The organism is Oceanobacillus sp. B139/18, from assembly GCF_055524595.1.
Genome location: NZ_JBVFXI010000013.1, coordinates 1 through 44,579, shown reverse-complemented (window position 1 = coordinate 44,579; position 44,579 = coordinate 1). Strand labels below are relative to the sequence as shown.

Genomic DNA, 44,579 nt, shown 5'->3' with positions numbered 1-44,579 from the left:
GCTCCTCATCCCTTTCTTTTTCATAATCATCTTTATCTAAAATAAACAATCCAAAATAACCATAAATTAAGTTAATGATAATAACTAAAAATCCATACCAGAAGAATGGCAAATATGCGAGTGTTGAGACACCCAGCGTTGTTGCCATAAAAACCCCTCCATCTGACCATGGAACCATCGGCGTTGTAATCGTACCGCCTGCCTCTACATTTCTTGATAACAAGGATCTGCTTATTTTTTTCCTGTCATAATTAGCTTCCGTAATTTTCGTGCCTGTTAACATTGAAACGTAAGCTGCTCCGCCAAAAAATATTCCAAAGAATGCTGCGATCATAGTCGTTAATGTCAGATTACCTGTATTCGTTGCCCATTTAGCAAAAAGCTCCCCGATTACCGTAAAGGCACCAATGGACTGTAACAATCCGCCGACACCTAAAGCTAGAAGAATCAACAAAATAACCTCAAGCATGAAAGTAATACCACCACGATCTAAAAGGTTATCAATGAAATCAATTCCTGTAGTAACTCCACTTCCTGAATACAATGTCTCAATCGCTTCAATAAATCCATATCCTTGGAACCAAACTGCCCACACGCTTCCTAGTAATGCTCCAAATATAATTACCGGTATGGATGGTAGTTTAAATGCCAGCATGACGACAACCACTACTGCCGGAATCAGCATGACCCAGGATATATGAAATGTATCCTGCAGGCTGGCCATTGTATTCTCTGCAATTGACAGATCACCGCTGCCATCTTGCATGATTAAACCTACAATCCAATAAGCAATTGCCGCAATCACGAAAGCCGGTAAAGATACATATGACATCGATCTTATATGTCTGAACAAATCAACTCTTGACAAGGAAGCTGTCATAACTGTTGTATCAGATAATGGCGACATTTTATCTCCAACGTAACACCCTGAAATAACTGCCCCAGCAACCAAATATGTTGGCAACCCAAAGCTCTCCCCGATACCCATCATCGCTATGCCGGCTGTGCCTGCTGAACCAAATGATGTTCCTGTTGAAATAGATGTAATCGCACAGATAATCATTGCTGCCATCAAAAAGATACTCGGGCTAATGATACTCAAACCATAATAGATCATCGTCGGTACAATACCTCCAGCAATCCAAGAGCCGATAAGTGCACCTACAGCGATTAAAACAAGCGTCGCTCCTAAACCTTCATAAATTCCTTTTAAAAGTCCTTTTTCCATTTCTATATACGTATTACCTAAATATAATCCAAACCCCATAATTACAAACCAGATTGCGAGCAAAGCTAATTGGATAGGCAGTTCTAAAATAACAATAAAACCAAACATTATTACTACAAACAAAACCAAAATGAGCAATAATACTGGTATACTTGGCAGTTTCTTTTCTCTAACCATATATTTCCGCCCCTTGTTTTATTTAATGATAAATCCTTTAGCGTAGATGTCGCTATGCTCAATATAAAATTGTGAATTAGATATCAAATAATAATTGAGTTGCATATCTTCAGCATGTATTTTTAATCCTGTGAAAGAGGTGATAATTTCCTGAGAGAACTCCTTTGCACATACAGCAACGACTTCAATAATTGGATAAGCTAAGATATCTCCTTTTTTATTTGCAACGACTTGTTTTTCTCCCTGTTTAAGCACCAGATAATCACTATTTCCATCTTGCTTAGAGTGAATATACGCTTTAATAGCTGTTATATTTTTAATTTCTAATTCCATGTCAACTTCATAGACTTTTATCTTCTTATCGTTGACTAAATACATATTTTGTTTTTTCTCTACTTCTGGTAATTTTTCTGTCGTCAGACATCCATGCTGAAATTCATACATTTGGCCATTATTTCTTACTAAATAGCTTTCTTTTGAGTTTATTCTCCCACGATCCACAAGAGAGGAAATGCACCCTTTTAATAAAATACGAATATTGTCAACGCTTTCATTTGGGTGTAATTCTACATCTAAAACATCATCACTCCATTGAAAGATAAGTAAACGAACATATTTGCTCCCTCTCGGCTCATTCCGCATTAATGCCTTATTCTCATAGTCTTGTAATACCGTCTCCAGCTCGTTTTTCTCAATAATTCGTAATTGTTGTCCATTTATATGAATATCATAACTGTTGATTACTTTTGAAATCATAAAATCACCTCCTTATATTTCTGGAATCAATAGATATCCCTGATTTAAAGGATCATCGGGATCAAAATAAAAATCATGTCTCCCCATAATCCATGCTGTTCCTGTAATAGCAACCCTATTATAAATTATATTTCCTTTCACACTCGCGTGGATTACCTGGGCTTTAAATTGAGATCCTGTGATACTCTCGTGGATAAAGACTTCATTTAGATCAAGGTCGCCTTCTTTATAAAGTGTTGATACTTTTGCGCATGTCCCTGTACCACATGGCGATCTGTCAATGCCTCCCGGAGGTACAATTACTGTGTTTTTAACAACATCACCTGTTTCATAGAATTCCATATGGGTCAGCTTATTAATAAATGGATAATCAGGATGTTTCACCTCATGCTGACGATTAATTTCATCTCTGATTGCCATGGCAATTTCGACGATTTCTTCTGACCTCGATACATGAAGGGATAAACCTAAATCGCCCGCTTTCATAATCCCATAGAAATTCCCACCATATGCTATATCGCACTTTATATTCTTGAAATCTTTATAATCGATATACACCGTCTTTAGGTGAAAGGAATCGGTACTAATAAATGTTACTTCTTGCACTTTGCCCTCTTTCACTTTGCAGCTGGCTTCTACCACACCAGCTGGGGTATCTAGGACTACCGAAGTATAAGGCTCTTTGACTTCGACATAACCGAGTTCTACTAATGCTGTACATGTACCAATAGTGTCATGTCCGCACATCGGCAGATACCCGCCGGTCTCTATAAAAATTACACTAAAATCAGCTTCTTCTTTTAAAGGCGGCAGTAATATCGTGCCACTCATTACATCATGTCCCCTGGGCGGAAAAACCAGGAACTTTCGAATGTAATCATGGTTTTCCTTCATATCCAGCATTTTTTCCTGAATCGTCTCTCCTTTTAATTTAGGCATACCGGATAAAACAGTTCTTGTCGGATTTCCCCCAGTGTGCGTATCCACAGTAACAAGCAGTTTTGAATTTATCTTCATATTGCCTCCTCCTGAAACCTATCCATACTTAGCAGACTAATGTCATCCTCAAGTGTATCTGTCATCATCTGAGCCATCCAATAACCTGTTACCGCAGATAATCCAATTCCATCTCCCTCATGACCGGCTGCTACATAATAATTAGGTACGGCAGTCTCTGAAATAATTGGCAAATGATCCGGTGTCCACGGCCGTAGACCTGCATAACTACGAATAATATTCATATCCTTCATTTTTGGGAAAAATTCTATCGCTCTTTTGGCAATCAGTTGAACAACTTGATGATTGACGGTTGTGTCAAAACCAATAAATTCCCGGCTGCTTCCTATCAGGAAATTTTGACTCTCTGTCGGTTCATGCACCAATGCAATTCCATAATCATTCATGATTTTATCTGCTTTTCTCTCTTTGCCAAACTTCGTCATCAAGTATCCAAACTCTTGAATTTTCCTTGTGCCCATCAATTCTGCACGTGATGAAACCAGGATATGACCTTTTCTTGGTTTAATTGGTAAAGGTACACCGAGATGTTTACTCACTTCCGGTGCAAAAACACCAGCTGCATTAATTACTTTATTGGCTTTAAATACACGATCATGAGAATGTACTTTAAATCCTTTTGTTCTATGTTCCTCCATAAATGTTACGGGCGTTTTTTCGAAAAGCTCAAGATCATTCTTTTTCGCTGCGTGAATGAACGAAAATGTTAACATGTACGGGTTTACCGTCGAATCATTTGTGCATTCAATGCCGCCAACCAAATGATCAGCAAAATATTTGGAATCATTTTTCAAATCTTCTTTGGTTAATTTATTAAAAAATTGATATTCGCCATTTGCCCTGTTATGCTGATCGACCCAGTCATATGCCTGCTCCAATTCTTCTTCATTTGCACAAAGGAAAATACTTCCCGGATGCCTGTATTCAAATTTCATTTCTAATTCTTTTGATAAGCTTTTGATTAATGCCTGGCTCTTTATCGCCATATTGCTATCAAATCCCGGCTCTTTATCAATCAATAAAACATTGCCATCACATTTTGAGCTTGTACCAGAAGCAACTGTATCCCTTTCCAACATCCCTACTTTTAAACCTTTTTCAGAAGTAAAATAAGCAATGCTCGCACCGATAATACCTCCACCAATTATCAATACATCATAAGATGGCGTTGTCAAAATTGCTCCCTCCTTCCTTTATAAAATACTAAGAAAAAAACGTGCCAACTTCACCTATCGTAAAATCAATAAAATTTGAAATAATGTGTAAAGAAAAATATAATTATTATTATAAATTTAACACTAAAGGGGATTATACATATGTTAGAACATTCTATTATTGAAGAGCTGATTAATTTTTATAACCATTCTTTTACGATTATTGATAAACACGAAAAAGTCATTTACTGGAGCGACAGAGCTTCAGAAATATTTAACATGGAGAAAAGCGAGGTGATTGGAAAGGATATTAAAGAAATTTTCGCAGAAGACAAATTGGCGATTTTACAAACATTACGAAACAATGAAGTCATTGAGAAGAAGCAGCACATGGCTACGAAAAGTATTTATGTGAATCTCAAATCTGTTCCGATTATTATTGAAGGCAAAGTTGAAGGTGCCATTGTTTCAGAAATTGATGTGACAGAACAAAAACGCCAGGAGGAAGAAATCGAACAACTCAAAAATCAGGTAAGCTTCCTTACCGATAATGTCAAACAATTGAAGAATAAGGAACATTTTAAAAATATTATTTTTAAAAGCTCGATCATGGAAAATTTAAAAAACCAGATAAAACGGGCTGCAAAGACAAATGCCAATATTTTAATTACTGGAGAAACTGGTGTAGGTAAAGAACTATTTGCACAATCTATTCATAACAGCAGTGAAACTTCCGGTGAATTTATTCCTATTAACTGTGGTGCAATTCCGAAGCATTTATTTGAGGCAGAATTATTTGGTTACGAAAAAGGAGCTTTTACAGGAGCAAATAAAGAAGGAAACAAGGGGAAGCTCGAACTTGCCAGAGACGGCACACTTTTTCTTGATGAAATCGGGGATATGCCGTTGGACATGCAAGTGAAATTTCTGCGGGTATTACAAGAAAGAAAATACTTCAGATTAGGCGGTAAAAAAGAAGTTTCCACCCATTTCCGGTTGGTTTCAGCTACAAACAAATCAATTTCTGAGTTACTGAATTCTGATGATTTCCGTTCCGATTTGCTGTACCGGATTAATGTCCTTAATATCCACATACCTCCTTTAAGAGAACGGCCGGATGACATTGAATCCTTATTCTATTATTATCTTTATCACTTATCGAAGAAATACCAGACAGAGCTCCGTTATGCAGATCATTCACTTTTAAACAACCTAAGAAGCTATCACTGGCCTGGAAATGTTAGAGAATTAATCAATGTTGCTGAACGATTAGTTATTTTTTCTAATGAGGATCAATTAAATAATAATATCTTTGACCAGTATTTGGTGGAAGTAGGGCAGTCAGATAAGACCCTGTCTGTACCAAATCTATCAGAGAATTTAAATCTGAAAGACTATATCCATAAGGTGGAAGCAGAATATATTAAATATATCGTCGATCAAAATGATCATAACATTGAAAAATCCAGTCATGATCTCGGTATCAGCAGACCTACGTTATATTCAAAAATGCGTAAATTCCAATTCTAAATTGGCACACTTTTTTCTTGTTTATAAACAAATATCCTTTGAGGTGATTCGAATGAAAAAACAAGATGATTTTATAGTATGTCGCTGTGAAAATATATACTACTCCGAAATGCTTGAAATATTAGAGAAAGGAGCAGCAAACTCGAGAGAATTAAAACTGAAATCCCGAGCTGGTATGGGCTTTTGTAACTCCAGGACATGCGGACATTTTTTAGATCAGCTGACTCAGGATAAAAATACACAGACTCCTTCTTATATCAACCTGAAATCCCAGTCTCCTATTCGGACTGTTTCGTTTGAGGAAATTTCAGGGGGTGTGGAATCGTGACAGGAAGAATTACAGATCATAAAATCTTAGAAAAAAAAGAGCAGACACTAATTCCTTTTCAATGGAACGGTCAAACGTATTATGGAGCTGAGGGGGAAAGTATCACAGCAGCGCTTCTCGCTAATAATATCAGAACGCTCAGATACCATGAAAAAGATGGCAAACCACGGGGACTGTACTGTAATATCGGACACTGCTCCGAATGCAGGGTAATTGTGGAAGGGAAACGTAATCAACGGGCCTGCCTCACTCCAATCCATAAAGATATGGTGATTGAACAGCAGAAGGAATTGCCTCACCTGGTCAAAGGAGGGCATTCCCATGAATCACTTTGATACTATTATTATCGGTGCCGGCCCTGCCGGATTAACGGCTGCCCAAGTCCTGCAAGAAAAGCAAAATGTACTCCTTATCGATGAATATTATCATTATGGCGGCAGATTGCTTGGGCAGCTATATGAGGAAACAAAAGGAGAATGGTGGAATGGAATGGAAGTTGCCCGGAAACTTTATAATGAAGTCTCTGAAAAGGTGAACTTTAAGCTTGGAACATCAGTGTATAACTTAGAACATAGTAATCAAGGCTTCGATATCTATACAACGTCCGGCCATTTCCAATCAGAGCACCTGATTGTTGCGACCGGCGGAAAAGAAAAATCGACTCCGCTTCCAGGCTGGGATTTGCCAGGAGTAATGACGGTAGGTGCTGCTCAGGTGCTGACAAACTTCCAGCGTGTGAAACCGGGAAATAAGGGAGTTATTATCGGTATTAATCCATTGTCCATGGTCATCGCGCTAGAGCTTGGTTACGCATATGTTGATGTTGCTAAAATTTGTCTTCCTCCAGTTAATCTAATCAACAAAGCAACACCAAAGGAAGCATTGGAAACGCTGATATCTTTAGGAAATTCTGCTCCATCTACATTCTTTTCAACAGGTTCAAAAATAGCTGGAAAAGTGACTCCACTCCAGCAGCTGGCATTACAATTTTTCCCTAAAAAAGGAGTCCATGCGCTTGGATTACCTATCTCCATCAAAGAAAGGGTAATAAGAATAAACGGGCAGCATGAAGTGGAATCCGTAACCATTCAAAAAACGAATGCCTCGGGTGTGCTTATAGAGGGGACAGAAAAAGAAATAGCATGTGATTTTGTATGCATCTCTGACGGTTTATCGCCAGTCAATGAAGTAACATCCTTATTGAATCTGAAACATATTTATATGGAGTCGTTAGGCGGATATGTACCTCTGCATAACGAAACGATGGAAACAGAAATAGAGAATTTGTATGTTGCCGGTAATATTACTGGCATTGAGAATGCTAAAATTGCCATGCTGCAGGGAAAAATGGCTGCAAATCAGATTATAAAAGACACTATTTCATCTAAAAAAACATTGGAAGCCATAACATACGAAAGGCAGCATGCAAAAGTAACCTTCCATAAAGATTTGCACCAAGGGAGAAAAAACTTACAGCGCTTGTGGACACAATATGTATAAAAAACGCTCTTCTCAAAATTTGAGAAGAGCGTTTTTTCATTTAGTGGATGAGACGAGAAGCAGCTTCGTCGTCTCATCTGTAGCATTATACCAATGATGTGCCATACTAGAATCTATATGGATAGACTCATTGCTATACAGCGTTTCTTTGACACCTTCAATTTCAACTTCTAACTGGCCGGATAATACATATACAAATTCTTGTCCGCTATGCGTATAAGGGATTTGTTGATATTCCCCTGCTTCCAAGTCAATCCGTGCAGGAATGAAATCCGGATGTTTCATTTTTCCAACTAAGCTTTTATAGGAAAAGTTACCAGTATTTTTATACGAGGTTTTCTCTTTTTTTACAAAGCTGGAATCTCCATTATCGAAAAAGAAATTCACATTGACATCTAATGCCTCACAGATTTTTTTAAGGGATGTAAATGTAAGTGTCCGCAGTCCTCTTTCTATCTGGGATAAAAAGCTCACAGACAGACCACTTCGGTCACTCAATTGTTGTAAGGTCAGCTGCCTGCTCTTACGTACTTTTTTTAGTTCACTGCCTAATAACTCATCCATCCACGTCACCTCTTAGTTATTATTGCTTCATATTAACAAAGATACTTTTCACTTCTACATAGTTGGAGATGCCGTAATCTCCACCCATCTCTCGGCCTATACCGGAATGTTTGTAACCGCCAAACGGCATGGTTTCCAATTCAAGACCAAAATCATTCACCCAGACAGTTCCTGATTCTAACTTAGAAGCAATATAATGCCCTTTTTTAATATTTTCCGTCCATACACTTGCAGCTAAACCATACTCACTATCATTAGCCCGCTGGATCACTTCTTCCACTTCATCGAAGACAAATACTGACATAACAGGGCCAAATATTTCTTCTCTTGCAATCGACATATGATCTTGTACGTCCGCAAAGATAGTCGGTTCTACAAAATATCCTTGATCCCCTGTACGCTTACCGCCAGTAATAAGCCGCGCACCTTCTTCCTTTCCTTTTTCAATATACCCTAAAACAGTATTCATTTGTTTTTCAGATACAAGCGGCCCCATATCCGTAGCACTGTCTAACCCAGGGCCAACGACCGTTTCTTCAGCTTTTTTCTTGAGCTTATCCAGTACTTCATCATACAAACTTCGATGCACAAAAATACGGGTAGTTGCACTGCAATTTTGACCGTGATTATACATCGTACCATCAAAAACACCATCTAATGTTGTTTCTAAATCAGCATCCTCTAAAACAATAGCTGGAGATTTCCCTCCAAGTTCTAAAGTGACCGCCTTCACACCATCTGCTGCTTTTCTCATAATTTCCTTACCAGTTTCTGTGGAGCCGGTGAACGCAACTTTGTTCACTTGAGGATGTGTTACCAAAGCATTTCCAACAACACTCCCCGGCCCGGAAACAATATTGACTACACCATCCGGAAAACCAGCTTCTTTAAATAACTTCGCTGCATATAAAATGGATAATGGTGTATCTTCTGCAGGTTTTAAAACAACCGTACACCCTGCTGCAAGTGCTGAACCCAGCTTCCAAGCAGCCATTAGCAAAGGATAGTTCCATGGAATAATCTGCCCTACTACACCAACAGGCTCGTGAACTGTATACGTAGCATATTCCGGTGAAACGTTTGTTGTCTTTCCAAAGATTTTTGTTGCCCAACCTGCATAATATCTAAAATGCTCAATCGTCCCTTCTATATCATCTTCCAAAGCTTGCTGATAAGGCTTGCCGTTATCAAGAGACTCTAATTGGGCAAGTTCTTCTTTATGCTCCTCTAATAAGTCTGCAAATTTATAAATTATACGGGAACGCTCGGCAGCCTCCATCTTGGTCCATTGCCCTTCATCAAAAGCTTTACGAGCTGCTTGAACAGCCAAATCAAGATCGGATTCATCTGCTTGGCTTACTTTTGCAATCACTTCCTCCGTTGCCGGGTTCAAAACGTCAAATGTTTGACCGTTCTGTGCTGTAACATATTGACCATTAATATAGAACCCATTCACCTCTTCTAAAAACGCTTTCACTTTTGGTTTCAACGTATCTAGTGACATACACAAACATCTCCCTTAATATAGATTTATTTAACCTCAAAATATAGCAATCTCCAGATTAAATATTCTGTTAATTAACAGGATAGTCTATGAATACATAAAAAGCAATCATTTTTTCACTCACCGTGAAAAAATGATTGCGCTTTTACCTATTATGCAGATAAATACCATACATTATTTTATAAAATTTCAGGCTCTCCATTTTATTTCAAACCAAACAAAAGGTGACTCAAAAGGAATTTAACAAGAATTATTCTGTGTCCTTTTCAAAATATCAAAATCAAAATAATTATATCCTCTATAAAACCGAATTAATTTTCAAAATACTAACATAATGCTATAGTAAAAAATAGATTGTGTCATTACAATATCATAACTTTGATAAATTTTACCTCTATGGGAATTTACGATACCTTTTTTCAAATATCCCAATGGATTATTTGATCATAAACACATGCAATATAATATAACAAAAATGGAGGTTTAAAAGATGATTATTGACTATCAAACAAGATTACAAACTTTACTGGAACACTTAAACGAAAAGAACATTGATATCGCTTTGATCACTTCACCAGCAAATGTTTTCTATTTCACTGGGTTCAATTCCGATCCGCATGAACGTTTTATGGCATTAATTATTGATTGCCGCAACAACAAATTCACTTTGTTTGTTCCCGCATTAGACAAAGAGATAGCTGGTGCAGAATCCTTTGTGAAAAATATCATTCCAATTTCTGATGAAGAGAGTCCCTTTTCCAAACTTAAAAGCAAGCTCAGTTCAAATGTGAAATGTATTGGTTTAGAGATGAAAGTGGTCAGCATGTTTCAACATAATCAATTACAAGCTGCCTTCACAGATGCTTCGTATATTGATATTCAATCCGATATCAATAAGCAACGACTTATAAAATCAAGAAACGAAATTATATATTTACAACAAGCTGTTGATATTATTGAGAAAGTACTATCTGAAGGGATTAAAAAAGTGCACGTCGGCATGACAGAATTAGAACTAGCCGCAGAACTAGAGTATTTAATGAAGAGTTTTGGTGCAGTTGGTCCATCTTTTCCAACAATTGTTCTAGCCGGTGAAAGGGCCGCATTACCCCACGGGACTCCTGGTGAACGTGAATTTAAAAAGGGGGATTTCTTATTAATTGATTTTGGTGTCTTAACAAAAGCGGGATATTGTTCAGATATTACCAGGACTTTTATTATTGAAGAGGCTTCAGACAAACAGAAAGACATCTATAACATTGTTCTCCAATCTAATCAGGCCGGTGTAAATGCTGTAAAAAGTGGAGTCCCATTAAAAACATTTGATATGGAAGCAAGGGATGTCATAAAAGAAAATGGTTATGGAGACTATTTTAACAATCGTGTAGGGCACGGCCTTGGTATCGAATTACATGAAGAACCATCTATCCATGAAAATAATAATCAAATAGCAGCAAATGGCTTACTATTTACAATCGAGCCTGGAATATACATACCTGATTATGGTGGAGTTCGTATTGAAGATGAAGTTTATATAAATGAGGTTGGTGACGCTGAATTATTAACTTCGTTTCCTAGAGAGCTTCAGGTACTATAGAGTAAATAACCTTCTGTACAAATAAATATAAGAAACCCAAATAAAATAAACAAGCAGGCTATAAAGACGAAAATCCTATATTAATGCTAAAACCATTATTAATATAGGATTTTATATTGTAATTGGCATTACATGTCTTATGCTTTAAAAGCATTATTAATTTACTTAACGTCTGCTTCCAATTCATAATCATTTGCTGCTGTACCAGTAAATTGATCTGGTGCTATCTTTGCTTTTATTTTCATCGCTGCATAGTATACAACACCGGAAGCAATTAATGATTGAACTGCAGGAAGTCCAAAAGTTACAACATATTGTGTTACATAACCCAGCGCCGTACCAGCCGCTAAGGCAATTGTTGCCATCCAGTTCCATCCGCTATTGTCCTGCCATGTACGTTTTCTAATGAGGAAAAAATCGACCATCATAATGCCCGCTACGGCTGGATAAATCAATGCTGTTAAATATAAAAAATCCATAAAGTAATCTAGTATTCCTGCTAATGCTACAATAATAGCAATAAAAGTTCCAGCTAATGTTAGCAGCGCTCTTCCTTTATTTGAATTGACATTTAACATATTAGATAACGCCAACCCCATGCTGTAATTGTTTACTAGTTGACTCGTCCATGTTGCAAACCATAATATAAAAAATCCCCAAACCGGAAAACCTAAATTCATCATTACATTAACGATGTCAGCATCCCCTACACCTACAGACATAACAGCTCCAACAATAAATAAAGGAAAACCTACTAGAACAATACCTGCTGGAATTAGTACATTGTCTTTAATAGTTGGTTTTGCATATCTGGTATAATCTGAAGCAATAACCCACTGGGATACATTAGCACCAATAATAAGACTGATTGCTGCTAAAATTCCCATGGATGGTTCCGGGCTCCAATTCGCAATTGTTTCCCACCCAGTATTTTTTAATGCAAAATAAATACCTCCCCCAATTAGAAGTAAACCAGCCGGAACTGCAATGTAATCGGTCCACTTCATTGAGTTATAACCGATAATGGAAGGGATTGCAAAAAGTAATCCTGCTACTACAGTTATTATTGCCCACAATCCCCATTGTTGGGTATAATCTATTCCTAACATTACAGAAATTGCATTTCCAGCAACCGAAGTTTGTACAGCCCACCAGCCAAGCGAAACAACAAAAATAGTCAATCCAACGATAAAACGTGCTTGCATAGCTCCAAAACTAGTACGAGCAATCACAGATGAAGAGCGGCCAGTCTTCGCACCCATATAACCTTGCAATGTATTACCAATCCATTGGATACCGAACAAAGCAATGATTAAGAGCAAAAAGATTTTACCAAGACCAAAACTCCCCGCTAATGTTGCCCCGACCATTAGTACAGGTATCGTAAACTCTAGTCCTCCAAAAATCATCGCGGGGGTAATCCAATGTTGTCGCTGGTTATTTGGAACTGGCTGAAGTGCTTCATCTTTTTCAATACTTTTTTCGTTTTTCCCACTCATACTTATACACACTTCCTTCATAATTTAGGATTCTTTACATTGATTTTGAATGGCATTACCGCTGTTATATTTAAAATATTCAGATAAATAAAAATGTAGTGGTAGCAGAAATTATTCTTTTCTACTACCTTTTTTCATTTACTTTTCCTTCACAAGTGCCCACACTATTTCGCATGGTTCTTTACCTGAATTAATAGCCCAGTGTTCTTCTCCAGCAGGAATTAAAGTGGCATTAGAATCAGAAACTGCGAAGGGGATACCTCCACATTCACCTTCGATTTCACCTTTAATAATAATGGAATATTCGTTTTCCTCGTGTAATGATAAACCTTCTTTGGGAACTCTTTCACCAGGAGAAATTGTTACTGTTCCAAATTTAACCTCTATATTATCCGTTTTTTCTTCAAACAATGTTAATAAACCTGTTTCATCAAAACCGCGTTCTTTTACTTTCATATCCATTGTCCTCCTCATTAAGTTATTTTCTGACATCTAGCTCTTGATAATTAAATGTAGCTGGATCAATCTCAACACCAAATAAATCTTTTGCTTCTTCCGTTGTGTAATATTCATTTTTCACATCTTTCACAACTTGTTCTGCTGGTCTATTTAATGGATTCCCATAACCGCCACCAGTTGCAGTCATTAATTTTAAAACATCATTTTTTTGTAATGCATAACGTGGATAAACACCATAAGGACCATCAACTTTTCCACTTGCTTTATGAATATAAAATTCATTCACAGATCCTTCAAAACCGCCATTTGTACCCCATAAGCGGTATTGATTTCTACCATAGGTGATAGTAGCAGCTTGTTCATCTGTTAATGCTCGATATGATCTAATTACTCCTTTACCGCCAATATACTCACCTGCTCCCGTACCATCTATTCGTAAACTATACTCGTCAAGCATTACACCATATCGTGTTTCTGCTACTTCAACAGGAACATTGTATGTCTCTCCATCTAAAATACAAAATTGTCCACTTGCTCCATCTTGTCCATCAGCTCCACCCCATCCACCAACAGAAGGTTCCACAATAAGAAACGGTTCGTTCGTATCTTGATGCAAACCAGATAATGTAACCGAACAAACAGATAACAGATGGGCAGCAGCGAGTCTATGAGGTATATGTGGCGCCAATGCTTTCCAAATTAAATCTGCACATCCTAACATTGTTTCAAAGTAATTCGATGTTGGAGCAGGTCTTTCAGCTGACATAATTGATCTTTCATCCACTATTATTTCTAATGGTCTAAATACACCATCATTAACATTTTGATCTGGATTGGTTATTGCAAGGAAAATAGTTCGAACCGCAGATGCAAGACCAGTGAAAGAACAATTTACAGGTCCAGGAACTTGGGAACTGCTTCCTCTAAAATCACATGTGAATTTATCATCATCAATTGTAACTTCCACTTGTATAGGAAACGGCCCATTTCCAAGTCCGTCCGTTTCAACATAGCCATCTGCTGTAAACGTACCTTTTGGTAATTTTGTAAGTTCTTGCTTTGATATCGTTTCCCCATGATCCAACTGGTCATTTATAGCTGCAAGTATCATCTCTTTCCCATGTTTTTCACAAATTTCCTTTACTCTTCTTTCACCTGTTTTAAGTGCAGCTACTTGCGCCCACATATCACCAAGAGATAAATCAGGAAAACGGACGTTTGCACGGATAATTTCAACAAGTCCCTCATTTAATTTTCCAGCGTCATATAACTTAACAGAAGGAAATTGCAAACCTTCTTGAAAAATATCTCTTGAATCATTCGTAAATGAACCAGGGTCTTTTCCGCCTACCTCTGTCCAATGGGCTTTGTTTGCAGAAAATGCAATTAACTCATCTTCGTAAAAAATAGGCATTACTAATCCAACATCTGATAAGTGAGAACCTCCTCCACCATATGGATCATTAATGATAATGATATCGCCTGGGTTAAGTTCATCTTTTTCACCGTATTTTTTAATTGTTTGCTTAACCATAAATGAAAGCATTCCAATAAAACCTGTAACTCCATTACCTTGTGTCAACAATTGTCCCTTCGCATCTGTAAGTCCACTGGCATAGTCCAATACCTCATATATAATCGGACTCATTGATGTTTTTGCTAAAGCAATAAACATTTCATCTCCAGTAGCAAGTAGCGAATCCTTTACAATTTCCAATGTAAATGGATCAATTTTTGTTTCATTTATCTCCATTTATTCCGCCCCCGTTTCGATTATTAAGTTCCCATAATCATCTACCATAAGTGTTTGCCCTTTATAGATTACTGTAACTGCTGCTTTTTCTTCGACAATTACCGGACCTTGAACTATTGTGTTCACAGGTAACCATTCACGTTGATATACATCCGTTTGGACCCATCCCTTAGGATTTTCAAAATACACATTTCTTGTTTCAATTTTTGCATCTTCTAATGTTGTATTTCTATCTATCTTTTGAATGACAGGCTTTTCAACTTTTCCAAATGCTGTTACATGTATATTGACAATTTCTGTTCCAGAGTCGTCAAGTCTGAATGTATAGTTTTGTTCATGTAGCTGATGGAATTTTTCAACAATTACTTCTACATCCTTTTCTGACCAATCTCCATTTGGAACAGGAACCTTCACTGTATGTTCTTGACCCAGATAACGCATATCTGCAAACCGATTAAATACGACATCTTCCTTTAAAATACCTTCATTTTCAAACTGTTGATAAGCTTCACTTTCAATCTCATTCCATTCCGCCATCATTTCATTCAGTTCTAAATCTTCTATTCTTTTTATATATGTTTTGATATAATCATGACGCAAATCACTCATTAACATTCCCCATGCAGAAAATACAGGTGATGCTATTGGAATAACAACTTTTTTGACCCCTAATTCCTTCGCTAAAGCTGGGGCATGCATTGATCCGCCCCCTCCAAAAGCAACTAATGTGAAGTCTTGCGGATTGTGACCTTTTCTAATTGATATTAACTTTAAAGCATTCAACATATTGGAATTTGCGATTCGAATAATGCCAAGTGCTGCCTCTTCTGCAGTCATATCAAAGTGGTTTGCGATTTTTTCTTCGATAACTTCTTTTACAAGATTTAAATTGACATCATAATCGAAGTTCTTAGCTGATAGTCTGCCTGTTAAAAGATTAGCATCTGTGGTAGTTGGTTCTGTCCCGCCTTGTCCATATGATACCGGTCCCGGTACAGCTCCAGCAGATTCAGGGCCAACCTTTAAAGAACCAGCTTCATCCAGCCAGGCAATGGACCCGCCTCCATTACCAATCTCCACTATATCAACTACCGGTGTTTTAATTGGATATCCTGCATTTCGATCATTTCGTTCGATATAGTAATCCGTAGAAACTTTTACTTCTCCTTTCTCAATTAGCGAACATTTTGCAGTTGTTCCACCTATATCAAATCCAATAATATTTTTCTCCCCAATTAATTCACCCAGTACTGCAGCACCATATATACCTGCTACAGGACCTGATTCAACCATGTTAATCGGAACTTTTTTCGCCTCTTCAAATGTGGTAGTACCACCATTTGACTGCATAATAAAATTTTGATTGCTTGAATTAAAATCTATCAATTTATTATTTAATTTATTTACATACGTAGCTGCAATAGGTTGTACATATGCATTTAACGCCACCGTATTTGTACGTTCATATTCACGCCATTCTTGTGTAACATCAAATGAAGCAGAGACTGCAACTTCTGGCCAAAGCTCTTTAATTAATCGTACTGTTTCCTTTTCATGAACTGGATTTACATAAGAATGCAAATATACTATTGCTATTGCTTCCACCTTTTCTTGCTTAAAATATTCTATAACTTCTTTTACTTGCTCTTTATCAAGCGGTGTAAGAACTTCTCCTTTATAATTTAACCGTTCATTGACTTCCTTTCTTAAGTAACGTTCTATAAAAGGTGTCGGTTTCTGATAACGGATATTAAACAGATCAGGGCGGTTACCACGAGCGATTTCTAGAATATCCCTGAATCCTTTTGTCGTAATTAAACCAGTCTTTGCACCTTTCCTTTCTGTCAGTGTATTAATTATTACAGTTGTACCGTGAATAAAAGTGGAAATTGCTTCTTTATCTATGTTACTTCTATCAAGTACATCTAGGACTCCATTTTCAAAATTTGGCGGAGTTGTATGACTTTTAGCAACTTCCACTTTTCCACTGTCATCAACATAAACCAAATCTGTAAATGTTCCTCCAATATCTGTTGCAACTCTCATTTTTTTCACCCTTCTCTAAATATATTTAAAATTCTTAAAAAATAACCGGAGTTAATACACTTATTAAAACTGTTTCTTCATTTGCAGGATTCTTCCACTGGTGTACTTTTTCTGAAGGAAAATGAATCGAATCACCCTTTTTTAAGATATATTCTTTATCTTCAATCCTAAATATCACAATGCCTTTTAATACATAATAAAACTCTTCTCCCGGATGACTATACCTTTCAACAAATATTTCGTTTGGAGGTATTGTAACCATCATTGGTTCCATTCTGCGATCTGAGAACTCTCCAGCCAGGCGAACGTGAGTAACATCGGAACCTTCTAGCTTAAATGGTCTTTGTTCTTCTTTATGTAATGCATAATTATGTTGCTCTATTTCCTCAAAAAAATAAGAAATATTAATCCTAAATGCATCTGATATTTTTTTTAAAGAAGTTATAGCAAGAGATGATGATCCCCTCTCTATTTGTGATAGGAAGCTTACGGAAAGTTCTGTTTTTTCACTCAGGTCTTTTAATGTCATTTCATTTTCTAATCTTAGATTCTTTATTTTTTTATGAATATTTTCCATTTAATTCTCCATTTTTCACAATTTAATTACAGTGACAACGGATTTTTTTCACCTCCACTTGATTTTTTATTATACTAACATAAAAAATATATAATTAAAAGAAAAATTAATTTATTTTTTCAATTACAATATTTCTGAATCTTACTTCATGAAGATAAACTTAGTGAATAAATTATTTTAATAACTTTTATAATTTTTATCACACAAAAGATATCCCTACCTTTTTCTATCAAAATAATTTTTCAACGTCTACAATTAATGGTATAGTTATGAAAGGGATTGTAAAATAAGGTACGGTCCTTAAAATGTTTTTTCAAGCTTAACAACTCAAAGAAATCGAAATAGATATACACTCCTATTTTCGCAGCGAATATAGATATACAATTAATGACACTCAAAAGGAGAAACCAAGTGGAAAAAACAGTAGAATCCGGAATATCCAGTGCAATCGGAAAACTTTTTCGAGATAATTTCGGAAAGGGACCCGAAGCTATTTTTGTATCTATAGCAAAACCATACATTACAATCTATTTAAGAAACTTTTTAGCTCCGATGGAAAAAATTCTGCTGAAGCAGGAAAATGAATTGAAGTTTCAGGAGACCCGTGATTTATTAATGAAAGAACTGACTCCGGAGATACAATCGATTATCTCCTCGCAGGCCGGCGTAAAAGTGGACAAGATCTACTATGACTGGTCGGTAGAAAATAGCAGCGGAATTCTTTTTACCGAGCTGGATTCCAATCTGGATGAGACAATAGAAGATTATCTTGATTATCCAGCCAAAGAACAAGTACACGAGGAAATCAGCCGTTTTACTCAAAAAGCACAAAAATCTCCGAAACAGCTTACGTCTAGTATGCTTAATTCCCGGACTTTAATCTCAAGACGCGAGGATATCCTTGTGCTAATTGAAAAAGAGCTGATTCAATCGGGCTTTGAAAACCAGCTTAGGCTGTCCAAACGAAAGCTGGAAAAGAGTTTAATTGATAAACAATTCTTAGAATCTGTACTCCATCAGGAAATACAAGATTTATTTGTAGATTGGGATTTTGACAATGATACAGGGTTTGTTATATTTATACTTAAACCCAAAAAATAATATGGTGGAAATGTCTAGACAATAGCGCTAAGGCATGAGCCGAAAAGGATGTTTATTCCTTTTCGGCTTTTTTTATTAAATAAAAGGAAAGCAGGTTAATAAATAAGAACGCAAACAGAAAGACTGTTTTATTTAATATATTGATTGATTTAGATATCCATCTCCAGAAGCTTCCTACTGTGCTGAATCTGAAGCAATGCATCTTAAAACTTTATCAGAAACTGGGGGAAACGACTATGAAAACATCTTATGTAAACATCCATAAGGAATTGGATATCGTTCATGCAAGGCAGATTGGCAGGGATATAGCAAAGCAGATTGGCTTTGGTACAGTGGATCAGGCACGTATCACCACTGCCATATCCGAATTAGCCCGCAACATCTATTTATATGCAGAAAAAGGGGGAATTTCTTTTGAGGTCATCGATACTCTTGGGCGTAAAGGTATTATTATGACTGCAATCGACTCCGGCCCAGGAATAAATGATATTCGATTGGTGCTCCAGGATGGCTATACCACTTCAGGAGGACTGGGGGCTGGTCTCCCTGGCGTGAAGCGTTTGATGGATGAATTTGAAATCCAATCAGACATTGGACAAGGAACAACAATTAAGGTGGCCAAATGGATTTAATTAGCAGCATGTCGGCAACTGGAACAATTCCGGCATATTCCCAAAGAGAATTTCTTAAATTTTTGCTTGTAACACTGATCTTTTCTACGTTTGTTTCATCGTTGCTGTATTCAGGTTTTGATTCATTGCTTTTACATAAGTAAGAGAATACAATCCTCAAAGAAATCTTATTCATCTTTAACTCCAGCCGCTTTGAAAGTTAATTACAATTCAGCCTCTAAACCCGTCTTATCTTACCCAAACAAATTTTTTATTTATCTAAAAAGCATCTCTTCAGATAAAATATCCAAAGAGATGCTCGATAGATTTAAAATAATTCAGCGATTTTTTATCATCCCTTTATTCCGGCCACGGGGAATGTATAATACAGCTGCAGAAATTCTTATTACGGTATTCCGGCCGAAAATGCTGGACGACATCTTCTTTCATATTACCAAAAGTTGTTTCCGGCTTATGCTTAAATCCTTCATAAAATGCCGGGATAATTTTCTTTTTAAAATTATTCCGAGGGAAAGCCTGTATAACTTCTTCACGCAAATCAGCCGGGAACTCTTCAAATCCGTCTCCCATCACATCTAAACCAACACCAGAGAAAAGAAGGGCTACTTCCGATTCCTTGTGTTCGGCAACTCCAGGAGTTGTGTGTAGAGCAATCGCATCCCATACAAGCTGAATAGATTCTTTTGGAATTTGATACTGCTGTAAAAAGCTTCTGGCTGCATTAGCCCCGTCTACTTCAAAACGCAAATCGGGACTGCTGTACGCTTTGGTCAATCCTAAGTCATGGAATAATGCACTGACATACAGCAACTCTAAATCATAATTCAACTTTGCCTGTTTACCGTTTACCGCTCCAAAAAAGAAGACACGATTGGAATGGTTCCACAGCAAGTCATTTCCATATTCCCTTAGAATATCTGCCGCATCCTTTGCCAATCGCGTATCTGGAACTTTGATACCTGCTACTTCTTGAATCATCATTCAAACTCCCCTTTACGATTTATTTTCATCTTGGCTCCATTGTAAAAGGATTATTTCCATATAGCAATGCAATTATTTCTGTTATAGAAGCCATTTCATCCCTATCTTAAATTAAATTTATCATGAAGTTAATTTTTTGAGGTGAATTTAGAAGGAATACTACAGAAAGTCCTTTAACCTGGTGCAGTATATTTTCGGATGAATTCATTTACCATATCATAAATTAATGGTAAGATATTTTAAATTTAACTCTGAAGGGAGAAAATAAAATGGAAAGAAACAGCCAGATCATCTGTGAAAAAAGAACCTATTCAAAAGAATTTCATTCGCATCAGCATGCCTTCGGACAGTTTCTTTTCTCTTTACAAGGCTCCCTGGATATCCAAACAAATCAACAGGAACTTCATCTGAAAGCGGATTGCGGATTCTATCTGCCGCCAAACTTCCAGCATCATTACCGCTCTATTGACAGAAATGAATTTCTAATATTGGATATACCGCTGCGATATTTGCCCAGTGATACGGAAAGTATGCATATCAAACTGGATAAACAATGGAATGCAATCCGGTATTTACTATTGGAAGAGGCGGACGCAAAGGACAATATCTCTGCCTTAACCGATTTGACCCGCTATGTAACCAAAAAACTGCAGACTTCCAATCCTCCTTCCATAGACTATATTCACAACCATTTTAAGGAGCCGATTCGATTGGAAACGCTGGCAAAAATAGAGCATTATCACCCTGTTTATTACTCGGAATGGTTTAAGAAAAGAACTGGCAAAAGCCCGCAAGCCTACATTTTAGACCTGCGTTTACAGGAGGCGGAGCATTTATTGCTTTCAACCAGATTGTCCATATCCCGAATTAGCGAGGAATTAGGCTTCGAGAATGCCTCTTCCTTTACAAGATGGTTTGCTAAACATAAAGGAATGGCGCCAAACAAATATAGATTTCTTTAAAGAAGGTAAAAAGTATATGAAACTCAGTATAGAAAAAAGAACAGTCTTTATCTATGATGGGTATATATTCTTTTATTTCGGAGTGAAATCGATGCAAGGAAAACTTTCTGCCTTTCTTATTCTTTTTGCTGCTGTACTTTGGGGAACAACTGGGACAGCACAGGCTTTTGCACCAGAAAATGCCCATCCTATTGCGATTGGGACGATTCGTTTAGCAGTAGGAGGACTCTTTTTATTATCACTTGTCCTTCTATTCGGCAAATTTGAACTAAAAAATTGGCCCATCAAAGCTACGGTGTTAGCTGCTTTAAGCATGGCTTTATATCAGCCGTTATTTTTTACCGCTGTCACCGTCACTGGCGTAGCTATCGGAACCGTTGTAGCCATCGGGAGCGCGCCAATTTTATCAGGGCTTCTGGAATGGATATTTTTTAAAGCTCGTCCATCAAAAATTTGGTGGGTGTCTACTTTCCTCTCCATTTCCGGCTGTATCCTGTTATTTACCAACAGAGAATCCACGTATGTTGATCCAGTCGGTGTCGTGATGGCTTTAGGTGCAGGACTTACCTTTGCCAGCTACACCCTCGCAAGCAGAGATATGGTTCAAAAATTCTCTTCCTTAAACGTGGTTGCAATCATTTTTACAATAAGTGCGATTTTCTTAGCTCCATTCCTATTTATTTTTGATATGTCATGGGTGGCGAGCTTGCAGGGTATCGGCGTCAGTATTCAACTAGGTGTTGTAGCTACAGGCATAGCCTATTTTCTTTTCGCCAAAGGGTTGGCTAACGTTTCTTCTTCGACTGCGGTTACTCTTGCTTTAGCAGAGCCGTTAACAGCAGCATTATTAGGGGTATTTCTGTTAGGAGAGAGCTTAAATACGACTGCCTGGCTGGGTATCTTTCTTTTGATTATGGGGATTGCGATATTGATTGGTTCATCCAGAGCAGCTAACCGGAAGAATAAAACTGCCGTGAGAGCTACACTTTAAAAACGTAATGATTTCATTTATTTAATTTTTCATCATACAGCTGAATAAAGGGCAGCGAGATACTATTCTCATTGCCCTTTTTAAATTTACTTTTTACCCGTCGCAATAAATAATGAAGCGTCCTGATTCATGAAAATATTGCTTCCATGATGAAATGTATGCATTTCTGTATCTCGAAGACCTGCGTGATTCAATGCTTGATTTATTTCTGCTTCTGTGAAGCCATTATGCACTTTGGGATGCTGTATCTTTTCATTTTTATCAAAATCGGCAATAATAAGTATTCCATTTGGGTTTAGGCGCGTACTTAATTTTTGCAGAAGTGTTTCTATATCTGGCACATGCAGCAAAACCAACGATAGGATGATGATATCTGCATACACATCCAAGTTATCTTCTTCTGCTAAATTACATTCCATCGCTTTAAAATGCTTTAATTGCTGCTGTTCTATTTTAGCTTGCGCAACTTGAATCATTTCCTCCGAAGCATCCACGATCCATCCCTTCTCAAAGCGGTCAGCCAGTTGAAAAGCCACTAATCCCGTTCCACCGCCATAATCCAATATGGAGTGATATTGCTTCTCAGCTATGCTTTTCTTTATCTCATCGGCTATCACCGTTGCCAGCTCTATTCGTTCTTCTGTGTCATATTTTTTTGCCATTCGATTGAATACATTCTCTTCCAACTTATAGCCTCCTGCACATGGGTGTCTTTTATTTTCCCAAATGAAATCTCTTTGGCTTCTCAATATACCATAATCGCAGATATAAACAAGCCATATGCTGGTACAATCAAAACCTTCTAATCATGCATTACCGCTACAATCATCCCTAATTTGTGAAGAATCCGGCACATTTAAAAATCAAACAAACGATTGATTTATTATATCGGGAAGCTTTATATACAAGCCTTTTGCATCCATCTTATAATCATCACTGTTTGTTCCTTATCTGGTTTAATAGTCCATTCTATTCTTAGCGTCTTTCCAGATTTGAAATGGTTTATCGTACTTATCCGGGCGAACCTGCATCATCTCGATATCACGCTCTTCTACAGGAAGTGCAATTTGCTCATAAATAAAATGATCATCAAACCCTGCTTCTGCAGCTTCTGTTTTAGAAGCCGCATAATAAACCGCCTCTGGCCTGGCCCAATAAATGGCGCCAATACACATGGGACATGGCTCACAGCTGGTATAGATTTCACAATCCGTTAATTGGAAACTGCCCAGTTTCTGGCACGCTTCCCGAATCGCCTGCACCTCTGCATGAGCTGTGGGATCATTCGCTGCTGTGACTTGATTATTTCCCGTACTGATAATTTCTCCACCCTTTACAACAATCGCTCCAAATGGACCGCCGCCCGCAACTGCACTTTCCAGGGCAATTTCCACTGCCTTTTCCATCCATTTCTTATTACCCACAAGTAACCCTCCATTTTGTTCATAAATTGTCTCCATCCTACACATATTGAAAACGCATTCATCATTATAACATATCAGCTTTTACTCATCCTATCATGCCCGACCCCTTGATAAAAAAAACTGCTGTGTTATCATTGCCTCAGTATTGAAATAAAGGAGATATTACCCATGAATGTTCCAATCCTTTATGAGGATAATCATTTACTTTTTGTAGAAAAGCCTGTCAATGTACCTGTACAGGAGGACCAGTCAAAGGATCAGGATTTGCTGAATTTCTTGAAGGAGGATATAAAAATACGTTATCAAAAACCAGGCAATGTTTACCTGGCGCTGGTTCATCGCCTGGATCGCCCTGCAGGAGGTGTCATGGTATTTTCGAAAACATCTAAAGCAGCCTCCCGTCTATCTGATGCCATTCGCCGGCAGGATGTAGAAAAGAAATATTTGGCAGTTGTGCGGGGAGTGCCTGATAAAAAGCAAGCTTTATTAGAAGATCATTTAGTCAAAGATAAACATGAAAACAAGGTATATACAACGCACGCAAATCATAAAGATGCCAAAAAAGCGAAGTTAGAGTATGAAGTAATTGGGAGCAAAAAAAATTTAAGCCTCCTTTCCATTAAACTGCACACCGGCAGACCGCATCAAATTCGTGTACAGCTCTCCTCCCGCAATTTGCCGCTTTACGGCGATCAAAAATACGGAGAAAAATGGAACCAGACTGGCGAACAGATTGCTTTATGGTCAGAAACACTTGCCGTAGAACATCCTACTAAAAAAGAAGAAATAAAAGTACAATCTCAGCCGCCAAATAAATTTCCATGGAATCTGTGGTGAATCGAAAGAAGCCTTTTTGTTCTCCCCAGCAGCAGATTTTTCCGTTAATTTCCTCTGCAACACCATCGCTGCACTCCAGAAAAAGAGCGTACATTGTTAAATTTTCCATTCATAGATACATTCATATTTCCGCATAATAAGCTTGAAATGCCTGAAGGAGGTATCTATGATGGGTGAAATCAGTCAGTTCAAGGGTGGAGAAAAGGCTCCCAATAACGGGATCTATATTGAAGTTGGTGAAACAGGCAGCAATGTAGAAGACCCGCAGCAGGTTTCGATGAAAGCTGGGGAAAAGTTTCCAGGAACGAAGAACAACGACCGTGTTTGGAAAAACAAACGCAGCCAGTCCCATCCAAGCCCGCGAAATAGCAGAAGTACGAATTAATTCAAAAAAGCAAAGGAGTTTCTAGTCTGGATTCCTTTGCTTTTTGTATATACAATCTCTTTTATTACGCCTTTTCCTATTCTGATTGCCTTCCGTATCTATGAAATAGCGCTTCTCCCACCAAGCCCAGTCCTATTCCTATCATGGTTCCCGCAGCAACATTTCCTGTAAATAAACCAACACCGATTCCCAAACACGTCAAACCTCCGATAATCATCCTATCCCTCCTCTATTCAAACTAAAAATAAACGCCTTATTTTATTACCCGTTCTTTTAATAAAAATTTAATAAATGATTTAGATTTCTTTAAGATATTACTCTTAGTATATGAATTGTAAGCGAAAAAAGTATGATAACAAAATAGAAAGGAGCTTATTTGATGACCATTCATAAAATAAATGATTATTTAGGTATACCGGTGCTTACTTTACTATTGCTTTCTCTGTTAGGCGTTCCCCGCGTCGTTTTACACGATTTATCCATGGTGGAGGAGGGAAGTTGGATTAACAGCATCTTGGTCTTTGCACCGATTATTATATGGATTCTGTTTATTGTTTTAAAAAAGGTGGAAAAACCCTTTTTATCTTTATTACTCATTGGTTTTTTCTACGGGATATTTTTAGCAATCGTTCACCAAGTTCTTTGGAACACTGCTATAGAAACACCTATTCAATTTGGCGGTAACTTAAGTAACCTGCCACAAGCCGCAGTAAATAGTATTGCTCGTACATTTGCATTCTTCAGCAGCGTCACAACCGGCATCGTACTAGGCGCAATCACAGGAGCAGCCGGCTCCCTAGTGAATGTTATTATGAAAGGCTTTAAGTCAGCATAAGCACAGAAAACAGACCAGCATTAACAGGCAACTGTGCTTCGGTAAAAAAAAAGCTCCTGAAATTTATAAAATGAACCGGATTATGGTGCACCATTTCAATATAAAGAAATAAAGCAAACCGCTCTTTTCAAAGGGTAGTTTGCTTTTTGGAATTAACACTCACTAATCATCAGGATATTCCCGTCCGGATCTTTAAAATTAAAATAATGATGATGCTCTATCTCTGTAAGCAAATGCACCCCTTTATTTTTCATATATTGAAATGCTTCTCCAATGTTATTAGTATTCAGGTGAAATGCCGGTGTTTTAAAAGTTTTATCCTTTGCGTAAATTTTACTATCCAACACAATTCCCGTGCCCTTCATAGGGATAACATAAAGATGACCAAAAAGGATTTCTCCATCTGCATGTAATCCTAAAATATCACAATACCAGTCTCTTGCTTTTTCGATATCACTTACCGGGATAAACACAGTTCCAATCTGTTTGAGGATAGGACTATCCATCAAAGCACCTCTCTTCTAATTTTTCAAACGGATTATTCATACTTGCTTCCCGTAACCAAAAATTTGTCTATTCCTCCAAATGAAAAGGACTATCAAACCTGCTTTTCATCTAAATCTGAATAAAGCATTCCGTACACAATGCTATCTGTCCATTCACCCTTATTCCAAAAATCCTGTATAAAATGCGCTTCTTTCCTCATCCCTATACGCTCACATAATTTTTGCGATGCTTCATTTCTCGCATCCAGATTTGCCTGGATACGATGCACATCAAATGAGGTAAACAGTCTTTCCACTAAACCACGCACAGCTTCAGTTGCATAGCCTTTTCCCGAAGCTTCTTGAGAAAAGCTGTAACCAATTTCAACGGTATCTTCCATCTCTGTATACCATACAGATAAATCACCAATCACCTTATTGCCACTTACCACTGCCAAATTTAAAGCAGTTTCTTTTGTAAGCACATTATTCTCCAGCTTGTTATGAAATTCCTCTTGTTTATTTTCATCGGTCCACTTCTCATGCAACAAATATTTACAGGTGGCTTCGTTATGATAAATATGAAATACATCCTCTAAATCGTTCACATTAAATGGTCTAATAAGTAACCTGTCTGTTTTAAATTCCAAAGCGTATCCTCCTATTTTTCTGTTATTTTGAATGGGGATGATAATACAAATTTGTCTAATTAAATTATACCAAATCTTCTTACAATATATCACTTTTCGTGCAATTCGGAATCACCTTCTTAAACGAAACATCCTTTTATCAGTGTTCATAAGGGATTATCTATAATAAAATATTTTGTATCAAACTTTAATATGCACTTTACAATAGTGTGTGTAATACACTATAATGAAAGTAGGAGTTGATAACATGGCGGATGCAAATGAACATTTAGATAAAATCATGCAGGAATTGAGAAGAGGAACCATTACAATAGGTGCATTAAGCCAGCTCTCAGAGCCGCAGTATGGTTATTCTCTCGTGACAATGCTTCATGAAAAAGGAATACACGTTGAACCTGGCACATTATATCCACTGCTGAGGAGACTGGAAAAACAGGGACTCTTAGATAGTACATGGGACACGAATGAATCGAGACCGAGGAAATATTACGTACTGAGTAAAACAGGAAAAGAAGTCTTTGATTTACTGGTTGTTGAATGGAAGAACATTGCTGCCAGCATGGATCAGGTAATAGAAAATAAGAGAGGTGACGAAAATGGAGATGATTAACCGGTATATTTATGCAGTTACGCAAAAGCTGCCTCAATCCCAGCGTGAAGATATTGCCATTGAGCTGCGCGGGCTAATTGAGGATATGCTGGAGGAACGATCCGGGCAAGGGAACAGAAGAGAAAACGATGTAGAAGAAATCCTGCTGGAGCTGGGCAGTCCAAGGTCATTAGCTGATAAATATCGAGGGAAAAAGAAATATATCATCGGCCCAGAGCTTTTTGATACCTATATTTTAGTAGTTAAGATTGTTCTCATTGTTATAAGTTCTTTGATAGGTATTGTATTTATCATCCAAACTATTTTAGAGCCGATGTCTATTTTAGATCATTTTATTGATATGATTGTTTCTGCCGTTACAGAGCTTCCACAAGCTTTCGGCTGGACAACATTTTTGTTTGCTATCGGTGAGCTGTACGGTGGAATGAAACAAAAAGATTTAATCGGGAAGGAATGGAAGCCTGCAGACTTACCGCCCATTCCAGATGAAAAGAGACAAATCAAACGCAGTGAGTCGATTATCGGAATTATTTTCTACACGATAATCATTGTATTTCTCGCCTTTTCGAATGAGTTCTTTGGAATTTGGGTATTTCAGGATGAATTTAACGATGTTGTTCCATTTTTAAATGAACAGACCTATGGCTCCTATTTATTGTTTATTGTTCTCATATTCGGATCTGGAATTATCAAAGAATGCCTGAAGCTCGTCGCCGGGGAATGGACGTATAGGTTAGCTGCTTATACAACAATTGTAAATGTCGTATCGATGGCAGCAGTACTATTTATGATTAGCGGGCCTGATTTTTGGAATCCTGAATTTATGAATCAATTGGCAGAAGCCGGAGTGGTTACGGCTGGTTCTGAAACATTTAATACGGTAACCATGATTTGGAATCAATCTACGTTCTGGATCCTTATTCTGTTTATTGTCGGTTTAGTGTGGGATGCTGTGGACGGATTTATCAAGTCTCGAAAAAAATAATTATATTCTAATGACGCATGGTTGAACAGAGAACAATTCAATCATGCGTCATTTCTCAGATTTTAACGTTGAGATAATTAGCGAATAGTTGATGCATCCATATTCACCTTTCCTGGTTAAAGGAATGTTCTGCCCATTTAGATACGTTTAACCAACTTCCCATTTTTTTAAATAATGTAAGTACTGTTTGCTTGGGCATCTATCCTCTCTATCCCCAGTCATTTTAAACCATTTATCCATTCATTCATATTTTCATTTGGTTGTCTCTCTTCAATCAACATCTTTAAATAATAACATTCATTTTGTAAGCTGATAATATTTGAATTAAAGACTCCAAGTACCAATCCTCCCAAAGCCGAATAAAACCGTTTCTGTATAATAGCTTTTCCAGTAAAGAATTATGAAATTTTATATTCTCACCGTTTTCTAATCAAATTGTAATCATCATCTTATCCGTTTCATTTAAGATGTTGTATGGAATGGAGGTGAAAAAATTGGCAATAGAGATTTTCAAAAGAAGAGAGCAAAAATATCTGATTACGTTGGAACAATATTCGCTCTTGCTGGAACAAATAATGCCCTATATGCGGTCAGATAATTTTGGTGTAGATGGAAGATATGTTGTCAGCAGCTTATATTTTGATAGCGATGATCACAAAATTTATTTTGAAACAAAGAATAAATTGGCTTTCCGGCAAAAACTTCGCCTACGCACCTATAATGAAACTGGTATTGAGAAGTCAGCTTTTTTTGAGATGAAGCAAAAACATAACAATGTGGTCAACAAACGAAGGATGTTACTTCCGTTAAAAGAAGCATATCACTATCTTGAAAAAGGAGATAAAAAACATTTAAATGACTTTCATACATCTAATTCGCAAGTACTTCGTGAAATTGATCACTTTCGAACATTATACGGACTAAAACCGGAAATGGTTGTTAGTTATGATCGCCATGCACTTCACGGAATAGACAACCCTGAGTTGCGTATTACATTTGATTTTAATCTACGCTGTCGCAATGATGATTTGCTTCTGGAACACGGTTCTGATGGAGAGTACTTTATTGATTGCAATCTAGTTGTATTGGAAGTCAAAGTAAATGATAGTGTTCCATTATGGTTAACCCGTATTTTACAGGCCCTTCAATGCGAACAGCGAAGTGCATCTAAATACTGTACCAGTATGGAATTGCTGCAGAGAAATCAACTGCCAGGTAAAATTGAAAGAGAAGTTGTATCAACAGGAGGAATATAGAATGGATTTTATGAATAAAATATTCGATTTACAAGCAAGTGAACCATCCAGCATTTATATGATTTTACTTGCATTGGTCATATCAACTTTATTGAGCCTAGTTATTACGAAGGTTTACATAATCACATTTACAGGCGAACGTTATGCACAATCCTTCGTACACACTATTATTATTTTGAGCATTATTGTCTCTGTCGTTATGAACGTTGTTAGTGATAATGCCGGAGTTGCATTTGGACTATTTGCTATTTTTTCACTGATTCGATTCAGAAGTGCGGTCACCAATGTGAAAGATATTGCGTATATTTTCTTCGGTCTTTGCGCAGGCATGACATGTGGGCTTTTTCGATTTGATTTAGCGATCATACTTACCTTATTTGCTTGTTTAGTACTTTACTTGCTTTACAAATTTGAATATGGAAAAGGAAAAGATACACAAATTTTAAAGGTAACTGTACCGGAAAACTTAAATTATGAAAATCTGATGCATGATCTACTTGCTGAGTATACACTAAGTTCTTCATTACGACAGGTTGAAACTACTAATCTCGGAACAATGATTTTGTATACTTATGCTATCCGGATAAAAAATGAAGTGCATGATAAAGAACTATTAGATCATATTCGCGAAAAAAATGCTAATTTAAAAGTATCCATTACTTATATGGAAAATACTGATGGGTAGAGTAAGCAGATAGTGTAAAGCCTTTTTATTAAGATGCGCTATATAAAAGAGGATATTAAAAAAGCCGAAAAGCAAGCGTTAAATAAGATGATTCTTTGAAAAATCATTTTATTTAACGCTGGCATTCTCGGTAAATATATTATGACAATATATTTACCGAGAATGCTGAACAACTTTAATTGTTATATTTACATTACTCCTTTATTTATTACGCCTTCTATAAAATCGACAATGCCATCTTCCACTTCTTCTCGAATATCTCGATAGTTGTGAATTTCGTGGCGATAACCACTGTACAGTTTTGTTTTTACCGTATGGCCTGTCTCTGCTAACCAATTGGATACAGCATAAACCCCTTCTCCATATAAACCGACTGGATCCTGATCACCAGCAATATTATATATAGCTATGGAGATAGGGACATTCTCTGCCCACTCTGTTCCAACAATCTGCTCCATCATTTGTACAAAATCATATAAAGACCGGATATTAGGAGGCGATGTGAAGTTATTAAATGGATCATTGGCATGATCAGCTACAATATCCGGATCTCCACTGATCCAATCATTCGCTGTATTCGGTTGATCTATCCGATCTGTCATCCAGCCCAATAACTTACCCAGCGCCTCTGCATCCACTTGGTCCCCCTCACCTGCATCAATTCGGTTTTTCAACTCTATACTCAACTCAGCGGCAGTCGGTAAAACACCCGATGTGCCACATAATATAGCACCTTCCACTCCTTCACCATATTTAGTTAGATAATTTCTAACAATCATCGAACCCATACTATGACCAAATAAGAAAAATGGCAGATGAGGAAATCTCTCTTGTACCATTCGACGTAATTGGTGTTCATCTTCCACCATCGTCATATATCCTTTCTCTCCCCAATTCTCCCAATTACCAGAATCAAATGCTGTTTTTCCATGACCAATATGGTCATCACAAGCTACAATAAAACCTTCTTCATTTAACCTTAAAATCATATGCAAATATCTTCTGGAATGCTCTCCGAATCCATGCACCAGCTGTATAATTCCTTTTGATTTACGAATTGGTGTATAAATCCACCCCTTAATCGTATCCTGCTCACTAAATGACGTAAATGATATCTCATGCAGTCCCATATTCATTTCCTCCTTCATAAAAATAATAAAAAAAGATACACTAAAACCGATCCTTTCTAATTCAGACCATCTAGTGAGCCTTCTCCAATTCTCATCTCTTTTTCATTAACTTTAATTTCAATTAAAAACCCCTTTGTAAGCGTTGTCAATATATATTTGTAATTATGAATTTTAAGAGAGTATCTTCTTTATTAACAAAAAATGATTTCATTAGCACACCTATTAACTCTTAATACAATTTATAATAGCATTTTATTGACAAACCAAAGACACTGATTCTCCTTTCATTGAATCAGTGTCTCTCCATTTCAATCTTTATTCCCTCAATATCTTCTCCATCTTCTTCCCTTTTGCCAATTCATCAATAAGCTTATCCAAATAACGGATTTCCTGCATCAGCGGTTCTTCTATATCCTCTACACGCACACCGCAAATGACGCCTTTGATCAGGGAGCGGGAATCGTTCATCCGCGGAGCTTCTGCAAAGAAAGTCTCAAAGGTTACCTCTTTTTCAATTTGCGCTTCCAATTCTTCTTGACTGTAACCTGTCAGCCAAGTAATAATCTCATCGACTTCTTCTTTGGTACGGTCTTTTCTCTCTGCTTTGTTTACATAATGCGGATATACACTTGCAAAAGTCATTGTGTAGATACGATGATTAGCCATGGTATAGCCTCCCTTTTACTGTTCCGTCACTGCGTCTTCTGTTTCCAAATGAAACGCGTCCAGCAACTTTCGAACTTCATCCGTTGTTTCGGTATGCATCAATTGATTTCTTAATTCACCGGCTCCCCGGAATCCCCGCACGTAAATTTTAAAGAATCGGCGCAATGGTTTGAAGGCGCGCGGCTCCTGCTCTGAATATTTATCATGCAGATCCAGCTGCAATCGTAACAAATCCAGCAATTCCTGACTGCTGTGCTCCCGCGGCTCTTTTTCGAATGCGAATGGATTTTTAAAAATTCCCCGTCCAATCATCACGCCATCGACACCAAATTCTTCAACAAGCTTCAAGCCTGCTTCCCGGTCCGGTATATCTCCATTGATGGTTAACATCGTATCAGGTGCAATCTCATCACGAAGCTTCTTGATTTCTCCAATCAATTCCCAGTGCGCATCGACCTTACTCATTTCTTTTCTCGTACGCAGGTGGATGGAAAGATTCGCTATATCCTGCTCAAACACGTGCTTCAGCCAGTCACGCCATTCATCTATATTTGAATAACCAAGTCGCGTTTTCACACTGACAGGGATTCCGCCAGCTTTGGCAGCCTGGATGATCTCCGCTGCTACTTCCGGACGAAGAATCAATCCGCTTCCCTTTCCTTTGGAAGCCACATTCGGCACAGGACATCCCATATTAAGGTCTATGCCTTTATAGCCCATTTCCGCCATTCCAATGCTCATCTCACGAAAATTATCCGGCTTGTCCCCCCATATATGGGCAACCATCGGCTGTTCGTCCTCGGTAAAAGTCAAACGCCCGCGCACACTATAAATGCCCTCTGGATGACAATAGCTCTCCGTATTTGTAAACTCTGTAAAAAAGACATCCGGGCGGCCTGCTTCAGCTACAACGTGACGGAAAACAACATCCGTTACATCCTCCATCGGCGCCAATATAAAAAACGGGCGTGGTAAATCACGCCAAAAATTATTAGTCATTTCTCCATTTCAATCCTCTCATTTATGGATGGATAAGGCATTATATACTTATCCTATATGTTAAAGCAGTCATCGATACTGCTTCTTTTTTATTTTGTCCATGATAATATTATCATAAGAGGGCTGCAGAGTACAAAAAGACAGAATTATAATTACAGCTTATCCAATCAAAAAAGACTGGAACATCACTTATCCAAATAATCCTCATTCAGAAAAAGCGTTCCAGCCTCCACACCTACTTATTTTTATGCAAATATTTATTTAACGCCGCTTCCTGTCTTTTAAAGTATAGATACCAGCAGAACCAGTTTACGACATACAGGAGGATAAAAATCAAACTGCCCCATAAAATAACCCAGCCGTTGAGAGGAATCCAGCCGACTAAACCAGCAATAATCAGCCAAAAACTATACGTAAGGACAAAATGGATAATCGATTTTTTAATCAGATGGTTCCCGCTTTCTCCAAAGATAAGCGAAGATATGCCGAAATAGACGCCCATTAACATGCTTGCTCCCATATGCATCCATATTTCCGAAACTGTTGACTCCACAGCATTGAGTTTCATAATGGTGAGGACAATAAACGTTAATATCGCTCCGAAAGCGATGCCCAGTGTCGAACGCTTCAACATTTCAAGTATCATAATATTACTGTCCTCCCTGCATTAGTTTGTTTTTAATGGCGCTGACATATTTTCGCGTAATATATTCCTTGTTGCCAGATTGAAAATAAACACATAAATTTCCATTAAAGGATGCTTCAAATTTTTCAATACGATGGATATTCCCGATAACCGACTTGGAAAAGCGCATAAAACCATATGGAACTAAGAACTCCTCCACTTCATACAGCTTCATTCGCACTTCAAAACGCCAATCCTTGGACACCGCATAGATTTTTCGTTTTTCCGCATGAATAAAATCAATCTCCTTTGGTTCCAGCAGGACCGTCTGTTCCTCATCAACCCCAAATAAACGCTGCTGTTTTTTCCTTTTAATCACATTCACAATATCCTCCAGCTCCTGCGTCCATTCCTTAGCCTGGATAGTGATTTGCGTTTCTTCATGGTTATCATCGATATCAATGTTTATTTTCATTCCGACCCCTCCACATTCGTTTCACATCTACGGCTAATTCACAGCTCGTTTCAGAAAATATGGGTACCGGATAATGGCAATACTAAATGCAGCTAATCCAATCGCTAATAAGACACCTAACGTCTGGAATAACTCCGAAGCTTGCGTGGTTCCTGCCATCGCATCCTGGAAAGACTGGTGTGCCCAGTATTGCGGCAGAAAACGGGCGATTGTCTGCATAAAGTCCGGAAGCATTTCAAGGGGCATCCATAATCCGCTTAGCATCGCTCCACCGAGAGCAATAATTTGTGTAATCGCAATCCCCATATTTTCGGTATTTACTGTCAGTGACATAGCGATCCCGATTGCTGTCACTGTAAATGTAATAAACAAGGATAAAATCAATAAAATAATCGGCTCACCTAATGAAACATCATAAACGACCTTTCCAAATAAAAATAACACAATAATCTGAAATAATACAATAAACATGAAGGGTAACCATTTTCCCAGTAAATAGGAATAGCTTTTGAGTGGTGTGCTTGCCAGCCTTGCCGTTATCCCTTTGTCTCTGTCTTTAATAAATACCTGCACCATCGAAATCATAATAAAAAATACAAACATCACTACATATCCTGGAACAATGGATTGAATAACCTCTTGCCTCGTCGCATCGTCGACTCCAGAAGTAAAGATAGCAATAAATAATACCGTAAATAGAATAGGCAGTAAGAATATCCAAAAAACAAGCCCTTTATCCTGTACATGTTTTTTTAATTCTACTATCATAACAGCATTCATTATGAACACCTCCAGCTTTATTTTTAATCTCTCAAGTTACTTCCAGTCAACCGGAAAAATACATCTTCCAACCGTGGGCGAACAAGCTCCAGCCGCTCTACATCTATTTTCTTCTCTCTGCAATAGGAAATCAGATTTTCCATCGCTGACAGCGCTTCTTCTGTATAGATTAAAAATGCATCCTTCTCCTGCGAAACATCACCATACGATTCCAGCTGTTCAGCCGAAATATGATCTGCTTTAATATAAATGGATGGCACCGCATATTGTTGAAGTAATTCACCTACCGCTCCATTCTCTATCAATTTCCCTCTATCGAGAAATGCAACATCGTCACAGAGTCTTTCCACTTCCTCCATGTAATGACTGGCATAGATAACCGTCTTCCCTGCTGTTTTCATTTCTTCAATCATTTGAAATATATATTGCCTTGATTGGGGATCGATACCGACTGTTGGCTCATCCATGATGATAAGCTCCGGATTATGCATCAGTGCACAGCCAATATTCAGCCTGCGCTTCATTCCCCCTGAAAAAGTGGATACTTTATCTTTGCTCCTTTCGCTAAGACCGATTAGCGCCAGCACTTCCTTTGTCCGTTGAGCCAGTTTGTTTCCTTTTAATCCATATATTCTTCCAAATAAATATAAGTTGCCGGATGCTGTGATATTCTCTTCCAATACAATATCCTGTGGAACATAGCCTAATTTCTGTTTTGTTTTATCGGAGATTCGTTGTTCATTAAATTCAATTTTTCCTTCGTAATCGCGGATAATAGAAGTAATCATCTTAATTAAAGTGGATTTTCCCGCACCATTGGGACCTACCAGCCCATAGCAGGTGCCCTCAGGGATAGTCATCGACATATTTTTTAATGCCTCTGTTTTCTCATAGCGCTTCGTTACATCTTGAATCGTCAGCATACTCACTATCTCCTTTCATTTATATTATGGCGAAGGAATAAAGGGTTGCCTTGAAGAATGGAATAACATGCGTGGCTCGAGGTATGAAATGCTGAAATAGTTGTTTAAAAAATAATAAGTTTATGTGGCAATTTTTACAATGCGGATTTTCATTCACTCCTCACAACTTTCAAAGAGATAGCTATCACGAAAAATGTTAAACAAATAATAGCTGTGGACACAACAATTGCTGTTGGTAAATTCATTATTTATCACTCCTTTTCCTTTATACTATGGAAATAGAAACCGTAATTGGGGAGATAAGAGATAACATGCAGGGTAACATGTAAAAAATCTTGCTTAACATCTATATAGCTTGAACAAATTATTTTAATAACAGATGTCTCTATTGTATAAATCTTTTTTACAATGAAAAACCCCTTAGACTATCCTGTCTAAAAGGGTTATCATTCCTATTTATCTTTTCTGGAAAACAGAATAACTATAAATAACAGCTTACTTCTCTTTCCCTATAAACCTAAACTTCCATACAATAGTAACCATTAAGACAATCAAACCAATCGCAGTTATTCCATAGACCGTTTGAAGCGCAATGGTAAATGATGACTGTATAGCTTGAAGCATTTCCGGGAATCTTTCTGATACGGCAACAGCTGAACCAACGTTTTCCATGGCTGAATCAGCTATTTCTGCAGGCACTCCAGCAGGAATAGAATTCATCAGCACCCAACGGTAAACTAACATTCCAAGACTCCCAATGAATGCAATACTCACTACCGAGCCAAATCCGCTGCTTACATCGGACATCGCAGAAGCTGAGCCAGCGCGCTCTTGTGGAACACTGGAGATAAGCTGCTCACCGGTAATCGTCATAGCAGGACCTACTCCGAATGCGAGAAGGGAAGCACCAATAATTAACAGAAGTGCTCCTGCATCATGCACAGTTAACATAATAAATAATGCACCAGCTGAAGCAGTTAACAAACCTGCTACCATAGCATATGCCGGACGTATCCATCTTGTAAGCACAGGAGATATTAACGTTCCCGCCATCGACAAGAGTGCAGGGATAATCAACAGAAGACCTGCCTCTGTTGGAGTCAGTCCTACAACTGCTTGCAAATGTTGTGCAAAAAGCATATCTGCCCCAGTCGTTACAAGTAATATAATCATCAAAGCAATCAATGAAAAATTAAATTTGCGAATTCGAAACATGCTCAAATCCAATAGTGGATCTTCCGCTTTTAACTGCCGACGAATAAACAGTACTCCAACTCCAATACCAATCACTACAGATCCAGCGTAAAGCATATTAAAACCAGCGTTAGCCATTTCCTGCAAACCGAAAATCAAAGTTATCAATGCGAATGAGGATAACAAAACACTGATAAAATCGAGACGTTTTGAATCCTTGTTGCGATACTCAGGAAGTAGGGGCGATATAACTAACAATACAATGGCAATCGGAACATTAATGAGAAATACAGCTCCCCATCCAAAGTAATCCAAGAGTAAACCGCCCATTGGAGGCCCTAGCGCCATGCCAGCTGAGAATGCGCTAAGGTTAATAGCAATTGCTACTGAAAATTGTTTTGGATTGAAAAACATATTGCGTAGTAAAGACATCGTGGACGGCATCACAGTTGCAGCCGCTACACCAAGAAGTGCTCTTGTCGCAATCAACATCCAAGGCTCCGTCGAAATTGTAGCAATAAAGGAGGCTGCCCCATAGACAGTTACACCAATCACAAGCAATCGCCTTCTCCCTATATTGTCACCCAAACGCCCCATCGTTAATGCGAATCCCACAGCCAGCAATTCGCCAACATGAATAATCCAAAGCATTTGTGTACTGCTTGGTTCCAAATCAGCAGCAATTGATGGTGTGGCAAGAAAGAGAACGGTCATGTCGGTTGAAAGCATAAAAACTGCTAAAGTTAATGCTCCAAGCCCTATCCATTCTCGCCATGTTGCCCTTTGCGCTTCATCAATATGCGCATTACTGCCATTTTGATTATCGTTTGTGTTACTCATAGCTGCCTGCTCTCCTTTTAATATGACTTAACCATTTCCATACTCAAGGTTATTGTTCACTTCTACAAATCTCCCTTTAACTTTTTAAAAATATCCATTCCAAGTTCCTCAAGCACATCTATGGCATTTTCGACTGGCAATTTAGGAAGTTCAAATTCCTGATTGATAACCTCGCGAATAGCTTGACGATCTGCTAATATATGCTTTTCAACCTCTCCATCACTATATTGAATACTTAACACATTATTAACTAAAGATAGAGACCGCCGTTGATTCAATTGCCAAATTTGGCAACGTAAATCAGACGTAAATAATCCATTAGGCTGGAAATATTCTTTGATTGCCTGCTGAAAATCATCAAATTGGTAGATTTTCTTTGTATCAAAATCCCAGACTATATTCTCAGATAATTCTCTATTCACATATCGGTAATACCTATACGTTCCTGGTTCATTTCCCGGACGAAGTTTTATCTCAACATTTCCAAATCGGGAGACATTCATCGGGTCTGTTTGCAAATGAACCGGTTCAAAAAAAGGAGCACCATTACCAGCATCTACATACACTTCTTCCTCTTCACCTGGTATCTGAACGAGCAAAGCAACATGCCTTCCGCCTAAAAAAGCATAACGGTTTTGGAAGCCAAGCTGTTTTAATAGCTGATGAAGACTACTGTTGATTACATAACACGTCCCGCCCATATGATACTGAAATAGCTGTCTAACAAACCGCTTTTCATCTTGAACAAGCTTCCCTTTTTTTTGATATTCCTCCAATTGCAGCAACGTGCTAATATTTTCAAAAGGAATTTGATTTAAATGAGCGCTGGATATTTCAGTTAAATATTCCAGCGAAGGCTCTTTAACAGAGACCTGAATATAGTGCAAATACTCCCTTGCCCACCCAGGCAATTGTTTTTGATTCATCATTCTCTTCACTCTCCTTTATTTCTTGTTTTTATCTACTTTCACTATACTAACCCTTAAAATAAAGCACATCCTACAGCTGTCTAAAAATCCCATAGAAAAAAGGCCTTACCATAAATAAGACCTTTTCTACGACGACCGTCGTATACTTATACTTCAAACCATCTATGTTTTAAAGCATGAATCGCCGCTTGAGTTCGATCTTGAACCTCCATTTTACCAAGGATACTTGTAATATGTGTTTTCACCGTTTTCTCTGTGATATAGAGTGCTGCAGCAATCTCCTTGTTACTTTCTCCATATGTGATATGTTTCAAAACCATCCGTTCTCTAGGTGTTAATTCATAGTAGCTGGATTGTTTCTCATCTTCTTTGGCGACATGCACCATTAAATGGCTAGTTATTTGCGAATGAAGCGAAGTTCCTCCCTCCATAACAGCGATGAGGGTTTCTTCCAAAAAGGTTGGGTCAACATCTTTTAGCTGATAACCGCTGGCACCCGCACGAATTGCCGGTATAACATGGTCCTTATCAGAGGAGCTAGTGAGTATAACCACCTTCACTTCAGGATAGTCTGCTTTTATTTGTCTGGTCGCTTCGATTCCATCCATATTTGGCATGATCACATCCATCAACACAATATCCGGCTGCAGTTTTTTCACTTGCTGCAATGCTTCTTTTCCATCCTGGGCTTCACCTATAATATCGATACCAGGCCTTGTTTGCAGAAAAAAGCGCAGACCTTTTAAAACGACAAGATGATCATCGACAAGTAATACTTTCAAAGAATATCACCTTCCTTTTCGATGGATTGGAACACGAACAATAATCGTCGTACCCTTTCCTTTTTCACTATTTATATGGAAAGAACCTTCAAGTTCTTCGACTCTTTCTTTCATACTTGTAATACCAAGGGATTGCTGTTTCTCAACAGCACCTCCACTGCCTTGATCTCTCACTTTCATTGTAAAGCCATCAGCATCTGATTGTATGACCATCGCAGCTTTAGATGTCCCAGCATGTTTTTGAATATTATTCAATGCTTCCTGTCCAATTCGCCACAATGCTTCTTTATACGATTGATTTATCTCTAAATCATCCGGAGCCTCCATAGATAAATCCAGCCCAATTTTTTGTGCATATTCGTGGAATGAAGTAATCAGTCCCTGTTCAAGGTGATTGGGACGAAGCTGCCAAATCAAACTCCGCATGTCTATTAAAGCTTCTTTTGAAAGCTGCTGAACTTCCAGAACAGCTTCCAAAATGGCACGTTCCTTCTTATCAATTAATCTTTGCAGCCCACCTGATATTAATGAGAGAGCAAACAATTTTTGATTGACAGAGTCGTGTAGATCCCGTGCAAGTCGATTTCTTTCCTTATCGACAAGCAATGCTTCCCATTCTTCATGTAGACGGATACGCTCAATACCCATAGAAAGATGATCAGCGAGTCCTTCCAGCATTCCGATTTCCAAATGATCACATGCTGTGGTGTTTCGGCTAAGCAATAACACACCGAATGTTGCCTCAGGTCTATCACGCATAAACAAAGGAAAAGCAATGGAATAAAGAGATTGATAGTCTTTTAAAGAGAAAAAATGCAACGGCTGTTTATTGTTCTGTGTAACACGCTGTTGTGCATAAGCTTTTCGAATGAAATCTGGTCGAGAAAGGTTTATTTCTTGTTCCGTATCAAAAACTTCTTTAGGCCCATGTTCATCTGAATGGAATTGGACGGTCAGCCTCTCTTCCTCCATTGTAATAATAGCGGCATGTGTCCAATGGGGTAAATGATGATGTAACGCTTGCATGATTCTCTGAAACAATTCATTTCGGTTAAGAACATTTCCAATTTCATGTTTAATTTTTTCGGCATTGGCATAAGCATTGATAAGATAACGTGCAGTATCATTTACTTCTTCTTTTGTTTGCTCCACGTGCAAACGCGTCCGTTCTACTGCTGCACCTATTTGATAAGCAATGGTTTCCAAAAGGATAAGGTCCTCCTCTTGAAAACGAAGACGCCCAGGTGAAGCTAAATTAAGCAAGCCGATTTTCTTCCCGCGAATCGTAAGAGGGATACTCGCATGATGGGTAAGTCCCCGTGTTTCACCCATCTTATCCGTAACAGCTTGTTTAAGACGAAAACATTTCACATGGTTGACAGCCTGTTTCATACGTCCTTCCCAATAAAGCTGCAAACACGTACAATCGGTGCATCCTTCCTGACAATGCATCAGTTCTTCTCTGTTATCAGCCATCGCAGGCGGAAGTTGATAATCAGCAGCAAGACGGTAAAAAGTAGCATCCTCCGTTAAAAAAATCCATCCGGTTTCCAATTCCATTAATTCAAGCAAGCGTTCTAATGATAATTGCAGCATTTCATGGAGGTCCATGCTCTTATTCAGAGTCTCCGAAATTTCCCGCTGGATTTGCAGTGCTTTTTGATAATTTGATAGATGACTCGACATCTATGCTTCCTCCTTTTGCCCGCTTATACAGTCGTTTCTTCTTTACAGGAAGCAACATTATTCTTCGTTAAAGCTTAATTCAAAACTGTATAGCCTAAAACAATTAGCAAGCGCTTTCTTCCTTGAATTCATTATCCTTTAAACTGAATTATTTTTACTTTCTTCATCTTAAAGTTAGCGTATCAAATACTTTGTTTCCTCACAAGATATCTATTTCAAAATGGATTATATCCATCTCCCTTTCATATCATATTATCTATTTTAGAAGATGCCAAATACTTATATACTTTTCTTGTATAAAATATGCTTTGGATTAATAACAACAAACAGTAACGCCACAACAAAATAAAACAGCATAACATATACCAATATATCTAATAAATCTCCTCTAATGATTACAAGGGAAAAATTAAATATCTGATGGGCAACAATCGGTATGAGCAGATTGTTGTTTAAATTATAAAACAACGTCACAATAATGGAAAAAGAAATAATCCCAATCATAAACAGGACGATATACTTGATTAAGTCTATCCCAGTATACCCTGAGGCAAACCATAATGGCATGTGCCAAAAACCCCATAAAACACCTATGATGAATGCTGCTGATAAAGGAGAATGTTTCTTTTGAAGTTCATTTAAGGCATACCCCCTCCACCCCAACTCTTCACCTAAAGGCCCCCGGACGAATTGATCGAAAAATACGAGAGATAAGATTCCCATACTGGTATACGATATTGCTGCACCTTCCGTTGAAGTTGTTGAAGTTGATAATAGAAATATGGTTATGCCGATGATGATAATTTGGAGGATGAACACGCTGCTGAGAACAGAAAATTTAACCTTTGGCGCAAATTGTTGTTTAACAAAATCCTTCAGCCTTAATCCGGGATAAATCTTTTTAAATAAAATAATAAATGCAAAGGTGGATGACCATGCAGCTATGATTTGTAAAAGGTTTGTTATGCTCTCTGGCGCACCAAACATCATGCTGATACCGATAATCAGAAAAAGTACAATAAAAATGATGTAAGATAATACAACAAAACATCCAAATGCGCTTTTTGTTGTTTGGATGATTAAATTCCCCCTTAGTGCTATTTTTAGCCTCATGAAAGCTGCTAATTATATCTTATTAAATCATCTAGCTTTTTGACGCACAAGCGACCCAGGTCTGATTTCTGTATTTGGTTCCATTTCATGTGTGTTTTTAATATATAGGCAAAATCTCGGAAAAACGTTTGAATTCACTGATGTGGGAAAAATCTAATCTTTGCAAAACCATTCATTAACATGGTTTAGCCCATATCAAATACAAAGAGCCTGCCAAATAACGCTCCTCCCTGACAAGCTTCATATCAGCATTTTTTACAATAGCAGAAATATTTCTGTTTTGATGGCACCCTACAATCTTTACTGCCAATGGATCTGCCATTTTTTGCATTCCTGCCAGGAGTTTATTATCGCTAATCCCATGTTCCAGCATCAGTATCTTCCCTTCCGGCTTGCACCACTTTTGAAACTTATTCAGGACATCCACTGGTCTTTGATAGGCACAAAAACTAGTAGAAGATACGATGGTATCAAAGCTATTCGCATCAAAATCCACTCTTTCCACATCATTTTGGATAAGCGTCGTTTGAAAAGGATAATCTTTCGCCGCATGCGCTGCTTTTTTCAACATTTCGGGGCTAAAATCCACCCCTGTCAGTTCTATATCTCTACGATAAAAAGGAAAATTAAGACCCGAGCCAATAGCAACTTCCAAAACGTTTCCTTCTGCTTCTTGAAAAATTCGTCGGCGAAAACGAGACATTGGATCATTCTTACGCCGTTTATCATATTTTTCTGCCTGCTTATTAAATTTTTTAATTAATGTTTTTTGATCCATACCATCCCTCGATTTCCTATTTATTTAGTGATATTTTAGCTATTCTACATGAAATACTACTTTTATGTTTTAATATTTTGTCTTTTCCGTCTAAAAAAATTCTGTTTATTTTGAGTGCTTCATCTGGTAAGTCTATATAAATGGCAACGTACCGATATGCATACAGGTTCGATTTTCTCCATCCATTCTATTATAGTCCCCCTGGCTCACATATTGCATTATTTAGAAGCATTTACATTGTGTTGTATTTCACCAACAATACGCCACATCCTTTTCTCTTTCAATTTAGCACCAATTGCTTCTGCTCTTATATTATCGGGAAAGCCATTTGATTTCTATATAAAAATGAAAAAAACGTTAGCGAATTTCCATCCCTGTCCCCTTTCAAAAAAGATAGGAATTTTTTTCACCAACGTCACATATTGACTGGAATAAGGCCTCCACACCATTTAACGACTTTACAGAGACGTCTTTCAGCCATTCGAATACTTTCCTCCCCATAAAAAAAAGACCTCACAGAGAGAGTCTATACCTTTGACCAGCAGCTTAGAAGGCTGTTACTCTATCCTTCTGCGTTAAGGGGACAATGATAATTCTTATATTAACATACGAATGTATGAAATTTGCACTGTGAATATATGTATAAGTAATGGGCCTGAGTGGACTCGAACCACCGACCTCACGCTTATCAGGCGTGCGCTCTAACCAGCTGAGCTACAGGCCCATTTTAGTAATGGAGCGGGTGAAGGGAATCGAACCCTCATCATCAGCTTGGAAGGCTGAGGTTTTACCACTAAACTACACCCGCATATTTAAGATGGTGGAGGGAGTAGGACTCGAACCTACGAACCCGATGGGAGCGGATTTACAGTCCGCCGCGTTTGGCCAACTTCGCTATCCCTCCACTATGAATTTAAAAAAGGTGGCTCGGGACGGAATCGAACCGCCGACACAAGGATTTTCAGTCCTCTGCTCTACCGACTGAGCTACCAAGCCAATTAACAATTATGTATGGAGGAGGTAGAGGGATTCGAACCCCCGCGCGGTTTGACCCGCCTGTCGGTTTTCAAGACCGATCCCTTCAGCCAGACTTGGGTATACCTCCACTTTATTATAAAATCTGCAAATTAAATCTGAATCATCAATGAATA

General features: G+C 37.9%; 45 protein-coding genes and 5 tRNA genes. 15 read left to right on the top strand and 35 right to left on the bottom strand.

Annotated features, from left to right (window positions below):
- From nhaC to ACZSMY_RS22200, 4 genes are all read right to left on the bottom strand, one after another.
- The coding region (gene nhaC, locus ACZSMY_RS22215) for a Na+/H+ antiporter NhaC (RefSeq protein ID WP_465148299.1) at positions 1-1,405 on the bottom strand (1,405 nt) is incomplete at its 3' end.
- A gap of 18 nt (positions 1,406-1,423) precedes the next feature.
- Positions 1,424-2,161, bottom strand: coding sequence for a hypothetical protein (locus ACZSMY_RS22210; RefSeq protein WP_193062485.1), 738 nt, complete (start codon positions 2,159-2,161; stop codon positions 1,424-1,426).
- Between the two features lie 12 nt (positions 2,162-2,173).
- Complete coding sequence (locus ACZSMY_RS22205; RefSeq protein ID WP_193062483.1) at positions 2,174-3,178, bottom strand: proline racemase family protein; 1,005 nt, start codon at positions 3,176-3,178, stop codon at positions 2,174-2,176.
- The gene (locus ACZSMY_RS22200) at positions 3,175-4,353 is read right to left on the bottom strand and encodes an NAD(P)/FAD-dependent oxidoreductase (protein WP_465148298.1); all 1,179 of its coding nucleotides are present in this window, start codon (positions 4,351-4,353) and stop codon (positions 3,175-3,177) included. Before ACZSMY_RS22200 ends, ACZSMY_RS22205 begins: the two co-directional genes overlap by 4 nt.
- A 141-nt stretch (positions 4,354-4,494) precedes the next feature.
- Between ACZSMY_RS22200 and ACZSMY_RS22195 the strand changes: the two genes are divergently transcribed.
- The 3 genes from ACZSMY_RS22195 (at position 4,495) to ACZSMY_RS22185 (ending at position 7,690) form a co-directional block, all read left to right on the top strand.
- Positions 4,495-5,862 carry a sigma-54 interaction domain-containing protein gene (locus ACZSMY_RS22195; RefSeq protein ID WP_465148297.1) on the top strand — a complete coding sequence of 456 codons (1,368 nt, stop codon included), beginning with the start codon at positions 4,495-4,497 and terminating at the stop codon, positions 5,860-5,862.
- A 324-nt stretch (positions 5,863-6,186) separates the two neighbouring features.
- Positions 6,187-6,525, top strand: coding sequence for a (2Fe-2S)-binding protein (locus ACZSMY_RS22190; protein WP_042531174.1), 339 nt, complete (start codon positions 6,187-6,189; stop codon positions 6,523-6,525).
- Complete coding sequence (locus ACZSMY_RS22185) at positions 6,512-7,690, top strand: NAD(P)/FAD-dependent oxidoreductase (protein WP_455725357.1); 1,179 nt, start codon at positions 6,512-6,514, stop codon at positions 7,688-7,690. Before ACZSMY_RS22190 ends, ACZSMY_RS22185 begins: the two co-directional genes overlap by 14 nt.
- Before the next feature lie 36 nt (positions 7,691-7,726).
- Here ACZSMY_RS22185 and ACZSMY_RS22180 read toward each other — a convergent pair whose 3' ends face one another.
- Positions 7,727-8,254, bottom strand: a complete 528-nt coding sequence (locus ACZSMY_RS22180) for a helix-turn-helix domain-containing protein (protein ID WP_042531170.1) — start codon at positions 8,252-8,254, stop codon at positions 7,727-7,729.
- Positions 8,255-8,273: 19 nt separating this feature from the next.
- Positions 8,274-9,758 (bottom strand): aldehyde dehydrogenase family protein, encoded by a 1,485-nt coding sequence (locus ACZSMY_RS22175; protein WP_465148296.1) that lies wholly within the window; start codon positions 9,756-9,758, stop codon positions 8,274-8,276.
- 490 nt (positions 9,759-10,248) lie between these two features.
- Here ACZSMY_RS22175 and ACZSMY_RS22170 point away from each other — a divergent pair, with 490 nt between their 5' ends.
- On the top strand, positions 10,249-11,355 hold the full coding sequence (locus ACZSMY_RS22170) for a M24 family metallopeptidase (RefSeq protein WP_042531166.1): 1,107 nt from the start codon (positions 10,249-10,251) through the stop codon (positions 11,353-11,355).
- Positions 11,356-11,516: 161 nt separating this feature from the next.
- Here ACZSMY_RS22170 and ACZSMY_RS22165 read toward each other — a convergent pair whose 3' ends face one another.
- The 5 genes from ACZSMY_RS22165 to ACZSMY_RS22145 form a co-directional block, all read right to left on the bottom strand.
- Positions 11,517-12,854, bottom strand: a complete 1,338-nt coding sequence (locus tag ACZSMY_RS22165) for a purine-cytosine permease family protein (RefSeq protein ID WP_244882349.1) — start codon at positions 12,852-12,854, stop codon at positions 11,517-11,519.
- Positions 12,855-12,992: 138 nt separating this feature from the next.
- Entirely contained in the window at positions 12,993-13,310 is a 318-nt protein-coding gene (locus tag ACZSMY_RS22160) for a cupin domain-containing protein (RefSeq protein WP_052484951.1), read from the bottom strand.
- Between the two features lie 22 nt (positions 13,311-13,332).
- The gene (locus ACZSMY_RS22155; protein ID WP_042531160.1) at positions 13,333-15,066 is read right to left on the bottom strand and encodes a hydantoinase B/oxoprolinase family protein; all 1,734 of its coding nucleotides are present in this window, start codon (positions 15,064-15,066) and stop codon (positions 13,333-13,335) included.
- Complete coding sequence (locus ACZSMY_RS22150) at positions 15,067-17,112, bottom strand: hydantoinase/oxoprolinase family protein (protein WP_332094602.1); 2,046 nt, start codon at positions 17,110-17,112, stop codon at positions 15,067-15,069.
- Positions 17,113-17,146: 34 nt separating this feature from the next.
- On the bottom strand, positions 17,147-17,689 hold the full coding sequence (locus ACZSMY_RS22145) for a helix-turn-helix domain-containing protein (protein ID WP_042531156.1): 543 nt from the start codon (positions 17,687-17,689) through the stop codon (positions 17,147-17,149).
- 411 nt (positions 17,690-18,100) lie between these two features.
- On the opposite strand from ACZSMY_RS22145, the gene ACZSMY_RS22140 reads away from it, so the two are divergent.
- Together ACZSMY_RS22140 and ACZSMY_RS22135 are read left to right on the top strand one after the other, a co-directional pair.
- Positions 18,101-18,790 (top strand): Na-translocating system protein MpsC family protein, encoded by a 690-nt coding sequence (locus tag ACZSMY_RS22140; protein WP_042531154.1) that lies wholly within the window; start codon positions 18,101-18,103, stop codon positions 18,788-18,790.
- Between the two features lie 236 nt (positions 18,791-19,026).
- The gene (locus tag ACZSMY_RS22135; protein ID WP_042531152.1) at positions 19,027-19,422 is read left to right on the top strand and encodes an anti-sigma regulatory factor; all 396 of its coding nucleotides are present in this window, start codon (positions 19,027-19,029) and stop codon (positions 19,420-19,422) included.
- Positions 19,423-19,761: 339 nt separating this feature from the next.
- Here ACZSMY_RS22135 and ACZSMY_RS22130 read toward each other — a convergent pair whose 3' ends face one another.
- Positions 19,762-20,400, bottom strand: a complete 639-nt coding sequence (locus ACZSMY_RS22130; protein WP_042535900.1) for an HD domain-containing protein — start codon at positions 20,398-20,400, stop codon at positions 19,762-19,764.
- Between the two features lie 272 nt (positions 20,401-20,672).
- Between ACZSMY_RS22130 and ACZSMY_RS22125 the strand changes: the two genes are divergently transcribed.
- Both ACZSMY_RS22125 and ACZSMY_RS22120 read left to right on the top strand, forming a co-directional pair.
- On the top strand, positions 20,673-21,365 hold the full coding sequence (locus tag ACZSMY_RS22125) for a helix-turn-helix transcriptional regulator (RefSeq protein WP_042531150.1): 693 nt from the start codon (positions 20,673-20,675) through the stop codon (positions 21,363-21,365).
- A 91-nt stretch (positions 21,366-21,456) separates the two neighbouring features.
- Positions 21,457-22,356: an EamA family transporter gene (locus tag ACZSMY_RS22120; RefSeq protein WP_289585455.1), complete on the top strand. Its 900-nt coding sequence runs from the start codon at positions 21,457-21,459 to the stop codon at positions 22,354-22,356.
- 86 nt (positions 22,357-22,442) lie between these two features.
- Here the strand turns inward: ACZSMY_RS22120 and ACZSMY_RS22115 are convergent, their stop codons facing one another.
- Complete coding sequence (locus ACZSMY_RS22115) at positions 22,443-23,042, bottom strand: class I SAM-dependent DNA methyltransferase (RefSeq protein WP_042531148.1); 600 nt, start codon at positions 23,040-23,042, stop codon at positions 22,443-22,445.
- Between the two features lie 270 nt (positions 23,043-23,312).
- Entirely contained in the window at positions 23,313-23,780 is a 468-nt protein-coding gene (locus tag ACZSMY_RS22110) for a nucleoside deaminase (protein WP_256705541.1), read from the bottom strand.
- Between the two features lie 168 nt (positions 23,781-23,948).
- Between ACZSMY_RS22110 and ACZSMY_RS22105 the strand changes: the two genes are divergently transcribed.
- Complete coding sequence (locus tag ACZSMY_RS22105) at positions 23,949-24,617, top strand: RluA family pseudouridine synthase (RefSeq protein WP_042531144.1); 669 nt, start codon at positions 23,949-23,951, stop codon at positions 24,615-24,617.
- 169 nt (positions 24,618-24,786) lie between these two features.
- Positions 24,787-25,002, top strand: a complete 216-nt coding sequence (locus ACZSMY_RS22100; RefSeq protein WP_042531142.1) for a YjzC family protein — start codon at positions 24,787-24,789, stop codon at positions 25,000-25,002.
- Between the two features lie 76 nt (positions 25,003-25,078).
- Here the strand turns inward: ACZSMY_RS22100 and ACZSMY_RS22095 are convergent, their stop codons facing one another.
- A complete protein-coding gene (locus ACZSMY_RS22095; RefSeq protein ID WP_175297021.1) occupies positions 25,079-25,219 on the bottom strand; it encodes a hypothetical protein in 141 nt (46 codons plus the stop codon).
- Between the two features lie 162 nt (positions 25,220-25,381).
- On the opposite strand from ACZSMY_RS22095, the gene ACZSMY_RS22090 reads away from it, so the two are divergent.
- Positions 25,382-25,837, top strand: coding sequence for a hypothetical protein (locus ACZSMY_RS22090; RefSeq protein WP_193062444.1), 456 nt, complete (start codon positions 25,382-25,384; stop codon positions 25,835-25,837).
- A 152-nt stretch (positions 25,838-25,989) separates the two neighbouring features.
- Here the strand turns inward: ACZSMY_RS22090 and ACZSMY_RS22085 are convergent, their stop codons facing one another.
- Complete coding sequence (locus tag ACZSMY_RS22085; protein WP_193062442.1) at positions 25,990-26,343, bottom strand: VOC family protein; 354 nt, start codon at positions 26,341-26,343, stop codon at positions 25,990-25,992.
- A 92-nt stretch (positions 26,344-26,435) separates the two neighbouring features.
- Positions 26,436-26,972 (bottom strand): GNAT family N-acetyltransferase, encoded by a 537-nt coding sequence (locus ACZSMY_RS22080; RefSeq protein ID WP_193062440.1) that lies wholly within the window; start codon positions 26,970-26,972, stop codon positions 26,436-26,438.
- Positions 26,973-27,219: 247 nt separating this feature from the next.
- Here ACZSMY_RS22080 and ACZSMY_RS22075 point away from each other — a divergent pair, with 247 nt between their 5' ends.
- From ACZSMY_RS22075 to ACZSMY_RS22060, 4 genes are all read left to right on the top strand, one after another.
- Positions 27,220-27,582, top strand: coding sequence for a PadR family transcriptional regulator (locus tag ACZSMY_RS22075; protein ID WP_042531134.1), 363 nt, complete (start codon positions 27,220-27,222; stop codon positions 27,580-27,582).
- Positions 27,569-28,567, top strand: coding sequence for an HAAS signaling domain-containing protein (locus tag ACZSMY_RS22070; RefSeq protein WP_256705540.1), 999 nt, complete (start codon positions 27,569-27,571; stop codon positions 28,565-28,567). The genes ACZSMY_RS22075 and ACZSMY_RS22070 overlap by 14 nt, the downstream gene beginning before the upstream one ends.
- Positions 28,568-29,061: 494 nt before the next feature.
- A complete protein-coding gene (locus ACZSMY_RS22065) occupies positions 29,062-29,823 on the top strand; it encodes a polyphosphate polymerase domain-containing protein (protein ID WP_289585451.1) in 762 nt (253 codons plus the stop codon).
- A 1-nt stretch (position 29,824) separates the two neighbouring features.
- Positions 29,825-30,508, top strand: coding sequence for a DUF4956 domain-containing protein (locus tag ACZSMY_RS22060; RefSeq protein ID WP_368901285.1), 684 nt, complete (start codon positions 29,825-29,827; stop codon positions 30,506-30,508).
- A gap of 188 nt (positions 30,509-30,696) precedes the next feature.
- Here the strand turns inward: ACZSMY_RS22060 and ACZSMY_RS22055 are convergent, their stop codons facing one another.
- The 18 genes from ACZSMY_RS22055 to ACZSMY_RS21970 all read right to left on the bottom strand — a co-directional run bounded on the left by ACZSMY_RS22055 (position 30,697) and on the right by ACZSMY_RS21970 (position 44,533).
- Entirely contained in the window at positions 30,697-31,638 is a 942-nt protein-coding gene (locus ACZSMY_RS22055; protein WP_042531128.1) for an alpha/beta fold hydrolase, read from the bottom strand.
- Positions 31,639-31,953: 315 nt separating this feature from the next.
- On the bottom strand, positions 31,954-32,304 hold the full coding sequence (locus ACZSMY_RS22050; RefSeq protein WP_256705538.1) for a DUF2200 domain-containing protein: 351 nt from the start codon (positions 32,302-32,304) through the stop codon (positions 31,954-31,956).
- A 15-nt stretch (positions 32,305-32,319) separates the two neighbouring features.
- A complete protein-coding gene (locus ACZSMY_RS22045; protein ID WP_042531124.1) occupies positions 32,320-33,303 on the bottom strand; it encodes a tRNA dihydrouridine synthase in 984 nt (327 codons plus the stop codon).
- Between the two features lie 235 nt (positions 33,304-33,538).
- Positions 33,539-33,949, bottom strand: a complete 411-nt coding sequence (locus ACZSMY_RS22040; protein WP_042531113.1) for a DUF3021 domain-containing protein — start codon at positions 33,947-33,949, stop codon at positions 33,539-33,541.
- 4 nt (positions 33,950-33,953) lie between these two features.
- Positions 33,954-34,403, bottom strand: a complete 450-nt coding sequence (locus ACZSMY_RS22035) for a LytTR family DNA-binding domain-containing protein (protein WP_042531111.1) — start codon at positions 34,401-34,403, stop codon at positions 33,954-33,956.
- Between the two features lie 33 nt (positions 34,404-34,436).
- Entirely contained in the window at positions 34,437-35,183 is a 747-nt protein-coding gene (locus ACZSMY_RS22030) for an ABC transporter permease (RefSeq protein WP_256705537.1), read from the bottom strand.
- Positions 35,184-35,206: 23 nt separating this feature from the next.
- Complete coding sequence (locus ACZSMY_RS22025; RefSeq protein WP_465148295.1) at positions 35,207-36,106, bottom strand: ABC transporter ATP-binding protein; 900 nt, start codon at positions 36,104-36,106, stop codon at positions 35,207-35,209.
- 495 nt (positions 36,107-36,601) lie between these two features.
- A complete protein-coding gene (locus tag ACZSMY_RS22020) occupies positions 36,602-38,140 on the bottom strand; it encodes an MFS transporter (protein ID WP_339235573.1) in 1,539 nt (512 codons plus the stop codon).
- A gap of 62 nt (positions 38,141-38,202) precedes the next feature.
- On the bottom strand, positions 38,203-39,069 hold the full coding sequence (locus tag ACZSMY_RS22015) for an arylamine N-acetyltransferase (RefSeq protein WP_465148294.1): 867 nt from the start codon (positions 39,067-39,069) through the stop codon (positions 38,203-38,205).
- Positions 39,070-39,215: 146 nt separating this feature from the next.
- Entirely contained in the window at positions 39,216-39,851 is a 636-nt protein-coding gene (locus tag ACZSMY_RS22010) for a response regulator (protein WP_465148293.1), read from the bottom strand.
- A gap of 6 nt (positions 39,852-39,857) precedes the next feature.
- Entirely contained in the window at positions 39,858-41,537 is a 1,680-nt protein-coding gene (locus tag ACZSMY_RS22005) for a sensor histidine kinase (RefSeq protein WP_465148292.1), read from the bottom strand.
- 279 nt (positions 41,538-41,816) lie between these two features.
- The gene (locus tag ACZSMY_RS22000) at positions 41,817-42,650 is read right to left on the bottom strand and encodes a CPBP family intramembrane glutamic endopeptidase (RefSeq protein ID WP_289585447.1); all 834 of its coding nucleotides are present in this window, start codon (positions 42,648-42,650) and stop codon (positions 41,817-41,819) included.
- A 175-nt stretch (positions 42,651-42,825) separates the two neighbouring features.
- On the bottom strand, positions 42,826-43,428 hold the full coding sequence (locus ACZSMY_RS21995; RefSeq protein WP_042531100.1) for a class I SAM-dependent methyltransferase: 603 nt from the start codon (positions 43,426-43,428) through the stop codon (positions 42,826-42,828).
- 650 nt (positions 43,429-44,078) lie between these two features.
- Positions 44,079-44,152 (bottom strand) — tRNA-Ile (locus ACZSMY_RS21990).
- Positions 44,153-44,162: 10 nt separating this feature from the next.
- Positions 44,163-44,236 (bottom strand) — tRNA-Gly (locus ACZSMY_RS21985).
- Between the two features lie 10 nt (positions 44,237-44,246).
- Positions 44,247-44,332 (bottom strand) — tRNA-Tyr (locus tag ACZSMY_RS21980).
- A gap of 19 nt (positions 44,333-44,351) precedes the next feature.
- Positions 44,352-44,424 (bottom strand) — tRNA-Phe (locus ACZSMY_RS21975).
- 16 nt (positions 44,425-44,440) lie between these two features.
- Positions 44,441-44,533 (bottom strand) — tRNA-Ser (locus ACZSMY_RS21970).
- Positions 44,534-44,579 lie beyond the last annotated feature (46 nt).

Excerpts from the sequence above, each read along its gene's own strand:
- ACZSMY_RS22210 (WP_193062485.1), bottom strand. The coding sequence starts at position 2,161 with ATGATTTCAAAAGTAATCAACAGTTATGATATTCATATAAATGGACAA.
- ACZSMY_RS22205 (WP_193062483.1), bottom strand. The coding sequence starts at position 3,178 with ATGAAGATAAATTCAAAACTGCTTGTTACTGTGGATACGCACACTGGG.
- ACZSMY_RS22195 (WP_465148297.1), top strand. The coding sequence starts at position 4,495 with ATGTTAGAACATTCTATTATTGAAGAGCTGATTAATTTTTATAACCAT.
- ACZSMY_RS22185 (WP_455725357.1), top strand. The coding sequence starts at position 6,512 with ATGAATCACTTTGATACTATTATTATCGGTGCCGGCCCTGCCGGATTA.
- ACZSMY_RS22180 (WP_042531170.1), bottom strand. The coding sequence starts at position 8,254 with ATGGATGAGTTATTAGGCAGTGAACTAAAAAAAGTACGTAAGAGCAGG.
- ACZSMY_RS22175 (WP_465148296.1), bottom strand. The coding sequence starts at position 9,758 with ATGTCACTAGATACGTTGAAACCAAAAGTGAAAGCGTTTTTAGAAGAG.
- ACZSMY_RS22170 (WP_042531166.1), top strand. The coding sequence starts at position 10,249 with ATGATTATTGACTATCAAACAAGATTACAAACTTTACTGGAACACTTA.
- ACZSMY_RS22165 (WP_244882349.1), bottom strand. The coding sequence starts at position 12,854 with ATGAGTGGGAAAAACGAAAAAAGTATTGAAAAAGATGAAGCACTTCAG.
- ACZSMY_RS22160 (WP_052484951.1), bottom strand. The coding sequence starts at position 13,310 with ATGAAAGTAAAAGAACGCGGTTTTGATGAAACAGGTTTATTAACATTG.
- ACZSMY_RS22155 (WP_042531160.1), bottom strand. The coding sequence starts at position 15,066 with ATGGAGATAAATGAAACAAAAATTGATCCATTTACATTGGAAATTGTA.
- ACZSMY_RS22150 (WP_332094602.1), bottom strand. The coding sequence starts at position 17,112 with ATGAGAGTTGCAACAGATATTGGAGGAACATTTACAGATTTGGTTTAT.
- ACZSMY_RS22145 (WP_042531156.1), bottom strand. The coding sequence starts at position 17,689 with ATGGAAAATATTCATAAAAAAATAAAGAATCTAAGATTAGAAAATGAA.
- ACZSMY_RS22135 (WP_042531152.1), top strand. The coding sequence starts at position 19,027 with ATGAAAACATCTTATGTAAACATCCATAAGGAATTGGATATCGTTCAT.
- ACZSMY_RS22130 (WP_042535900.1), bottom strand. The coding sequence starts at position 20,400 with ATGATTCAAGAAGTAGCAGGTATCAAAGTTCCAGATACGCGATTGGCA.
- ACZSMY_RS22125 (WP_042531150.1), top strand. The coding sequence starts at position 20,673 with ATGGAAAGAAACAGCCAGATCATCTGTGAAAAAAGAACCTATTCAAAA.
- ACZSMY_RS22120 (WP_289585455.1), top strand. The coding sequence starts at position 21,457 with ATGCAAGGAAAACTTTCTGCCTTTCTTATTCTTTTTGCTGCTGTACTT.
- ACZSMY_RS22105 (WP_042531144.1), top strand. The coding sequence starts at position 23,949 with ATGAATGTTCCAATCCTTTATGAGGATAATCATTTACTTTTTGTAGAA.
- ACZSMY_RS22100 (WP_042531142.1), top strand. The coding sequence starts at position 24,787 with ATGGGTGAAATCAGTCAGTTCAAGGGTGGAGAAAAGGCTCCCAATAAC.
- ACZSMY_RS22095 (WP_175297021.1), bottom strand. The coding sequence starts at position 25,219 with ATGATTATCGGAGGTTTGACGTGTTTGGGAATCGGTGTTGGTTTATTT.
- ACZSMY_RS22090 (WP_193062444.1), top strand. The coding sequence starts at position 25,382 with ATGACCATTCATAAAATAAATGATTATTTAGGTATACCGGTGCTTACT.
- ACZSMY_RS22085 (WP_193062442.1), bottom strand. The coding sequence starts at position 26,343 with ATGGATAGTCCTATCCTCAAACAGATTGGAACTGTGTTTATCCCGGTA.
- ACZSMY_RS22075 (WP_042531134.1), top strand. The coding sequence starts at position 27,220 with ATGGCGGATGCAAATGAACATTTAGATAAAATCATGCAGGAATTGAGA.
- ACZSMY_RS22070 (WP_256705540.1), top strand. The coding sequence starts at position 27,569 with ATGGAGATGATTAACCGGTATATTTATGCAGTTACGCAAAAGCTGCCT.
- ACZSMY_RS22060 (WP_368901285.1), top strand. The coding sequence starts at position 29,825 with ATGGATTTTATGAATAAAATATTCGATTTACAAGCAAGTGAACCATCC.
- ACZSMY_RS22055 (WP_042531128.1), bottom strand. The coding sequence starts at position 31,638 with ATGGGACTGCATGAGATATCATTTACGTCATTTAGTGAGCAGGATACG.
- ACZSMY_RS22050 (WP_256705538.1), bottom strand. The coding sequence starts at position 32,304 with ATGGCTAATCATCGTATCTACACAATGACTTTTGCAAGTGTATATCCG.
- ACZSMY_RS22045 (WP_042531124.1), bottom strand. The coding sequence starts at position 33,303 with ATGACTAATAATTTTTGGCGTGATTTACCACGCCCGTTTTTTATATTG.
- ACZSMY_RS22040 (WP_042531113.1), bottom strand. The coding sequence starts at position 33,949 with ATGATACTTGAAATGTTGAAGCGTTCGACACTGGGCATCGCTTTCGGA.
- ACZSMY_RS22035 (WP_042531111.1), bottom strand. The coding sequence starts at position 34,403 with ATGAAAATAAACATTGATATCGATGATAACCATGAAGAAACGCAAATC.
- ACZSMY_RS22030 (WP_256705537.1), bottom strand. The coding sequence starts at position 35,183 with ATGAATGCTGTTATGATAGTAGAATTAAAAAAACATGTACAGGATAAA.
- ACZSMY_RS22025 (WP_465148295.1), bottom strand. The coding sequence starts at position 36,106 with ATGCTGACGATTCAAGATGTAACGAAGCGCTATGAGAAAACAGAGGCA.
- ACZSMY_RS22020 (WP_339235573.1), bottom strand. The coding sequence starts at position 38,140 with ATGAGTAACACAAACGATAATCAAAATGGCAGTAATGCGCATATTGAT.
- ACZSMY_RS22015 (WP_465148294.1), bottom strand. The coding sequence starts at position 39,069 with ATGATGAATCAAAAACAATTGCCTGGGTGGGCAAGGGAGTATTTGCAC.
- ACZSMY_RS22005 (WP_465148292.1), bottom strand. The coding sequence starts at position 41,537 with ATGTCGAGTCATCTATCAAATTATCAAAAAGCACTGCAAATCCAGCGG.
- ACZSMY_RS22000 (WP_289585447.1), bottom strand. The coding sequence starts at position 42,650 with ATGAGGCTAAAAATAGCACTAAGGGGGAATTTAATCATCCAAACAACA.
- ACZSMY_RS21995 (WP_042531100.1), bottom strand. The coding sequence starts at position 43,428 with ATGGATCAAAAAACATTAATTAAAAAATTTAATAAGCAGGCAGAAAAA.